This window comes from Cellulosimicrobium sp. CpK407 (assembly GCF_051844275.1).
Taxonomy (GTDB): Bacteria; Actinomycetota; Actinomycetes; order Actinomycetales; family Cellulomonadaceae; genus Cellulosimicrobium; species Cellulosimicrobium cellulans_G.
In genome coordinates this window covers 1-55,033 of sequence record NZ_JBGNYC010000023.1, presented here as the reverse complement: position 1 = coordinate 55,033, position 55,033 = coordinate 1, and the positions used below count along the sequence as shown (strand labels likewise).

Here is a 55,033-nt window from a genome sequence, read left to right as displayed (position 1 = left end):
CGCCGACGTGCCGGTCAGTTCCTCCCGGTACAGCGCGTCGTCTGGCGTCCGCGACGAGTACAGCAGCTGCATCGGCGCGGCGGAGCGGGCGTCCGCGTGGGCGCGGATCATCGCGACCAGGGGCACGACGCCGGATCCGCCCGCGATCAGCTGTACCGGACGGTCCTGGTCGGCGCGCCAGACGAACCAGCGGCCGAGCGGCCCGCGCAGCTCCGCCTCGTCGCCGATCTCCAGGTCGTCGACGAGGAACGGCGACACTTCCCCGTCGGGAAGCCGCTCCACGGCCAGCTCGACACCGAGTCCGGGACCGGAGCTGGCGAGGGAGTACGAACGGACGGCCTGGTAGCCGTCGGGCGCGGTCAGGCGGATGTCGACGTGCTGGCCGGGATCGTTGCCAGGCCATCCCGGCACCTCGAAGAGGAGGCTCCGCGCGGTCGCGCTCAGCATCCGGGCGCGGACGAGGCGTCCCTTTCGCCAGGCGAAGCCGCCGGTCACGAGTAGCGCTCCTCCCGCCACGGGTCGCCGTGGTTGTGGTAGCCGTACTGCTCCCAGAAGCCCGGGTCGTCGTCGTCCTGCATGACCAGGCCGCGCACCCACTTCGCGCTCTTCCAGAAGTACAGATGCGGGACGAGCAGCCGCGCCGGACCCCCGTGCTCGGGATCCAGGGGCTCCCCGTCGTACTCGTACGCGATCCACGCCTGCCCGTCCAGGACCTCCTCCAGCGGGAGGTTCGTCGTGTAGCCGCCGTAGGAGTGGGCCATCACGAAGTCGAAACTGGTCTCGACGTCCGCGAACAGGGTGTCCAGCGACACGCCCCGCCAGCTGGTGCCGAGCTTGGACCAGCTGGTGACGCAGTGGATGTCGGTGGTGATCTCCTCCGACGGGAGCGCGGTGAACTCCTCCCACGACCACCGCTGCGTGTTCCCGGTCTCGGGGTGGATGGAGAACGACCACGTGTCGGGGTCGATCGACGGTGTCGGCCCGGCCGAGAGTACCGGGAACGACTCGGTCAGGTGCTGGCCCGGCGGGAGCGCCGGGTCGTCGTTGCGGCGTCGTGCTCCGAATACGGCCATGATGTTCCCCTCACTGTCCCGTGTATCGGCCTTCGGAGGACGCACCCCGAGCCCGTTCCACGAACCTCACCCCTACCGCCTGGCCGTCTTCTGCGATCCAGAACACGTCGTACTCCGCCCGGTACGACGGCGGCCAGAACGACCAGAACCGGCCGTGCTCGTCCACGCCCCACTCGCCGGGACTTTCCCGGCCTTCCTGTTCGGTGAACGTCGTGCGTCCGTCCGGAGTGAAGACCTGGTCGGTTCCGTCTGTGTAGGCGAACCGGGCTCGGGTGAGCGCGTCCGCGACGGCGTCGGCCGGGATCGGGGCGCCGTCGCGGATCCCGGGTACGGCTGGATTCTGGTTCTCGGACACATCTGCTCCCGTTCATCAGACGGCCTGGCGCGGTCCGCGTACTCACCTCCACGGTTCGCCCCGCAAGGCCGCGGGTCGCTCCATTCCTACCGCAGAGAGGACTAGATAGTCCACTGTGTGGAGCGATGTGGCCCGTGCATCAGTGACGGCGGGGGCGCCATGAAGCAGCCGAGACCCGGGGTTCAGGCAACCGGATGACAGGCACTGAGCCGGGAGCATGCACCACCGACGCAAGCGCATTCGCGATCTAGCGTGCATGCTCCCGTGCTGCGGCACGGGACGTGATGGTCCACACAGGCGTCGACCTGATGCGGTTGGTCGCGGACGTAAGGTCACCTCCCGTCGGGTCGCTAACGGGCATGTGCACAGCGAAGGGAGGACGGGCCATGCATCAGCGGTGGATTCTGTTCGTGCTGCTGCTGGACGCCGACCCGCGCGATCCTGGCTGCGACGCCGCGCGGGCGGTGGTGCACGTGTACGTCGATGAGCTTCGAGCGGGCATCGACGCACCGACCCGGAACCCGGGAGCTGCCGATCACTTCGTCGCCTGCGACGCCTGCCGGCAGGTTCTCCAGGGTCTCGTGGCGACCGCCGCGACGCACGACCGTGCGTCCCACGACCCGTGACACGGCACTCGTCTTCGACGTCTCAGATGATTCCCAGACGTCCGGGACCAAGACCGACAACGGTGGTGTTGTGTCTGAGGACGTCGCACCCAGCGACGCCAACGAAGGAGAAGATCATGTCGCACAAGTACGGCAAGACTCCCGAGGCCATGAGCCGCCTCACCCCCGACCAGTACCACGTCACTCAGCAGGCTGGCACCGAGCCCGCGTTCAACAACGAGTACTGGGACAACCACGAGGCCGGCATCTACGTCGACGTCGTCTCCGGCCAGCCCCTGTTCTCCTCCGTCGACAAGTACGACTCCGGTACGGGGTGGCCGAGCTTCACCCGCCCGATCGTCCCAGACGCCATCGTCAGCAAGAGCGACGTCTCGTACGGGATGGTGCGCACCGAGGCCCGTTCGACGGGCGCGGACAGCCACCTCGGCCACATCTTCGGCGACGGGCCGACCGCCGACGGCGGTCAGCGCTACTGCATGAACTCCGCAGCGCTCCGGTTCATCCCCGTCGCCGAGCTGGACGCGCAGGGCTACGGGCAGTTCCGGCACCTGTTCGACACCACCGGCACGGCGAGGACCGAGGAGCATGCTTCATGACCAGCGGCATCAACGACACGGGCGAGATCAGCCGCACCCCGGGAACGGAGACGGCGATCCTCGCGGGCGGCTGCTTCTGGGGCCTGGAAGATCTCATCCGCCGCCAGCCCGGCGTGCTCAGCGCTCGCGTCGGCTACACCGGCGGCAAGAACGACCACGCCACCTACCGCAACCACCCCGGCCATGCGGAGGCGGTCGAGATCGTCTTCGACCCGACGGTGACGACGTATCGGGACATCCTGGCCTTCTTCTTCCAGGTTCACGACCCGACCACGGTGAACCGGCAGGGCAACGACATCGGCTCCAGCTACCGCTCGGCGATCTTCCCGATGTCCCCGAAGCAGGAGCAGGTCGCCCGCGACACGATCGCAGACGTCGATGCGTCGGGACTGTGGCCGGGCGACGCAGTGACGACGATCGAGGAGGCCGGTCCGTTCTGGGAGGCGGAGCCCGAGCACCAGAACTACCTGATCAAGTACCCGAACGGGTACACCTGCCACTTCGTTCGCCCCGACTGGGTGCTTCCCCAGCGCACGGTCACGTGACCGCGCCCCAGGGTGTCCGCCCACCTCCAGGCGGGCACCCTGACCTTCAACTTCACCTTGACTTCGAACTGCTGATTGAGCCAATCAAAGGAGAACGCCATGATCGGACTCGGAGTCCGCACCTCGGGCGGCGACTTGGAGCTCCTCGATCTTCCCGAGCCTCGCCAGCCCGGCCACGGAGAGCTCATCCTCGACATGGTCGCCGCGGGCATCGGCCCGTGGGACGCGCTGCTGCATACCGGTGGATGGGACGTCGACCTCACGCCGCCTGCGGCCCTCGGTGTCGAAGGTGTCGGGCGAGTCGTCCTCACCGGTCCGGGCGAGCCAAAGTTCCACACGGGCGATCTCGTGCTCGTCCACGAAGCTCCGCTGCCCGGCGGAAGTGGGACCTGGGCGGAGAGGGTGCTCATCCGCTCGGCAAACGCTGCCCGAGTACCAGCAGACCTGGAACCGACAGTGGCTGCGGCACTCCCGGTCGCCGGGTTGACAGCACTGCAGGCTCTCGACGAACTCCAGATCGTCACCGGAACTCGACTTCTCGTGGTCGGAGCATCGGGGCCCACGGCCTCGCTCGCTGTACAGCTCGCGCATCGCAGTGGGGCCGAGGTCGTCGCCGGAGCCGGGCAGTCGCACGCGGATCGGCTCCAGAAGCTCGGCGCTGTCGAGGTCATCGACACCCACATCGACGGATGGGCACAGCAGACCCAGCGGAGATTCGATGCCGTTCTCATTGCTGCGACCGGGACCGCCGAGGACGCGATCGGGCTCATCGTCGACGGCGGGCGCCTGACCGCGATCACCCTGGACGCGCCGGAGCCAGTCCGGGGAATCACGACGAACGACCTCTACGTGCAGCCAGACGGGCAGGCGCTCGAACAACTGGCCGAGCTCGTCGCCGCGGGCGACCTCGAGATCGAGGTCCAGGTAGTCGCTCTCCACGACGGCACGTCTATCGCCGACGCTGTCGCGGCAGGCCGTTCCGGTGGAGTGAAGCACGTTCTCCGGCTCTGACCACTACCGCCGTCGGACGGATCCCGGTCTTGACAGAAGACCTGAAGGGCCGGATCTCGTCGGCGCCACCGCACGATTGCGTGGCAGCACCATTGCCGTGCCAGACGCCTCTTCGGCGTCGCGAGCACCAGCGGGTTCTTCATCGCCGCATCGCTGTTCAGTCGCGGTGCGATCCCTGTTCGCCGGGAGGCCGGAGCGCCACGACGAGCGGCACAGCAGGTATCGTCGAACTCATCGGGTCGTAGCGTCGTTCGCTGTCGGGCCAGCAGGTCCCACCGGAGTCCCATGGACATGTTCGGGAGAGCGTCGCCGCAGGTCAGAGTGGGTTTGAAGGCTCCTTCGAACCCAGTATCGCCCACCCGAGATCGAGGCCCGGAACCGCATGGTTCCGGGCCCTTGTCGTGTCGAGGACGTGCGTCAGGGCGCCCGGTGGACAGGTCGACGCGGTAGTCCGGCGCTCCGCACGACGACGCACCGTCGTCGTCCGACGATGGCCCGGCGCCGCCGCTGAAAGGCGCCTCACGATGAACGACCTCACCTGGGGAGCTCCCGTACCGCGCCGATGAGCGGCGCCAAGTCCACGCCGCGCGAGCTGCGCCGCGCCCGCCGGTCGTCCCGGCACGGTTGCTGGGGACACCTGGTCGTCGCGCCGTTGTGGGTTGCGTACGACGCCAACCTCGGCACCCTCCTGCGCACGTGCGACGCTGTGGGGGCGTGCCTCGCCGTGCCGCGCACGCCGCACTACCGGCGGGCGCTCGCCGTGGGCGACACGCTCAAGGGACGGCGTCCGTGCCTCCACTGGGTCGCGCCGTCGAAGGAGGGGTGGCTCGACGCCGAGCAGGCCGCCGGGAAGCGGCTCGTCGCCGTCGAGCTCGCCGAGGGCGCGACGCCGCTGCCGCGGCTCGGTCCAGCGCGGGAGCCGACGGTGCTGCTGCTCGGGCACGAGCGGCACGGCGTGCCGGACGACGTCCTCGCGCGTGTCGACGAGTGCGTCGAGATCCCCATGGCGGGCTGGGGCGGGAGCCTCAACGTCGCGGTCGCGGGCAGCCTGGTGCTGTACCGCCTGGCGGGCCTGGCGTGAAGCGCGGGCGTGCGGTGCGAGCGGTGGGGAAGGCTCCTAGGGTTCCGAGCATGTCGAGCAGGGGGTCGTACGTCCTGGCGTCCGTGTCACGCACGGTACGCACCGTCGAGCTGGTCGCCGAGTCGGGGGCGATGCGCCTGGCCGAGCTGGCGTCGTGTCTCGGCGTGAGCCGCCCGGGGGCGTTCCGCATCGCGCAGACCCTCGTCGCGCACCGCTGGCTCGTCCAGGGCACGGACCGCCGCTACCGGATCGGGCCCGCCGTGCGGGCTCTCCCCGCAGACCCGGGGTCGGGTCCGGGGGAGGGTTCGGCGCGGCGTCCGGGACGCTCGACCGATGTCTGAGGAGCCGAGGTCGTCTCGCCATCTGAGCGGTGGCGTCGGCGGGAGCGGGTGAATGTTCGCGACAAATCGCTCGCGCATGCCGGAGATAGCGTCGATACCGGACGAAGCAGCCAGTTCTGGACAGATGTCCAGCCTGCGAGCCGCCGGGGTGCCGGGCAGGCTGCCCGCATGCTCTGGGTGACGGTCGGCTGGGTACTGGTCGTCCTCGGCGCAGCGACCGCGATCGTCCCCGCGGGACGTGCCCGTCGCCGTGGCGCGACGGGCGCCGAGGGCCTCGCCATCGGGTGCGGCGGAGGTCTCGCGCTGTGGGGAGCGGTCGTGGTGGTGGTCGTCACGGTGCTCCAACGACCCTGACGGCGGCCGGTCCCCCTCCTTGTGCAGGGGGCAGGGAGGTGGACCGGTCACCCTCGCAGGGCGGCGACGAGCCGCCGCGCGTCGGCCTCGATGCGGTCGAGCACGCGGCGGTAGACGTCCTCCGACCGCCCGTAGGGGTCCTCGACGTCCGGGGCGTCGCGCTCCAGGTCGAGGCTCGCGCGCGCCCGGGGCGCGGCGGCGGCGACGTCGGCGAGCCGGGCGGCGTCGTCCGCCCCGGGCGTGCCAGCTCCCAGCCGTTCCGCGATCGACGCGAGCTCCGTGAAGAGGAAGGTCCGCCGGAGCGCCGACGGCGCGAGCTCGAGCACCGCGGCCCGGTGCCGGCGCGTCATCGTGAGCACGAGGTCCCCGGAGCGGACCAGGTCCTCGGTGAGCGAGCGGGCGACGAAGCCCGACGGGTCGAGGCCGCGGTCCGACAGGAGACGGGCCATGACGGGCGCGACGGGTGCGCCGACCACGGCGCCCGTCCCGGCGCTGGCCACGACCACGGAGTCGTCCAGCGCGGCACCGAGCACGAGCTGTGCCGCAGGCGACCGGCAGATGTTGCCGGTGCAGACGACGAGGACGGAGAGCACGCTTCAGACCTCCTGGCGACCGTGGGTCTGGGTAATGTAGCGCGAGCGGCGGCCCGCACCGGAGCCGTCGCGTCGGGGGCGAGTCGCGGGGGGCGGCATGGTGCACGACGGGTGGGGCCCACGGTGGGCAGGCGCCGCGACGCTGGTCGCGCCCTCCGCACGACCGGAGCCAGGACGAGGTCGTCCTGCGGCACGGCGACCGTCCCGCCGAGCGCCGTCTCCGGGGCGGCGCAGGCGCGTCGCCGTGGCCGGCGGGATCGCCCTCGTGGTAGCGCTGGCGTGGTCCGTGTGGCTGGTCACGGACGTCCTGCGCGCGCGTGCCGCGCTCGAGGACGTGGCCGCCACCCTGCCCGCCCTGCAGGAGCAGGTGCGGACGGGGCGGGACGCCGGCGCGGCGATCGACGACGTCCGTCGGTCCGCACGCGTCGCGGCGTCCGCGACGCACGGCCCGCACTGGACGGTCGCCCGCGCGCTGCCGTTCGTCGGCGACGACGCGCGAGCCCTCGGGGAGGCCACCGGCGCCGTCGACCGGGTCGCTCAGGACGCCCTCCCGCGCCTCGCGGACGCCGTCGCCGTCGCGTCCCCGTCGGCCCTCGCGCCGACCGCCGGCGCCGTCGACCTGGGGCCTCTCCGCGCGGCGCGCGACGACGTCGTCGCCGCGGACCGCGCGGTCGTGGCGTCGTACGAGACCGTCGCGGGCATCGACACCTCCACCCTCGTGAGCCCGCTGGCCGCCGCGGTGGACGACCTGCGCGAGCAGCTCGGCGGCGTCGCCTCCCAGACGGCGACCGCCGCACGCGCGGTCCAGCTCGTCCCGCCGATGCTCGGCGCCGACGGCGTGCGGGACTACCTCGTGCTCGTCCAGAACAACGCCGAGCCGCGCGCGACGGGCGGGATCGCCGGCTCGGTGCTCCACCTCCGGGCGGAGTCGGGCGCCGTCGAGCTCGTGGAGGTCCGTCCGGGCAGCGCGCTCGGCGCGTTCCCGGAGAGCGTGGTCGACCTGAGCGGCTCCGAGGCCGCGCTGTTCGGCGACGACCTCGGCAGGTACATGCTCAACGTCACGTCCACCCCCGACTTCCCGCGCGCCGCACGCGTGGCGCGCGAGGCCTGGCTGCGGCAGACGGGTGCGGAGGTCGACGGCGTGGTCGCCGTCGACCCCGTGGCCCTCGCGGGGGTGCTCGGCGGCGTCGGGCCGGTCGAGGTCGCGACGCCGGGCGGCGGGACGCTCCGGCTCACGACGCAGGACGCGGCCGCCTACCTGCTCCACGGCGTCTACGTCGACCACGCGGACCCGGCGGTGCAGGACGCCGTGCTGGCCCTGGTGGCCCGCGAGGTGCTCGGCTCGCTGACCACGGGGGAGGGGGACGCTGCGGCGCTCGTCGACGCGCTCGCCGGGTCGGCCCGGGACGGTCGTCTGCTCGTGTGGTCCGCCCGGACCGCGGAGCAGGACCTCCTGGCGGGCACGGTCCTCTCCGGCGAGCTCGAGGGCCGCCGCGCCGACCTCGCGGGCGGTCCGACGTCTCCCGTCGTCGGGGTCTACCTCAACGCGACGACCGCGTCCAAGACCGGCTACTACCTCGACTCCACCGTGGCGGTCGACGACGTGACGTGCCGTCCCGACGGCTCGCAGGCCTTCACGGTGCACGTGACGCTCGCCTCCACGCTCACCCGCGCCGAGGCGGCAGAGCTGCCCGAGTACGTCCTCGGAGCCGGAGGGGACGGCACGATACGGACCAACCTGCTCGTCTACGCGCCGCAGGGCGGAGGGATCCGCGGGGCGTCGACGGGCGAGGGCGAGCCCGGGCTCTTCGCCCAGGTGCACGACGGGCTCGTCGTCGGAGCGCGGTCGGTCGCGCTCGCGCCGGGGGAGTCCGCGACGTACGAGTACGAGGTCGTCAGCGGCAAGAACCAGCGAGGCAGTGTTTCGGTGAGGAAAACTCCAGGTGCCAGGAACGAGACGACGGCCCTCCCGGCTGTCGGGTGCGGCACGGGTGTGTTCTCCTGAGGGAGCACGGCGGGGGCACGTGCGACGACCGACGTCCGTGACGTCGGCGGACCGGAGGCCCCCGCGCCCGACGACGAAGGCAGGGGGCCTTTGACATGAAGCTTCGACGCGCAGCGACCACGCTGCTCCTCGCCGCGGCGCTCGCCGCGGCACCGGCCGTCGCGTCCGCCTACGAGGCGGACGAGTACGAGGTCGGCGTCTCCACCGCGACGCCCGAGGTCGGCGAGACGTTCACCGTCACGGTGGGCGGGCCGGCCGGGAACCCGACGATCACGCTGACGATCTCGTCGCCCGACGTCCCGGACGGCGCCATCTCGATCGCCGGGACGAAGGCGCTGACCAAGGACACCGTCGACGGCTTCGCGTCGTTCGCGGTGACGCTCTCCGAGCCGGGAACCTTCTCCCTGGTGGCGACCGACGCGGACGGGACCGTGCTGTCGAGCCAGCAGATCGTCTCCGTCCCCGCCTCCGACGGGGCCGGTGGCACGGGCTCGGGCGGCGACTCGGCCGACGGCGCGGGCGACGGGACCTCGGGCGGCCTCGCCGAGACCGGGTCCGACGACGTGCTGCTGCTCGGCGGCGCCGTCCTGCTCGTCGCGGGTGGCGCGACGGCCGTCCTGGTCGCGCGCAGCCGACGCCGCTCGGCGGGGACCAAGGCCTGAGCCGGGCACCCGTCCTCGACGACGGGTGCAGCACAGGCACACCGGTCGCCCGGCGACCGGCCGCCGCCGTGACGACGACGTCCGGACCCGCGGCGGAGAGCTCGGCAGACCGTCGGTGACGGCGGCGTCCGGCACGCCCTGAGGGGCGGTCGTGCGCCGGCGGACCGTCGGGGCTGCGTCCACGGACGTCGCAGGGGGCACCATGACGTTGGAGAAGGATCACGAGGTCGACACCGTCGATCTCGAACGGACGGGACGGCCGGTCACGACGCCGTCCTTCGACACCGGACAGCTCGTCCGGATCGCCCTCGGCGCCTATCGGCGCCCGGGCTGGAAGCCGCGGCTCGCGCGGCGCGTCGCCGCCGTCGACGCGCTCGCGGTGGGCGCCGCCATCGCGACGGCGTACCTCGTCCGGTTCGACGGGATCGGCGGGACCGTCCTGGACGCCCGGTACGTCGCCATCTCGGTCGGCCTGCTCGCGGTCTGGTGGTGCGCGCTGCGGGCGGCGTTCTCGCGCGACAGCCGGAGCCTGGGCTCCGGCGCGCCCGAGTACGCGCGCGTCGTCAACACGACGATCGCGGTGTTCGGGGTGGTCGCGATCGCGGCGTACCTCGTCCGGTACGACCTGGCCCGGGGGTACGTCGCCGTCGCGCTGCCCGTCGGGCTCGCGCTCCTCCTGCTGGGGCGGTGGGCGGTGCGGCGCCGACTGGTCCGCCTGCGCCGGCGCGGCCGCTGCCGGTCGCGGACGCTCGTCGTCGGCGGTCGGGACGGAGCCGCCCACCTCGTGGAGAGGCTGCGCGAGGCGGCGGACAGCGGCTACCAGGTCGTCGGCGCGTGCGTCCCGGGAGGCGCGGTCGAGCCGCACGAGACGGTGGCGGGCGTGCCGGTGGTCGGCGAGGTCGGTGACACCGCGCGCCTCGTCGAGCCGCTGCGGGCCGACACCGTGATGGTCACGGGGTCCGACCTCGTGACGCCCCGGACCGTCAAGCGGCTCGCGTGGGACCTCGAGCCGTGGGGAGCGGACCTCGTCCTCGCGCCCGCGCTGACCGACGTGGCGGGTCCACGCATCCGGACCCGGCCGGTGGCGGGGCTGCCGCTCCTGCACGTCGAGGCGCCCGGGTACTCCGGCCCCCAGCACGTGCTCAAGCGCGCGTTCGACGTGGTCGGCGCGCTCGGCCTCCTCGTGCTCTTCTGCGTCCCGCTCCTCGTGACGGCGCTCGCGGTGCGGCTCACGAGCCGCGGTCCCGTCCTGTTCGCGCAGGAGCGCGTCGGGCTGCGCGGCGAGCCGTTCACCGTCCTCAAGTTCCGCTCGATGGTCGTCGACGCGGAGTCACGGCTCGAGGACGTCCTCGGCGCGGGGAACGTGGGCGTGTTCTACAAGCCCAAGCAGGATCCCCGGGTCACCCGGGTGGGTGCGTTCATCCGCCGCTACTCGATCGACGAGCTCCCGCAGCTCTTCAACGTGCTCGGGGGCTCGATGAGCCTCGTCGGACCCCGTCCGCAGGTCTCGCTCGAGGTCGACCAGTACGACGACGAGATCGGCCGGCGGCTGCTGGTCAAGCCCGGGCTCACCGGGCTGTGGCAGGTCTCGGGCCGCAACAACCTCACGCTCGAGGAGAGCGTGCGGCTGGACCTGTACTACGTCGAGAACTGGACCGTGACCGGGGACCTCCTCATCCTGCTGCGGACGCTGCGAGCGGTGGTGGGGCGTGACGGTGCGTACTAGGCCGAGGGTGGCGATCACCCAGCCCTACGTCCCGGCGTACCGGGAGCGCCTGTTCGCTCTGGTCGTGGAGGGGCTCGACGAGCGCGGGGTCGACGCGCACGTCTTCTACGGGGGCGACCTCGAGCAGATGCGGCGCCGTCGCGGACGGGGCGACATGGTCGAGGCGGCCTGGGCCACCGAGGTGCCCGTGCGCGTGGTGCGCGTGGGCTCCGGAGGGCGGCACCTGGTCCGTCGCGTGGTCCCGACGGAGTGGCGTGACGCGGTGCTCGTCACGGAGATGCAGGCGGGCAACCTCGACGCACTGGTGGCCGCCCTGCGCGGGAGGCCGTACGTGACCTGGGGCCACGGCGCCTCCTACACCGCCGACGAGGTGACGCTCGCAGGGCGCTGGGAGGCCTGGCTGAACCGTCGCGCGCGGCACGTCCTGACGTACACCGAGGCAGGACGTCGTCACGTCCTGGAGACGGCACGGGTCCCGGCGGACCGCGTCACGTCGTTCGGCAACAGCACCGACACGCGCACGCTGCGGCGCGAGCGGGCCGCCCTCGACGATCGGGACCTGGCCGCCTACCGCGACGCCGTCGGGCTGCCGGGGGATGCCCGGGCCGCGCTCCTGCTGGGGGCGCTCAACGAGCACAAGCTGCCGGACCTCGTCGTCGGGACCGTGCGTGAGGTCCTGCGTCGGGACCCCGACGTCTGGCTCCTCGTGGCGGGCGACGGGCCCGCTCGGCGGGTCTTCGAGGACCTGGCCGCCGAGACGGGCCGCGTCGTGGTGCTGGGGCAGGTCGACGCGCGGGGGACCGCGCGTGCCGCCGCGGTCTCGCGGCTGCTGCTGAACCCGGGTCGGGTGGGGCTCGTCGCGGTCGACGCCCTCGCGCTCGGGCTGCCCGTCCTGACCAGCGACGTCGGTCGCCACGCCCCGGAGATCGAGTACCTCACCGAGGGGTCCGACCTCTTCACCGTGCCCGGGACGCCGTCGGACCTCGCCGCCGCGTGGCAACGCCTCGCCGCGACGGACCGTCCGGCGGGGGCCGCGGGCGAGGTGCCGTCGACGGAGGCGGCCGCCGAACGGATCGTGCGGTCGGTGCACGAGGTCGTGAAGGAGGCGGCATGAGGGTCGTCCACTACTACGCGCGGTTCCTGGCCCACCCGTCCGGCGTGACCGACTCCGTCGAGAACTGGGTGCGCCAGGCGCGCCGCGCGGGATACGAGGCGGTGGTGCTGTGCGCGAGCGTGCCGGCACCGCGAGAGGTGCCGGAGGACCTGCGGGGGAGCGTGCGCACCGTCACGCACCTCGGGCGGGGACGCACGAGCTGGGTACCGACGGGCCTGGCGAGCGAGGTGCGGCCGGGGGACGTCGTCTACCTGCACGAGGGCTGGGTCGTGAGCAACGTCGTCGCGGCGCGGAGCGCCCGGGCGCGCGGCGCGGTCGTGGTGCTCATGCCTCACGGCGTGTACGAGCCGGGCATCACGTCGCGCCTGCGCGACGTGGCCGGCGCCCGGCGGGCCGCCGAGGCGTCCGTCGTGCGCCGCGTCGACTGGCTGCACGTGTTCTACCCGTCCGAGCGCCGGCTCGCGGACGACGTCGCGCGCGGCCGGACCGCGCCCGCGCTCGTGCTGCCCAACGGCGCACCGGCGCCCGAGGAGGTCCCTCGCTGGGTCGGAGCGGGTGACTACTTCCTCTGGATGGGGCGCTACGACCCCGACCACAAGGGGATCGACAACCTGCTGCGCCGCTGGGCCGAGCTCCCGGCGCCGCGTCCGCGCCTCATGCTTGCGGGACCCGACTTCCGGGGTGGTCGCGAGCGGACCGCCCGACTGGTCCACGAGCTCGGCCTCGACGGGACCGTCGATCTGCGCGGCAACGCGCGCGGGGAGGAGAAGTGGCTGCTCATCACGGGCTGCCGCGCCTACTTGCACCCCTCTCGCTGGGAGTCGTGCAGCATCACGCTGCTCGAGATGCTCGCCGCTGGGGTCCCGACCGTCGTCTCGTCGACGATCCACGCGGCGGGACCGCTGCGGTCTGCGGGCGCGGCCGTCGTCGCCGACTTCGCCCGCCCCACCGGTCTGCTGGGGCCGCTCGACGAGGTCGACGGGAACCGCGACCTCGGCCGCCGCGCCCGGGAGTGGACGGAGGGCTCCGCCACGTGGGAGCGGGTGGGCGCGGAGTACCGCGGCTGGCTGAGCAGCCTCGAGGAAGGAGCGGTCCGATGATCGTGGTGGTGGACCCGGGAGCGGCGTCGACGAACGTCGGTGACCGGATCATCTCGGAGGCCGTCGACGCGGAGCTCGTCGCGCCGCTGCGCGAGCGGGGCACCGAGGTCGAGCTCGTGCCGATGCACGGAAGGCTCGACGCGACCCATCGCGCGGCCCTGCGCGGCGCCCGGTCGGTGGTCGTGTGCGGGACGAACCTGCTCTCCGACCACATGCGCTTCCGTCGCGCGTGGCACTGGCCCGCCGCCGACGTCGATCTGTGCCGGGGGCGGCTGACGTTCCTCGGCGTCGGCTGGTGGCAATACCAGCGTGCGGGGATCGACCCGGCCTCGGGGGCGTGGCTGCGGTCCCTGGCTGGCGACGTGCCCTGGGCCGTGCGCGACGAGTACTCGCTCGCGAAGCTGCGGCGAGCGCGCGTGCCCGCGGTGCACACGAGCTGCCCGACGCTGTGGGGCGTGGAGAAGCAGACGCTCCCGTCCGACGAACGGCGCGTCGTGGTGACGTTCACCGACTACAGCCAGGACCCGCTGGCCGACCGGAGGCTCGTGCGGGCGCTCGCCGAACGCTTCGACGAGGTGCTCTTCTGGCCCCAGGGCCCCGGCGACCGCGAGTACGTCGACGGTCTCCGGGCCGGCACGGGCACGATGCTCGGCCCGCGCCTCGAGGACTTCGACGCGGTGCTCGACGCACCGGGGACGGCGTACGTGGGGCTCCGGCTCCACGGCGGCATCCGAGCGATGCAGCGGGGCGTGCCCACCCTCGTGCTGTCGATCGACAACCGCGCGCGGGAGATCGCGCGGTCGGTCGGCCTGCGAGCGCCCTCGCGCCACGCGGCACGGCGCTACCAGGAGGACCTGCGCGCGGGCGAGGTGGTCCGCATCGACGTCCCGCGGGACGCCGTCGACTCCTGGCGCCGCCGGTGGGGGATCGAGCGATGACGCGCGGACGACCGGAGGCGACGGCCGTGCTCGACGGGCCGGGGCGGACCGTCGCGGACTGCGACCCTGTGGCCGACTTCGTGCTCGTCACCGACGAGCGGGCTTGGCACGAGGCAGCCCGAGCCGGCCTGGACCCCGTGGCCACGCACCTGCGGTTCAGCGTCACGGACCGCCGATCCGACGCAGCGGCTCGCCTCGGGCGGTTCGTCATGCCCTGGCGCTGGCGCCGGACCATCCTCAACGCGGGCATCGGGGTCGTGTACTGGAGGCGGGGCGCCCCGCTGGCGCCCCGGGTGGGCGCGCTGCTCGCAGGAAGCCGGGTCGTGAGGCTCGACGCATGACGCCTCCCGACGTGCTACGGCGGTCCCTCGCGGTCCCGGCGGCCCTGACCCGGCCGCTCGTCCTCTCGCAGGCGGCGGCCAGCGCGGCGGGTGCGGCGGTCGTCCTCCTGGGTGCCTGGCACATGGAGCCGGACGAGTTCGCCAGCTTCAGCCTGGCTCTCCTCGTGCTGAACGTCGGAACCGGGCTGGTGCGGAGCGGGCTCTTCCAGCCCGCGCTCATCGAGCGGCGGACGGACCCCCACGCCGTCGTCCCCCTTCGCTACGTCGCCACCGCCGCGGGGACGGTCGTCGTGCTCGTCGCGGCGGTGGACCTCGCCGTGACCGTGCTCGGCGTGGGCGGCGCGACGCTGCTGGGGGTCCTCAGCGTCGCGCCGGTCGTCCAGGACTGGCTGCGGTTTCGTTGCATCGGCCAGGGACGCAACGGGGCGGTTGCGGTCTCGGACGGGATCCGTCTCCTGCTCGTGCCCGCCGTCCTCGTCGTCGCCGGTACGGCGCAGCCGCTCGTCGCCTTCTACGCGGTGTGGTGCGCAGGCTACGCCGTGGCGGCGGTCCCGCTCGCGCTGGCGGCACACCGCGTGCCCCGCTTCTCGCGGTACTCGGTGTATGGGACGCGGGCTCGCTCCCAGGCGTGGGAGTTCCTCGTCGCCCAGCTCGCCACGACGGTGCCGCTCCTCGTGCTCGGCGCGCTCTCCGTGAGCGCGAGCGTCGGCGCGTTCCGGCTGAGCCAGACGCTCTACGGTCCGGTGAACGTTCTCTTCGCGGCCGTCGCGCTGAACCTCCTCTCGGACGCGGTCAGCGAGACCGGCCGGCCCGACGACGCCACCCTCGTCCGGCGCGGACGGCGCCTCGGCCTGCTGTCCGCGGGCGGGGCGACCGCGCTCGGCGCGGTGCTCGTGCTCGTCGCCGCGGCGGGGGCGGTCCAGCCGTCCGGCATCGAGCGCGGGGAGCTCGTCGTCGCGCTCGCGGCGGTCGGCTGCTTCGCAGCCTGCGGCGGGCTCGTGGGACCGCACCTCGTCGTCATGCGGATCTTCAAGGCGCAGTCCGTCGTGACGCGCGCGCGGGTCGGCATGGTCGCGGTGACCTGGTGCGGGTTCGTGATCGGATATCTGGTCGGAGGGCCATTCATGAGCCTCGTCCTGGGATTCGTCCTCGGAGGGATCGGATATGTCGCCTTCTTCCTTCCCGCGGCGGCGCGGACCTATCACGCGGTGGCCCTGTGACGTGTGAATGCGGTGCGGCCCCGTGGTCATTGCGCGGTCCATTCTCCTTTCCGGGAAGGAGCGGGCACGGAGCGCGTCGAGAGGGCAGGGCGCGCGTCGTCTCCCGGCGCCGGCACCTCGCGGTTCGAGATCGGGGTGAGCGGTGCGTCGCGCACTCCCGGCGTCCCGTCGCGGCTCGGCGGGGCGGCGTCGTCGGCGGCCCCGCGGGTGGTCCGGGTGGCGGTGGAGAGATGGACAGGGGATGACGAATGCATGACCAGTTCTCGGTGACCGAAGAACCGGTGGGGGTCGTCCCGCCAGGAGCGGGACGGGTCGCCGGCCGCCCTCCGGGCCGGCGCGCCCGCAGGGCGGCGAGAGCTCCCCGCGACGTCGAGGTCGTCCACGAGGGTCGCGACGGGTCGCGCGACCCCGTGCTGGCTCTCGCGCGGGTGCTCCTGTACGGCGGCCTCGTCCTCGTGTCGCTCATGGTGCTGCGGGTGGGCGGCGGCATCACGGTGGGAGACGTCGTCCTCCTGGCCAGTCTCGCGCTGTGCCTCGCGGCCATAGGCCGACAGCCCACGCCGCACCCGTACGGCGCCTGGGCGTTGCCCGCCGTGGTGCTGCTGGTGGTCGGGGGCTGCCTCGCGACGGCGGGCTCTCCCGCGCCGACCGAGAGCCTCGTCAGCCTCGTCCGCGTGCTGTACGTCGCGCTCGTTCTCCCGTGGCAGCTCGCGGTCCTCCTCGACGACGAGCGGCGGCTGCGGCGGGGCCTCGTCGCGTTCGGCGTCGGGGCGGCTGCGTGCTCCCTGGGGACGCTCGTGCAGTTCGCGCTCGGCCCGGGCGCGATCCCCGGAGGGGTCGTCACGACCGCAGGCCGCTACACAGGGTTCACCGGCCACGTCAGCGACACTGGCGCCATCGCGTCGCTCGCGGTCGTCATCGGCCTGTCCGGGCTGACGCGCGGCCTGGGAGGGCTCCAGCGTCTCCTGCTCGTGGGCACCGCTCTCTCGGGAGTCGTGGGTCTCGTGCTCAGCGGCAGCGTGAGCGGCATGCTGGCGGCCGTCCTCGGCAGCACCGCCCTCCTGCTCCTGCGCGGCATCCCTGTCGGGCGGGTCGCCGTCGCGGCCGTCGTCGCCGGTGCGGCGCTCTGGTTCGCGGGCGGCGTGCTCGGCGAGACGCAAGGCGCGCTGCGGCCGGCGGAACGGGTCGAGCAGGTCCTCGGGCTGTCGGGCGGCGACGCGTCGCTCAACACCTCGGCGTCCCGGTGGGACACGATCGTCCTCGGGTGGCGGGGCTTCCTGCAGGACCCGGTCAGCGGGGCCGGTCTCGACGCCCGGTCCTCCCTCGTCGTCGACACGCTGGGGGTGCACAGCCTGCCCGTCGCGGCGCTCTACCAGGGGGGCGTCCTGTTCGCGGCGGGCCTGCTCGGCTGTCTCGTGGTGGCGGCGCTGCGCGCCGCGCGGGCCGTGCCCCGGACGGCGCTCCAGGCCCGCGTGTACGCGGTCGGCGTCACGGCGCTCGCGTTCAGCGCGACCGCGCCGAGCATGTACAACCGCTACCTCTGGGTGCCGGTCGCTCTCGTTGCCGCCGCGGTCGCGCTGGGGCCGGGCGTCGGTGCAGGCCGAGGCGTCCGGGGTGCCGGGGCTCAGCGGGCGTAGGCGCGCTCCAGCGCGTCCGCGACCGCGTCCATCGAGTAATCCCTCCGGACGAGGTCGCGCGCGCGGCGGCCCGCGTCCTGGGCGAGACGGGGGTCGTCGAGGAACCGTGCCACCGCGGCGGCGAGGTCGTCGACGCCCTCGCCCACGACCTCGCCCGCCGCGGCGCGCGTGACCTGTTCCGCGAGCCCGCACGTGCGCGTCACGACGACGGGGACCCCGCACGACATCGCCTCGAGGACGCTCATGGGGAACGGCTCGTCGACGGACGGCAGGACGTAGAGCGACGCGCGCGCGAGCCGGGCCGTCGTGCGCTCGGGAGGCAGCGCCCCTTCCCAGGCGACCCGCCCGCGGACGGCCGCCGGGAGTGCCGCGATCCGGTCGCGCACGGCGGCGCCCTCGCCTTCGTCCGGACCGACGATCCGGAACCGGGCCTCGGGGAACCGCGGCGCGAGACGGGCCGCGGCGTCGACGAAGGCGACGGGCCGCTTACGGGGGTGCAGGCGGGCGAGGAACAGCACCTCGGGATGGTGGTCGGGGGGCTGCGGGTCGCTCGTCCCGCCCGCCGGCACGCCGTTGACGAGCCGCTGGATGCTGACTCCCGGGCCGAACAGCGTGCGGAGGCCGCCCTCCTCGACGGGGGTGAGGGCGAAGCTCGTCGACGCGCGAGCCATGACGCGGCGCGTGAGGACCGCGTCGAGGGGCGCCGCGAGCGGGTGCGGGGACGGCATCACCATGCCGTGCGTCTGCGTGACGTAGGGCTTGCCCGACCGGGCCCAGGCGACCGCCGCCGGCAGGGTGACGAGGTCGCGCGCCAGATGGACGTGCGCGACGTCGGCACGAGCCCCGCGGGCCCGGATCCACCGCACCATCGAGGGTGCGGCGAGCCCCGCGAACCCCGCGCCCGGCGCGGCCCGGACGGCGGGGAACGCCACGACCGGCACGCCGTCCCACGTCGTCGGGAGCTCGTCGAAACCTGCCGCAGCGGCGACGAGGATCGCGTCGTGACCTCGTGCACGCAGCGCCCGGATCTGGTTGGTCGCGACGCGGACGGGACCCCCGTACGCGCCGTCGGGGGTGAGGAGCGTGGCCACGTGCAGGACGCGCAGGCGTCGGCCGGCCATCTCAGAACCGCGTCCGGTCCGAGAGCGACCGGCCGTCCCAGACACGGCCGTCGGGCACGTCGCCGCGCACGATCGACCCAGGTGTGACGAGCGCCGAGCGCCCGATCCGCGTACCGCCGAGGACGACGCACCGTGCGGTGACCCACGCCCCAGGGCCGACGTGCACGGGGGCCGTCACGAGCCCCATGTCGGTGCGGTGCCGGTGGCTCCCCGTGGTGAGGAACGTGTCCTGCGAGAGCACGGCGTCGTGCCCGATCCAGACGTGGTCCTGGTTATGGATCCACACCCCTTCACCGATCCAGCAGTTTGCCTCCACGTGAAGTTTCCATGGGAAGCGGACGCGCGTGCGCGGGCGGAAGACGACCCCGGCTCCGATGTCGGCGCCGAAGGCGCGCAGCACCGCGACGCGCAGGCGCGAGCTGAACTGCCAGGGGTTCGACACGAATAGGATCTCGGCGGCGCCCCACAGGTAGACGAGCGCACTCGGGCGCCCCCAGGACGTCCTTTCCCCGGGCGCCTCGGCGAGCGGGATCACGCGGATTTCCTGGCGCATTTTCTGCGATGTCATCTGCCCCCCAGCGAATCGGCCCGAACGTCGTTATCGTACGTGCGTGAGCATCTCGGGAATGCGCGTCCTGGTGATCGGCGCCAACTACGCACCTGAACCTACCGGAAATGCGCCCTACACGTCGGCGCTGAGCCGCGCCCTGGCTGCTCGCGGGGCGCGGGTGAGCGTACTCACGACCTTTCCGCACTACCCGGAGTGGCGTGTCCGTGCGGGCTACCGCGGGTGGTCCCGCCGGGAACGGGTCGACGGCGTCGAGGTGCTCCGTCTGCGCCACTACGTACCCCGGTCGCCCAGCTCCGTGCGCCGCCTCCTCGCCGAGCTGAGCTTCGGGGTGCGGTCTGCGACGACGCGCTGGCCCGACGCCGACGTCGTCCTGCTCGTCTCACCGTCGCTCTTCGCGGCGGCCGTCGCGATGCTGCGGCTCCGCACCGGGCGTGCGCGCCGGGCGGCGCGCGCCGACGCGCCGGGCGTCGTGCTCTGGACCCAGGACCTCTACTCGCTCGGTGTCTCGGAGACCGGGGCGGCCTCGGGCCGCGTGGCCCGCCTCGTGGGTGCCGTCGAGCGCTGCGTCGCGCGCGGTGCGGACGCGGTGGTGGCGATCCACGAGCGCTTCGCGCGTCATCTGGGCGAGTCCCTCCGGGTCGATGCCGCCGCGCTGCGCGTCGTGCGCAACTGGACGCACCTCGCGCACGACGCGGTGCTCCCGGACCGCGCGACCGTACGCGCCGCCCACGGGTGGGGAGACGACGAGACGGTCGTGCTCCACGCCGGCAACCAGGGGGTGAAGCAGGGTCTCGAGAACGTCGTCGAGGCGGCGCGTCTGGCAGACGCGCAGGGTGCGCGGGTGCGGTTCGTGCTCCTGGGCGACGGGAGTCGTCGAGCCGCGCTCGAGTCGGCCGGGCGCGGGGTGCTCCGCCTGCAGTTCGTCGACCCCCTGCCCGACGCGGAGTTCCGCGCCGCGCTCGCGGCCTCCGACGTGCTGCTGGTCAACGAGCTCGCGGGACTCGCCGAGATGTCCGTTCCGAGCAAGCTCACGTCCTATTTCGACGCGGCCCGGCCCGTGCTCGCGGCGTCGTCCGAGGGCTCGACGACGGCGGCCGAGCTGCGCGCGTCCGGTGGCGGCGTCCGCGTCGACCCGCAGGACCCGCAGGCGCTCGTCGACGCGGTGCGGGCGCTCGCGGCCGACCCGGGTCGTCGCGACCGTCTCGGATCGGCGGGCCGCCGCTACCGCGACGAGACGCTCACGGAGGACGCCGCGGTCGACGCGTTTGCGACGGTCCTCCAGCAGCACGCACGCCGCCCGCGGGGGACCCGGGCCAGGACCACCACCGCAGGCACCACCACGACACCAGGAGCGACCGCGACCGCGGGTGTCGTGCCGCCCGACGGCGCGGCGCGCGTCCCGGGCGTCGCACGTACCTAACCACCGACGGCAGCGCCGCTGCACGACTCAGGGGGAAGCATGAAGAAGGCACTGATCTCGGGGATCACGGGGCAGGACGGCTCGTACCTCGCGGAGCTCCTGCTCCGCAAGGGGTACGAGGTGCACGGGTTGATCCGCCGCGCCTCGACGTTCAACACGGCGCGGATCGACCACCTCTACCAGGACCCGCACGAGGAGGACGCGCGGCTCTTCCTGCACTACGCGGACCTGTCCGACGGCGCGCGCCTCGTGTCGCTCATCGCGCAGATCTGCCCGGACGAGGTCTACAACCTCGCGGCGCAGTCCCACGTGCGGGTCTCGTTCGACGAGCCCGAGCACACGGCGGACACCACGGGGACGGGGGCGATCCGCCTGCTCGAGGCGGTGCGCCTGGCGGGCGTGGAGACGCGCTACTACCAGGCGTCGTCGTCCGAGCTCTACGGCGCCACCCCGCCGCCGCAGAACGAGACGACGCCGTTCCACCCGCGCTCGCCCTACGCGGCGGCCAAGCTCTACGCGTACTGGATCACGAAGAACTACCGCGAGGCCTACGACATGTTCGCGGTCAACGGGATCCTCTTCAACCACGAGAGCCCGCGCCGCGGCGAGACGTTCGTGACCCGCAAGATCACGCGCGCCGTGGCGGCCATCCAGGCCGGTCGTCAGGAGCACCTGTACCTGGGCAACCTCGACGCGGTCCGTGACTGGGGGTACGCGGCCGAGTACGTCGAGGGCATGTGGCGGATGCTGCAGGCCGAGCGGCCGGACGACTACGTCCTCGCCACGGGGATCGGGCTGTCGGTGCGCGACTTCCTTCAGGAGGCGTTCGCCCACGCGGGGCTCGACTGGGAGCGGCACGTGCGGTTCGACGAGCGCTACCTGCGCCCGACGGAGGTCGACGCCCTCGTCGGCGACCCCAGCAGGGCGCACGCCGACCTCGGGTGGAAGCCGACCGTCGACGGGCGCGAGCTCGCGCGCATCATGGTCGACGCGGACGTCGAGGCCCTGGGGCACGCCGGGTCGCCGTGGATCGACCGGGTCGCGCTCGCGACGTGGGACGCGGCATGACGTCGCCCGACGAGCGCGACCTCGTCCGCCACGAACCGGCGCCGCTCGACCGGGACGCCGTCTTCTACGTCGCCGGCCACCGCGGCCTGGTCGGCTCGGCGATCTGGCGCCGGCTGGAACGGGCGGGGTTCTCCCGGCTCGTGGGGCGGACCTCCGCTGAGCTCGACCTCACCGACCGCGACGCGGTGCACGACTTCTTCCGTGCGCACCGCCCGCGCTACGTCGTCCTCGCGGCGGCGAAGGTCGGTGGGATCATGGCGAACGCGGCGTACCCCGTCGACTTCCTCAGCGAGAACGTCCGCATCCAGGTGAACGTCCTCGACGCCGCGCGGACGTCCGAGGTCGAGCGGCTGCTGTTCCTGGGCTCGTCGTGCATCTACCCGCGGCTCGCGCCGCAGCCCATCGTCGAGGACGCGCTGCTGACGGGGCCCCTCGAACCGACCAACGACGCCTACGCGATCGCGAAGATCACCGGCATCCTGCAGGTCCAGGCGGTCCGCCGCCAGGACGGGCTGCCGTGGATCTCGGCCATGCCGACGAACCTCTACGGACCCGGCGACAACTTCTCGCCGACCGGGTCGCACGTGCTGCCCGCGCTGATCCGGCGCTACGACGAGGCCGTGCGGACCGGCGCCCGGGAGGTGACGAACTGGGGGACGGGGTCGCCACGGCGAGAGCTCCTGCACAGCGACGACATGGCCGACGCGTGCCTGCATCTCCTGGAGCACTACGACGGCCCCGTCCAGGTCAACGTCGGCACCGGGCAGGACGTCACCGTCCGGGAGCTCGCCGAGACGGTCGCCGACGTCGTCGGGTACGACGGCGCGACGCGTTGGGACACGTCGCGGCCGGACGGCACGCCGCAGAAGCTGCTCGACGTGTCCCGGCTGCGTGCGAGCGGCTGGGAGGCGAGGACGGGGCTGCGCGAGGGGATCGAGCGGACCGTGGCGTGGTACCGCGAGCAGGCCGGGCGGGTCCGCGCGTGACCCCGGTGCGGGCTGAGGCCCCCAGGCTCGCGACGTGCGGTGCCCTGTGCGAGATTGAGGCGGTCGTGGGTGGACGCTCAGGGGGAGCGGCCCGGTGAGGGGGACGACGATGGAGCTCAGGGACTACCTCGTCCTGCTGCGCAAGAGGTGGGTCACGATCGTGGTCGCCGGGGCGCTCGGGCTGGCGCTCGCGGGCGCGTACTCGCTCCTGACGACGCCGACGTACTCCGCCCGGTCCCAGGTGTACGTGTCCGTGCAGGGCTCCGACTCCACGACGGACCTGCTGCAGGGGTCGAACTTCACCGTGCGCCAGGTCAAGTCGTACATCGAGCTCGTGACGAGCCCGCGCGTCCTGGACCCCGTGATCGAGGAGCTCGGCCTCGCAGACGACGCCGGGTCGCTCGCGCAGCGGGTCCGCGCCGACTCGCCGCTCGACACGGCGCTCATCAACGTCACGGCGACCGACGAGTCGCCGCAGCTCGCCGCCGAGATCGCGAACGCGACGGCCCGGTCGCTCGCGGCGGTCGTGGGGGAGCTCGAGACCCCGGTCGGGGGCGGAGACTCGCCCGTGCAGATCAGCACGGTCCGCGCGGCGTCGGTGCCGACCTCCGCCGCGTCGCCGAACGTCCGGCTGAACCTGGCGCTCGGGCTCGTCGTCGGCCTCGTGCTCGGCGTCTCGGTGGCGGTCGTGCGCGAGCTCCTGGACACGCGCGTCCGGTCCACGTCGGACGTCGAGGACGTGACGGACGCCCCGGTGCTGGGCGTCGTCGGGTACGACGAGGAGGCGCCGGAGCACCCGCTCATCGTCCAGGAGTCACCCAAGGCCGTCCGGGCGGAGGCCTTCCGCAGGCTGCGCACCAACCTGCAGTTCCTCGAGCTCGGCCCGGCCGCGCGCACGTACCTCATGACGTCGGCGCTCCCCGGCGAGGGCAAGACCACCACCAGCATCAACCTGGCCATCACGCTCGCGGACGCGGGCCAGCGCGTCGTCCTCGTCGACGCGGACCTCCGGCGACCGTCGGTCGCCCGGTACCTGGGGGTCGAGGGGTCGGTCGGGCTGACGACGGTCCTCATCGGGAAGGTGGGCGTCGAGGACGCTGTGCAGCCGTGGGGCAACGCCAACCTCGACGTCATCGCCTCCGGGCAGATCCCGCCGAACCCGAGCGAGCTGCTCGGGGCGGCCCCGATGACGCAGCTCCTGGACCGGCTGCGGGCCGACTACGACGTGATCGTGATCGACACGCCCCCGCTCCTCCCGGTCACCGACGCGGCGATCCTTGCGAAGGGGGTCGGCGGCGCGATCGTCGTGGTCGGTGCCGGCACCGTGCACCGGAACCAGCTGGAGACCGCGCTCTCCGCCCTGGGCACCGTGGGCGTCCCCCCGCTGGGGATCGTCGTCAACCGCGTGCCGGTGCGAGGGCCCGGTGCGGGCGCGTACGAGTACGCCTACCAGGAGTACACCGCGGACGAGCCCGGCGCGTCCGGGGACACGACACGCCGCGGGACCCGGGGTCGCGCGGGCGGGGCGCGGCGGCACGCGCGTCGGCCGATGCCGCAGGGCGCCACCGCGCCGGCCGTCCCGGGTGCGTGGGCGCGGGTCGGCGCCGAGGAGCCGGGACGGGTCGCCCCGTCCGACGGTGCGGCGAGCGGTGCGGCAGACGGTGCGGCACCGGACGCGGCACGAGGGGACCGGGACGCCGCGGACGAGCCGGCAATCTCGGTCGGCCGTCGCGTCCGTGCGGGGACCTTCGACGAGGTGGTGCTGCCGAGCGAGCGGCAGTGAGGAGGGCGGCGCTGCCCCGGTTCGCCGGTCGCACGCGGCGCCGCGGACGGGACGCCGGGTGGCCGGCGGCGACGAGCAGGGGGACGGCATGAGAATCTCGGTGATCGGCTGCGGCTACCTGGGCGCGGTGCACGCGGCGTGCATGGCGACGCTGGGGCACGACGTGGTCGGGGTGGACGTCGACGCCCGGAAGGTGGGGTCGTTGCGCGACGGGCGGGCACCGTTCTACGAGCCGGGGCTCGACGGGCTGCTCGCAGAGGCGAGGGCCTCCGGACGGCTCACCTTCACGACCGACCCCGCCGCGGCGGCCGACGCCGAGGTCCACTTCGTGTGCGTCGGGACGCCCCAGCGCGCCGACTCGTACGCCGCCGACCTGTCGTCCGTCGACGCGGCCTTCCGGTCGCTCGTGCCGCACCTCGCCGCGGACGCGGTCGTGGTGGGCAAGTCGACGGTCCCCGTGGGGACGGCCGCACGGCTCGCGGACGAGCTCGCCGCGGTCCGTCCCACCGCGACGCTCGTCTGGAACCCCGAGTTCCTGCGCGAGGGGTTCGCCGTCCAGGACACGCTGCGACCCGACCGGCTCGTCTACGGCGTCCCGGACGACGCGGCGGGGGCTCGTGCGGTCGAAGCGCTCGACGCCGTCTACGCCGCGGCCCTCGGCGACGGCACGCCGCGGCTCGTGGTCGACCGGGCGACGGCCGAGCTCGTCAAGGTCGCGGCGAACTCGTTCCTCGCCACGAAGATCTCCTTCATCAACGCGATGGCGGAGCTGTGCGAGGTCGCTGGGGGAGACGTGACGCTCCTCGCCGACGCGATCGGCCTCGACGAGCGGATCGGGCGGCGCTTCCTCAACGCCGGGCTCGGGTTCGGCGGCGGCTGCCTGCCGAAGGACATCCGCGCGTTCATGGCACGGGCCGAGGAGCTGCACGCCGACCCCGCCGTCAGCTTCCTGCGCGAGGTCGACTCGATCAACCTGCGCCGGCGCGAGCGCATGGTCGACCTCACGGTCGGCGTGCTCGACGGGCGTCCGCTGGCCGGCGCGCGCGTCGCCGTCCTCGGTGCGGCGTTCAAGCCGGACAGCGACGACGTCCGCGACTCGCCGGCGCTCGACGTCGCCGAGCGGCTGCACCACCGGAGCGCGCGCGTGGTGGTGACCGACCCGCGCGCGCTGGCCAACGCGCGCGCCAAGGCCCCCTCGCTGGGCTTCGCCGAGACCGTCGAGGAGGCGGTGGACGGTGTGGACGCCGTGCTGGTCCTCACCGAGTGGCAGGAGTACAAGGACCTGGACCCGGGCAAGCTGTACGGCCTCGTGGCGGCCCCCCGCGTGGTCGACGGCCGCAACGCGCTCGACGCGACCGTGTGGCGCGAGGCGGGGTGGACGTACCGCGCGCTCGGCCGGCGGTGAACGGCGGCCCGGCCTCGCGCGCCGGCTCCGGGCCCCGTGCCGGAGCGCGCCGGCTCGCGGCGCTGGTGACGACGCTCGCGAGCCTGTCCCTCGGGGCCTGCGCGCCGGGCCACGACGGTGGGCGTGGGGCTCCGAGCGCCGACGACCCCACGGCGGCCCGGCCCTGGGAGCCGACGGAGTACGCCGCCCGGCTGCTGGCGGAGACGCAGGAGGAACGCGACGAGGCGGGGGTCCCCCGGCTGGAGGAGAGCGGCTGCGCGACCGAGCAGGCGCTGTCCCGTGCCACGGCGCTCGTCGGCGCCCCGCTCGAGCACGCCCCCCTCGACGAGGTCGTGACGGACTGCGCTCCTGCGAGCGGCACCGCGGCGGAGAACCTCAGCCGGGCCAGCGCCGCGCCCGCCGCGGTCGTCGACGCGTGGATGGGGTCCCCCGGGCACCGGGCGAACCTCCTGGACCCGACGCTGACGTCCGTCGGGATCGCGTGCGTCGCGGACGCCACCGAGGGCGCCGGCGGTCTCGTCTGCGCCCAGGTGTTCCTCGGCTGACCCGCGACCCGAGCCAGGTCCGCACGCCCTTGACCCCTCGACCGCCGCGTCCTATCGTCGGTTTTCAACAGGTGATGAATTCGACCGCGTGCCGAGGCGCGGTCAGGGCCGGGGAGGCATCGTGCGCGCGATGGTCGTCAAGGAGTTCCGCGAGCTGCGTCGGGACCGGCGCACGGTCGCGATGCTCGTCGGGATGCCGCTGCTGCTGCTCGTCGTCTTCGGGTTCGCGGCGAACTTCACGGTCGAGACGCTGACCGTCACGGCCGTCGGCCCCGGTGCCGAGCAGGCGGTCGCCGCGATCGAGGCGAACCCGGCCGCCGCCGACGCGCTCGACGTCGTGAGCGTCGACCCCGCGGGGACGGACGCCGACGCCCGCGCCGCGCTGCGCGACGACCGCAGCGACGTCGCGGTCGTCGCGCCGGCACCCGGGGACGAGCGCCCGACCGTCTACGTCGACGGATCCAACCTGTTCGCGGCGCAGTCGGCGAAGGTGCTCGTCGCGTCCCTCGGCGACGCCGTGGACTCGGAGATCCTCTTCAACCCCGACCTCGACACCTCGTGGGTGATGGTGCCCGCGCTGATCGGCCTCATCCTCACGTTCATCGGGACGATCATCACGTCGATCGGTCTCGTCAAGGAGCGCGAGGCGGGGACGTTCGAGCAGCTCGCGGTGATGCCGCTCGGTCCCGCCGCGGTGATCCTCGGCAAGATCACGCCCTACTTCCTGCTCGCCTGCCTCGACATGGTCGCGGTGACGTTGCTCGGCATGTGGATCTTCGACGTGCCGTTCGCGGGACCGGTGGCCCCGTTCGTGGTGGGAGCCGCGCTGTTCCTCTTCGTCGTGCTCGGCATCGGCGCGCTCATCTCCACCGTGTCGCAGACCACCGGGCAGGCGGTGCAGGTCGCGCTCATGACGATGCTCCCGCAGGTGCTGCTCTCGGGCATGATCTTCCCGCTCGACGCCATGGCGGCCGGGGTGCGCTGGATCGGGTACCTCCTGCCCCTCACGTGGTTCACCGAGGTCTCGCAGGGGGTGATGGTCCGCGGGGCGTCGTGGTCCGCGCTGTGGCTGCCGCTCGTCGTGCTCGCGGTGATGGCCGTCGTCGTGTTCGGGCTCGCCGTCCTGCGGCTCTCGCGCGAGCTCTCGCCCGCTCGGGAGCACCGCCGACGCCGCCCGGCGGCACCGGCGCCCGCGACGCCCGCAGCGAGCGGAGCGGCCCGGTGACCTGGGGCACGCGCGGTCTCGACGTCACCTTCCGCCCGGGGCACGGGCACGTGGTCCGCGCCCTCGCAGGCGTGGACCTCGACCTCCCGCGCGGCCAGGTCACCTCGGTCGTGGGAGGCGACGGGGCGGGCAAGACCACGCTGGTACGCGCGCTGCTCGGGCAGGTGCCGGTCGACGGCGGCACCGTGGACGCCCCGGCCCGCGACCGGGTCGGCTACCAGCCGTCGTCGAGCGGGGTGTGGCCCGGGCTGACCGTGGCGGAGAACGTCGAGCTCGTCGGCGACGCGTACCGCGTGCCGGCCGCCCGCCGGGAACGACGCGCGGACGAGCTGCTCGAGCGCGCGGGGCTCGCCGAGGCGCGGGACCGGCTCGGGTCGCAGCTCTCCGGTGGGATGCGGCAGAAGCTCGGCGTGTGCCTCGCGATGCTGCACGAGCCGGAGGTCCTGCTCCTCGACGAGCCCAGCACCGGCGTCGACCCGGTGAGCCGCGTCGAGCTGTGGCGGCTCGTGGCCGAGTCGGCGGCGTCCGGCGCAGCCGTCCTCGTCACGACGACCTACCTCGACGAGGCCGAGCGGGCGGCCGACGTCGTCGTCCTCGACGCGGGCACGGTCCTCGCCGCGGGCACGCCCGACGACGTGCGCGCCGCCGCCCCCGGCCGGATCACCGTCGCGTCCGTCGCGCCCGCGGGCGCGGCCGACCGGTCGTGGCGACGCGGCCGGACCGTCCGCACCTGGTGGCCCGACGGCTCGTCCTCGCCGACCGGCGGTCCCGTGGAAGCCGACCTGGAGGATGCCGTCGTGGCCCTCACGCTCGGTCGCGGCGCGCACGGCACGGCCGGCGCGGAAGAGGCGCACGGCACGGACGACGCCGCCCGCGACGCGGTGGGCCCGGCGCCGCACGGCCCGGGCTGGCTCGCCGCCGGGGCGGACGCTCCCCTCGTGCGGGTCGACGGCGCCGAGCGGCGGTTCGGGGACGTCGCGGCCGTCGACGACGTCTCGCTCGTCGTGCGTCCCGGCGAGGTGGTGGGCCTGCTCGGCGCGAACGGCGCGGGCAAGACGACGCTCCTGCGCATGGTCCTCGGCCTCGACCGGCTCGACGGCGGGCGGGTCGAGGTCCTCGGCGCACCGCCGGACCGCGCGGGCCGCCGGGCGGTCGGCTACGTCCCGCAGGGCCTCGGGCTCTCCGGCGAGCTGAGCGTCGAGGAGAACGTCGAGTTCGTGGCGGCGGTGTACGGGGTGCGGGACGTGCCGACGCTGCCGCCGGCGCTCGCGGCCGTCCGCCGTCGGCCCGTGGCGGAGATCGGGCTGGGGCGCCGGCGCCAGCTCGCGTTCCACTGCGCCCTGCTGCACGCGCCACGCCTGCTGGTCCTCGACGAGCCGACGTCCGGCGTCGACCCGCTCGCGCGGGCGCGCGCGTGGGACGCGATCCACGCGCAGGCGGACGCGGGCGTCGGGGTCCTGGTGACGACGCACTACCTCCAGGAGGCCGAGCAGTGCGACCGCCTGCACGTCCTCTCACGCGGACGCTCCGTGGCGTCGGGGACCGTCGCCGACGTCGTCGGTGGGCGCGAGGCGGTCGTCGTGCGGTCCCGGGAGTGGCAGGCGGCGTTCGCGGCGCTCGACGCCGCGGGCCTGCCCGTCATGCTCGACGGCCGGGCCGCCCGCGTCGCGGGGACGACGCTCGCGACGGTCCGGGACGCGCTCGCCGCGGCGGGCGTGGTCGCGACCTGCGACGTCGTCCCGGCGACGCTCGAGGAGACCATGGTGCTCGTGGACCGCGCGGCCACGACCCGGGCGGGAGCGGCGTGACGGGCCGGCGGGGGCGGCGCCCGGGCAGGTCCGACACGCGGTCCGACGTCCTGTCCGCCGCGCGGGACGCGTTCGCGGAGCACGGCTACGACCGTGCGACCGTCCGCGACATCGCGGCCCGGGCGGGCGTGGACGCCGCCATGGTGCACCACTGGTTCGGGACGAAGGAGAAGCTCTTCCAGGCAGCCGTCGACGTGCCCTTCGACCCGCAGGAGCTCCTGCTCGACGGTGCGCCCGACGACACGGCGCGACTGGGGGAGCACGTCGTGCGCACGCTGCTGCGCGCCTGGGACTCCCCGCGCGGCCGGGTCGCCCTCGCGCTCCTGCGCTCGGCCACGAGCTCCGAGCGGGCGGCGCGCATGCTGCGCGAGTTCGTGCTGGCCCGGGTCGTGCGGCCGACCGTCGCGCGGAGCGAGGCGGACCCGCACCGGGCCGCGTGGCGCGGCGCGCTCATGGCGAGCCAGCTCGCAGGGCTCGTCGTGGCGCGGTACGTGCTCCGGGTCGAGCCGCTCGCGGGGTCTCCCGCGGAGACCGTGGTGCGGGCGGTCGGGCCCACGATCCAGGGCTACCTCACCGGTCCGCTCCCGGGCGTCGTCGCCGAGACCGCTCGTGGCACCGGGAACGTTGAGATTTCAACTGAGAGGCATGTTGCGCCGTAGGTGGTCTGTCTGTAGGTTGAGGCCCGCCGGCCGAGGCTCGGCGCGGGGCCAAGCGCGCAGGGGGAGCTTGGCGTCGAGCCACGGCGGCCCGTCTCAGACGCCCACGAGGACGCGGGTCGTCCCCTCCCGGTTCGTCCGGTCGCGCAGCGCACGACCCAGCCGGCGGAGCGCGTCGTCGTCGGCGAGGAGCCCGGACCAGTCGTCCGGGTCGTCGCTCGGGGCGTCACCCCGGGTCTTGCGGATCGCGGCGACCTGGAGCTGGTAGGCGAGGATCACCTCGCGCGGGCTCCCGGGCACGGCGATCCGTACGTGGTCCACGTCGTCGCGGCGCGAGTGGAGCGCGAGCGTGGTGAGCCCGTCGAAGATCTCGATGGTCCGGTGGTACTCGTCCACCGCGGCGCTCGAGCCGCGCAGGCCGCCGTCGCCCACGACGGCGCGGAGGAACGTGTGGAGGTAGCCGAGGTCGCGTCGGCGCTCGCGCGCGAACGCGGCGGACGACGCGAGCTGGCCCACGATGCCGGCGGTGAGCAGGATCGTGGCGGCGAGCACGAGGTACCGCGTCCGCAGGCCGAGGACCAGGTACGGCTCGGTGCTGCCCGGCTCGTGCTGCACCATCGCCACGAAGCTGACGACGGCCCACACGACGGCGACGACCGCGCCCGCCCCCGCCACGTCCATGCCCCAGCGCAGCCGCAGCGGCCGGTCCGAGCGCGTGCGCAGGCAGGAGACGGCGAAGGTCGCGGTCGCCGTCAGGAACGTCCCGTAGTAGAGCGCCCAGTAGCCCCACATGAGGGGGCGGTCGTGGACCTGCGCGTCGAGGTCGTGGGTGGCCCACGGTCCGCTCGCCGCCGCGAGGGCGACCAGGGCGGTCCCCACGGCGACGGCCGCGAGCGCCACGTGCCGGGTGCGCGGAGCCCGGCCGGTGGTCGCGCTGTAGGCCCACACGCCGACGAAGAGACAGCCGGTGACGAGCGCCACGTGCTTGGCGACCTCGTGCGTCCCTCCGGGGGCGTGCTCCTTGAGGAGGTCGGCCACGACCGGTGCCCGCAGCGCGTTCGCGACCGCGACGAAGCCCAGGCCGAGGGGGAGGGCCGCGTCGGCGCGCGTGCGCGCGCGCAGGCCGGTCCACACGGCCGCGGTGGCGAAGAGCGCCACGGCGAGGACGTCGAGGGCGTGGTTCACCGGTACAGCTCCAGGGACGTGAGCCGGGTCCCCGAGCTGCCGTGGGACGCGATCGAGATCATGAGCTCGCTCGCGAGGCGCTCGACGCGCAGCTCGTCGGGGTCCTCGTACCCGTCGCGGCACGCGCCGACGCGGGGGGCGCCCGCCGTGGCGGCCGCGTCGAGGACGTGCACGAGCTCGTGCGCGACGACGTGGTCGCGGTGCGGGCCGGGCAGGGTCTGGCGCGCGTCGACGAGCACGAGGTCGCGCTCGGGGAAGGCGAGCCAGAGCCCGCTCACGCCGGGGCCGAGGTCGCCCTCGACGACCTCGAGGGGCCGGCCGCGTACCGCCGCGACCAGACGGCAGGCCTCCTCGAGGCTGCGTGCGCGGTCGAGTCCCGCGGCGCGCAGGAGGTCATCCACGGCCGTCGTCCGACGCGGGCGGTGTCACGGGAGGCAGCTGCTCCAGGCGTCGCACGCGGTCGACGATCTCGATGATCGCCCGGACGTTCTCGGGCGACAGGCCCTGGGCGCGCAGCGCGAACTGCTCGACGCCCTCGTCGGCGAGCGCGGCCCGGAGGCGGTCGTCGGGGTTCTCCTCGGGGTCGACGAGGCTGCCCGTGCTCACGTGGAAGAACGCGGCGATGCCCTCGACGACGCGCAGGCTGGGCGAGGTGCGGTGCCCGCCGCGCAGCGCGCTGAGGTACGCCTCGTTGATCGAGTACCCGCGCTCCGTCATCCACTGAGCGGCCTCGCGGTTGGTCACGGGCCGTCCGCCGCGCCCGCGGGCGAAGAGCTCGTTGAGCCGCCGGCGGAAGACCCGCGCCGTCCGCTCGCCGGGTGCCACGTCGTCGTCCATGGCGACGATTGTGACAGGCCGCGGCACGTGGCGGCACGGGCGCGGTGCGCGCGGCCGACGTCGCGGCTCCCGTCGCGGGGCGCCGCGGGCGCGGGTAGCGTTCCGGACGGGCGCGGGACGGTCCGACGCCCGGGCGCGGGACGCGCGCACCACCACCCTCGAGGGAGCCGACATGAGCGAGCAGACACCGAAGGACGAGGGGGGCCTCGGCGACCTTCTCGGCAAGGCGAAGGAGTTCCTCACCGACGACCGGATCGACGACGTGGCGGAGAAGATCAAGTCCGTCGCCCCGGACTCGGTCGACCAGCACGTCGACACCCTGGCCGAGAAGGCCAAGGAGGCGAACGACTGACCTGCGGGTCGGTACGATCGAGGGGCGCCGTCCACGACGGCGCCCTTCGTGCTGTCGGGCAGGGCCCGCCGGCCGCAGGACCTCGACCGGGCGCGCGCCGCGCGCCTCCCGCCAGCAGATCGGAGCACGGACGTGTCTGACGTCGTCTCGTCACCCCTCACCATCACCCTCGACGCCGAGGAGACCACGGTGACGACGGGCACGACGGGGACGGACCTGTTCGCCGCTCGTCGCGACGTCGTCGTGATCCGCGTCAACGGCGTCCTCAAGGACCTCGACACGCCGGTCGCCGACGGCGACGTGGTCGAGGGCGTGACCGTCGACTCGCCGGACGGGCTCGCGGTGCTGCGCCACTCGGCGGCGCACGTGCTCGCCCAGGCGGTCCAGCAGGTCAACCCGGACGCGAAGCTGGGCATCGGCCCGCCGATCACGGACGGCTTCTACTACGACTTCGACGTCGAGACGCCGTTCACGCCGGAGGACCTCAAGGCCCTCGACAAGGCGATGTCGCGGATCGTCAAGGAGGGCCAGACCTTCCGCCGCCGGGTCGTGACCGAGGACGAGGCGCGGGCAGAGCTCGCGCACGAGCCGTACAAGCTGGAGCTCATCGGGCTCAAGGGCTCCGGCACCGCGGACGACACCGAGGGCGCGAGCGTCGAGGTCGGTGGCGGCGAGCTGACGATCTACGACAACGTGCGCGGCGCCGGGCGAGAGAGCGAGACGGTGGTCTGGAAGGACCTGTGCCGCGGCCCGCACCTGCCGAGCACGCGCCTGATCGGCAACGGCTACCAGCTCATGCGCTCGGCCGCGGCCTACTGGCGCGGCAGCGAGAAGAACCCGCAGCTCCAGCGCATCTACGGCACGGCGTGGCCGACGAAGGACGAGCTCAAGGCGTACCTCGAGCGGCTCGCGGAGGCGGAGCGGCGCGACCACCGCCGGCTCGGCAACGAGCTCGACCTGTTCTCCTTCCCGGAGGAGATCGGCTCGGGCCTGCCGGTGTTCCACCCCAACGGCGCGACGATCCGCATGGAGATGGAGGAGTACTCGCGCAAGCGGCACGTCGAGGCCGGCTACTCGTTCGTCAGCACGCCGCACATCACCAAGGCGAACCTGTTCCAGACGTCGCGCCACCTCGACTGGTACGCGGACGGGATGTACCCGCCGATGCACCTCGACGAGGAGCTGGACGACGAGGGCAACGTCAAGCGCGCCGGCCAGGACTACTACCTCAAGCCCATGAACTGCCCGATGCACAACCTCGTGTACCGCTCGCGCGGGCGGTCGTACCGCGAGCTGCCGCTGCGCCTGTTCGAGTTCGGCACGGTGTACCGCTACGAGAAGTCGGGCGTCGTGCACGGCCTCACGCGGGCCCGCGGCTTCACGCAGGACGACGCGCACATCTACACGACGCGCGAGCAGATGCGCGACGAGCTGAGCTCGCTCCTGTCGTTCGTGCTCGACCTGCTGCGCGACTACGGGCTCGACGACTTCTACCTGGAGCTGTCGACGCGCGACCCGGAGAAGTCGGTGGGCGACGACGCGACGTGGGAGGAGGCGACCGAGGTCCTGCGCCAGGTCGCCACGGAGTCGGGCCTCGAGCTCGTCGCGGACCCGGGCGGTGCGGCGTTCTACGGCCCGAAGATCTCGGTCCAGGCGAAGGACGCGATCGGCCGCACGTGGCAGCTCTCGACGATCCAGCTCGACTTCTTCGAGCCGGAGCTGTTCGAGCTCGAGTACACGGCGTCCGACGGCACGCGCCAGCGCCCGGTCATGATCCACCGCGCGCTGTTCGGCTCGATCGAGCGGTTCTTCGGCATCCTCGTCGAGCACTACGCGGGCGCGTTCCCGGCGTGGCTCGCGCCCGTCCAGGTCGTCGCCGTCCCGGTCGCGGAGCCGTTCAACGACTACGTGGCCGACGTCGTCGCGCAGCTCCGGGCCCAGGGGATCCGCGCGGAGGTCGACTACTCCGACGACCGCTTCGGCAAGAAGATCCGTAACGCGAGCACGCGCAAGGTGCCGTTCGTCCTCATCGCGGGCGGCGAGGACGCCGAGGCGGGCGCCGTGTCGTTCCGCTACCGCGACGGCCGGCAGGACAACGGCGTGCCCGTCGCCGAGGCAGTTGAGCGCATCGTCGCCGCCGTCCGCGACCGCGTCCAGGTCTGACGGCGCGTGAGCGACGAGCGCACGGGGGCGCCCGGCGCGGCCGAGAAGGCCGCGCCGGGCGCCGTCCCCGACCCCGGCACAGGCGCGACGGTCGAGACGCCGGACGCCCACCCGCGGTTCGACGACGGCCTGGACCGGCTCTGGACGCCGCACCGCATGGTGTACATCGGCGGGCAGGACAAGCCGGCGGACGACTCCCGCGGGCAGTGCCCGTTCTGCCGCATCCCGGACCGCTCCGACGCGGACGGGCTGATCGTCGCGCGCGGCGAGACCGCGTACGTCGTGCTCAACCTCTACCCGTACAACCCTGGCCACCTCATGGTCGTGCCCTACCGCCACGTGTCGGACTACACGGACCTCACCGAGGCGGAGACGGTCGAGGTCGCGCACCTCACGCAGACCGCGATGCGCGTCGTGCGCGAGGTGTCGGGACCGGACGGGTTCAACCTGGGCATGAACCAGGGCGCCGTCGCCGGGGCCGGCATCGCCGCGCACCTGCACCAGCACGTGGTGCCGCGCTGGGCGGGCGACGCCAACTTCCTGCCGATCGTCGCGCAGACCAAGGCCGTGCCCGAGCTCCTCGGCGACACGCGGGCGCGTCTCGCCGCCGCCTGGCCGGACCTCGCGGGGCCGGGTGGAGCGGGTCGCCCCGCGGACGGAGAGGGTGCCTGATGTTCGGACGCCTGCGCGCGCTCACGACCCGTCTGTTCACGCCGCTCGCCGCGCTCCTGCTCCGCCTGGGCGTGAGCCCGGACGCGGTGACGGTCGCCGGGACCCTCGGCGTCGTCGTCGGCGCCCTCTGGCTCTTCCCGACCGGACACCTCTTCGCCGGGGTGATGGTCGTCATGGTCTGCGCCTTCGCCGACGTGCTCGACGGCGTCATGGCGCGCCGCGCGGGCCGGTCCGGCCCGTGGGGCGCGTTCCTCGACTCGACGCTCGACCGGCTCGCGGACGCGGCCGTGTTCGTCGGCCTCACCCTGTGGTTCGTCCGGGCGGACGACCCGCGCCTGACCCCCGACCTCGCCGCCTGGGGGACCGGCGTCGCGCTCGCGTGCCTCGCGCTCGGCGCGGTCGTGCCCTACGCCCGCGCCCGGGCCGAGAGCGTCGGCATGACGGCGCAGGTCGGGATCGCGGAGCGTGCCGACCGGCTCGTCGCCGCACTCGTCGCCGCCGGCATCGTGGGCCTGGGCGTCCCGCCCGTCGTGCTCGTCGTCGTCCTCGGGCTGCTCGCGCTCGCGAGCGCGGTCACCGTCGTGCAGCGGGTCGCCACCGTGCGCCGCCAGGCCCTCGCGCTGGTGGCCGCACGCCCCGAGGAGAAGGAGGACGGTCGCTGATGGCCCTCGACGCCGGCAAGGCGTTCACGTTCGCCTGGCGCAACGCGCGCAAGGTCCCCGAACCGGTCCTGCGCGGGCTGTTCACCGCGATCGCCGACGTGACGTGGCTCCTGCGCGGCGGGGGAGTGCGCCAGCTCGAGCGCAACCTCGCGCGCGTGCGCCCCGAGCTCGCGCCGCGGGCCCTGCGCCGGCTCTCGCGCGCCGGGATGCGCTCGTACATGCGCTACTACCGCGAGGCGTTCACGCTGCCCGCCTGGGGCCCCGAGCTCGTCCGGGCCCGGGTGCGGGTGGTCGGGCTCGACAACCTCGCGCCGCACCTCGACGGCGACCGGAGCCCGGTGCTCGCGCTGTCCCACCAGGGCAACTGGGACCTGGCGGGTGCGTACGCGACGCCGAACATCGCGCCCGTGCTCACGGTCGCGGAGCGGCTCGAGCCGGAGGAGCTGTTCGAGGAGTTCCTCGCGTTCCGGAACTCGATCGGCCTCGAGATCCTCGCCCTCGGCGACGGCGACGTCTTCCGCGACCTCGTCCGCGGGGCGAGCAGGCCGGGACGGATCATCCCGCTGCTCGCGGACCGCGACCTCACCCACCGTGGCGTCGAGGTCGACCTGTTCGGCCACCGCGCGCGCGTCGCCGCCGGCCCCGCGGCGCTCGCCGTGACGACCGGCACGCCGCTCGTCCCCGCGGGCATCTACTACGAGCGCCTCCACGGTGCGCGCCGACGCGCCGCGCGGTCGCCCTGGGGCCTCGTCATCCGCTTCTTCCCGCGGGTCGAGGTCGCGCAGGACGTCCCCCGCGCCGAGCGGGTGGCCGCCGCGACCCAGGGCTGGGTCGACGCGCTGAGCGTCGCGATCCGCGAGCACCCCGAGGACTGGCACATGCTCCAGAAGGTGTTCGTCGACGACCTCGACCCCGAGCGGTACGCCCGGACCCGGGTCGCGGCGGGCGAGCAGGACGCGGAGCGCGCCGCATGAGCCTGCGCGTGGGGATCGTGTGCCCCTACTCCTTCGACGCGCCCGGCGGGGTCCAGTTCCACGTCCGCGACCTCGCCGAGGCTCTCATGGCCCAGGGTCACGAGGTCTCCGTCCTCGCTCCCGCCGACGACGACACCCCGGTCCCCGAGTACGTGACGCCCGCCGGAGGCGCGGTCCCGGTCCGGTACAACGGCTCGGTCGCGCGCGTGACGTTCGGGCCGCGCACCGCCGGCCGGGTCCGCCGCTGGCTCGAGGCGGGCCGCTTCGACGTGCTCCACATCCACGAGCCGGTGAACCCCTCGCTGAGCATGGTCGCGCTGTGGATCGCGCAGGGCCCGATCGTCGGGACGTTCCACACCTCCATCGTGCGCTCGCGCGCCCTCCAGGTCGCCTACCCGCTCGTCCGGCAGAGCCTGGAGAAGATCGACGCCCGCATCGCGGTCTCGGAGGACGCGCGCCGCACGCTCGTCGACCACCTCGGCGGGGACGCCGTCGTCATCCCCAACGGGGTGTACGTCGACACGTTCGCGTCCGCGACCGCGAACCCCGCGTGGCAGGGGACGCCCGACGCGCCCACCATCGGGTTCCTCGGACGCCTCGACGAGCCGCGCAAGGGCCTGCCCGTGCTCGCGGCGGCGATCCCGGCGATCCTCGAGAAGGTCCCGGGCGCACGCTTCCTCGTCGCCGGTCGCGGGGACGACGGCCGTGAGGCCGCGATCGAGGCGCTGGGGGCGCACGCCGCGTCCGTCGAGTTCCTCGGCGGCGTGAGCGACGAGGACAAGGCGAGCATGCTCGCGTCCGTCGACCTGTACATCGCGCCGCAGACCGGCGGGGAGAGCTTCGGCATCGTGCTCGTCGAGGCGATGAGCGCCGGCGCGTGCGTCGTCGCGAGCGACCTCGGCGCGTTCCGCCGCGTGCTCGACGACGGCGCCGCGGGCGCGCTGTTCGCGGTGGGCGACCGGGACGCGCTCGCCGCCGCGGTGCTCGACGTGCTCGCCGACCCGCCGCGGCGCGACGCCTACCGCGCCCGGGCGAGCGAGTTCGTCCGGCGCTTCGACTGGTCCGCCGTGACCGCGCAGGTGCTCGCCGTCTACGAGACGGTGCTCGCGGCGTCCGAGGCGGTCATCCCGGTCCACGAGGACCCGCGTTCGCGCCGGGGCGGTCGCCTCCTGGGCCGGGCGCGCGACGACGAGGGGGCTCGCCCGTGACCTGGTCCGAGATCACCGTCCTCGTCCTCGTGGTCGCCGCGCTCGTGGCGTGGGTCCTGTGGGTCGCCGCGTCTCGGCTCGACCGGCTCCACCGCAAGGTGATGGCCTCGCGTCTGGCGCTCGACGCGCAGCTCGTGCGGCGTGCCTCGGCCGCCGTCGACCTGGCGGCCTCCGGCGAGCTCGACCCGGCCAGCTCGATGCTCGTCGCCGAGGCCGCGCACGCCGTCCTGGACGACGACGACGACACGCGCCGGCTCGCGGACCAGGTGCCCGGCCTGGCGGGCGGCGAGGGACCCCGGCCCCGACGCCTCCTCGGCGGCATGGCCGAGTCCCGCGCCCTCGCCGAGAGCGACCTCACGGCCACGCTGCGCTCGGCCCTCGAGGACGCCGACGACGTCGCCGAGCTCCGGTCGGGTCCCGTCGGCGACGAGCTCCTCGGCACGCTCTCCGCGGCCTGGTACCGCGCGCAGCTCGCGCGGCGATTCCACAACGAGGCCGTCGCGCAGGCCGAGCGGGTGCGGCGCAAGTGGTGGGTGCGCCTGTTCCACCTCGCCGGGCACGCCCCCATGCCGGCGACCGTCGAGCTCGACGACGCCGCACCCGACGCCCTCGTGCGCCCGGCCGCGTCCGCCACGACGCCGGACTGACCCCGTGCCGGCGGGTGTCAGCGCGCTCCGCGCGAGCCCCGGCGGCCCGGTCGGGTGGACGCCCCGGCGATAGGATGGGAGCGCGTGGGAGCATGTGCCGTCGAGCCTGTTCGACGGCGTCCGCGCGCGTGCGCGCGACGTTCCCCTGACCTGAAGGTGTGAGGTACCGGTGACCAACGTGGCCGACCAGAACGTCCCTGCCGAGAGCGCCCCGGGCGCCGCGACCGCGGAGGGCGCCGGCGCCGTCGGCACCGCCAAGGTCAAGCGCGGGATGGCCGAGATGCTCAAGGGCGGCGTCATCATGGACGTCGTCACGCCCGAGCAGGCGAAGATCGCCGAGGACGCCGGCGCGGTCGCGGTCATGGCCCTCGAGCGCGTCCCCGCGGACATCCGTGCGCAGGGCGGGGTCTCGCGCATGTCCGACCCCGACATGATCGACGGCATCATCGAGGCCGTCTCGATCCCGGTCATGGCGAAGGCCCGCATCGGCCACTTCGTCGAGGCGCAGGTTCTCCAGTCGCTCGGCGTGGACTACGTCGACGAGTCCGAGGTGCTCACGCCCGCCGACTACACCCACCACATCGACAAGTGGCAGTTCACGGTCCCCTTCGTGTGCGGGGCGACGAACCTCGGCGAGGCGCTGCGCCGCATCGCCGAGGGCGCGGCGATGATCCGCTCGAAGGGCGAGGCGGGCACCGGCGACGTCTCCAACGCGACGACGCACATGCGCACCATCCGCGCCGAGATCCGCCGCCTCGCCTCGCTCCCCGAGGACGAGCTGTTCGTCGCGGCGAAGGAGCTCCAGGCGCCGTACGACCTCGTCCAGGAGGTCGCCGCCACGGGCAAGCTGCCCGTCGTCATGTTCACCGCGGGCGGCATCGCGACGCCGGCGGACGCCGCGATGATGATGCAGCTCGGCGCCGAGGGTGTCTTCGTCGGCTCCGGCATCTTCAAGTCCGGCAACCCGGAGCAGCGTGCCGCCGCGATCGTCAAGGCGACGACGTTCTACGACGACCCGGACGTCGTCGCGAAGGTCTCGCGCGGTCTGGGCGAGGCGATGGTCGGCCTCAACGTCGACGAGCCGGCGCGGTCGATCCAGTTCGCCGAGCGCGGCTGGTGACGGAGCGCGCCACGGGCCTGCCGTCCGTCGCCGTGCCGGCGACGGACGGCTGACGCGCGCACATGGCCGAGGCCGCCGGAGCGCCGTCGTCCCTGGGACCCGACTGGGTTCTCGGGGACGACGGGCTCTACTTCCGTCGGGGCGCCCGCGTCCTGCTCCTCGACGACGCCGACCGGATCCTCCTGGCCCGCGGGCACGACGTCGACCAGCCCGAGCGCTCGTGGTGGTTCACCATCGGCGGGGGCGTCGACCCCGGTGAGAGCGACCGCGACGCGGCGCTGCGCGAGGTCCACGAGGAGACCGGGATCCGGCTCGACCCGGACGCGCTCGTGGGTCCGGTCTACACGCGCAGCGCGATCTTCGACTTCTACCGCCGGCACTGCCGCCAGGACGAGGTGCTCTTCCTCGCGCGCACGGACGGCACCACCGCCCGCGGCGAGCTGAGCCGGGACGGGTGGACCGCCGTCGAGCACGACGTCGTCGACGAGATGCGCTGGTGGTCGCTCGACGACCTGCGCGGCGTCGAGATCGAGGTGTTCCCCGAGGGCCTGGCCGACCTCGTCGCGCCGCTGCTGGGCGGGTGGGACGGCGTCACGCACCACCTCGGGACGGCTCGCGAGGACTGAGGTCCGGGCTGACGCGGCAGTCCCGCCGCGGCGCGCGAGTGCCTGCCCGGTGCTACGGACGACGGGCGACGACCCGCCACACGATCCCGCCGACGAGGAGCCCCAGACCGAGGACCGCCCCGCCGATCGCCACGAACCACAGCAGGATCGTGCCGCCGACCGTCGCGAAGAACTCGCCGAACTGCCAGCCCTCGGTGACGACGAACGTCGCCCCGGGGGACGCGTCGCCCTGGGCGACGGCCACGGTGCACGTCTGGGCCGACGGCGAGGTCACCTCGGCGACGGTCGTCGCCTCGTGCGAGCCGAAGCCGGAGCTCCCGGAGACGGAGGGGTGCCGCACGTCGAGGTCGCCGTCGGGGCAGGTCACGGTGACGTCGTCGGCGTCGAACCCCTCGGCGCCGATCGGCACGACCGCCCACACGCTGAACGGTCGACCGCCCGAGAGCGCGACGTCCGCCTCGCCCGGGACGTCGCCGGAGGCGAGCGCGGCCGAGCCGGGGGCGCCCGTGCTGTCGACGACGCCCGTCGGCAGCGCCCGCAGGAAGGTCGTGGCGCCCAGGACGCCGGCGACGAGCGCGACCGCCAGCAGGACCGCGCCGACCACGATCAGGACCGTCGCGCCGCGCGTGCTCCGCGGCGGACGGGGCGGGAGACCGGGGTACGGGACCGAAGGACCGGGATACCCGGACGGCGGCTGGGCAGGATACGGCGGTGTCGGTCCGGGGCCGGGCGGAGTGGTCACGACGGCGAGGCTAGCAACCGGTGTGGCGGGGTGCGGGCGGCGACGGACGTATCATTCCCGTTCGTGACGACCACGATCGGAGTCCTGGCGCTGCAGGGCGATGTGCGCGAGCACCGCGCCGCGCTCGAGGCCGCCGGCGCGCGCACGGTCGGCGTGCGGCGCCCCGAGGAGCTCGCCGCGGTCGACGGGCTCGTGCTCCCCGGGGGCGAGTCGACCACCATCGAGAAGCTCCTGCGGATCTTCGAGCTCGACGAGCCGCTGCGCGCACGCATCGCCGAGGGCCTGCCGGTCTACGGCTCGTGCGCCGGCATGATCCTGCTCGCGGACCGCATCCTCGGCGGCACGGCCGACCAGCGGACCATCGGCGGGCTCGACGTGACGGTCCGGCGCAACGCCTTTGGCCGGCAGGTCGACTCGTTCGAGACCGACCTCGCGTTCGCCGGCATCGCCCCCCAGGACGGCGGTCGCGCCGGGGCCGAGGGGGCGGGCACCGTGCACGCGGTGTTCATCCGCGCGCCGTGGGTCGAGGAGGTCGGCCCGGGCGTCGACGTGCTCGCGCGCATCCCCGATCACGAGGCGCCCGGCATCCCCGCGGCCGCCGCCGGTAGGATCGTCGCAGTCCAGCAGGGATCGCTGCTCGCCACCTCGTTCCACCCGGAGATCTCCGGGGACGCGCGCGTGCACGAGCTGTTCGTCAGAATTTCGAAGGGGTAGGAACGCATGTCAGGGCACTCCAAGTGGGCCACGACCAAGCACAAGAAGGCGGCCATCGACGCCAAGCGCGGCAAGCTCTTCGCGAAGCTCATCAAGAACATCGAGGTCGCGGCGCGCACCGGCGGCGGTGACCCCGCGGGCAACCCGACGCTGTTCGACGCCATCCAGAAGGCGAAGAAGTCGTCGGTCCCCAACGACAACATCGACCGCGCCGTCAAGCGCGGGTCCGGCACGGGCGCCGACGCCGTCGACTACCAGACGATCATGTACGAGGGCTACGGCCCCAACGGCATCGCCGTCCTGGTCGAGTGCCTCACCGACAACAAGAACCGGGCGGCCTCCGAGGTCCGCCTCGCGTTCAGCCGCAACGGCGGCAACCTCGCCGACCCGGGCTCCGTGTCCTACCTCTTCTCGCGCAAGGGCCTCGTCGTCGTGCCGAAGGCGGACGGCGTGACCGAGGACGACGTCATGCTCGCCGCGCTCGAGGCGGGCGCCGAGGAGGTCACCGACTCCGGCGAGGTCATCGAGGTCCTGTGCGAGGCGAGCGACCTCGTCGCCGTGCGCACGGCGATCCAGGAGGCGGGGCTCGAGTACGACTCCGCCGACTCGATCTGGCACCCGTCCATGGAGGTCGAGGTCGACGCCGACGGCGCGCGCAAGATCCTGCGCCTCATCGACGCGCTCGAGGACAGCGACGACGTGCAGAACGTCTACGCGAACTTCGACGCGTCGGACGAGGTCATGGCGGAGCTCGAGAACGACGACTGACCGCTGGGTTCGCCCGAGGTGAGGTCTGGTCGCCCTGGGTGCGGGGTGGGTGGGACGCGCGCGGTCTACCATCCGCCGCTCGTCCCTCGCGGCTCCCGCCAGGCCCGCCACGACCGCGCGCGTCCCACCCACCCCGCCGGTGTCGGCTCACCTCGGTGCGTGCCCGCGAGGCGCCGAGGTTCCGTCGTCGGCTCGTGGGAGGCTAGCGGGGTGCGCGTTCTCGGTGTGGATCCTGGGCTGACCCGGTGCGGCGTCGGGGTGGTGGACTCCGCGCGGGGGCGGCGGGCCGAGCTCGTGGCCGTCGGCGTGATCCGGACGGACCCGGACCTCAGCGTGGACCTGCGGCTGCTGCGGATCGCGGAGCGGCTCGACGCGTGGTTCGACGAGCACGTTCCGGACGTCGTCGCGGTCGAGCGCGTGTTCGCCCAGCACAACGTCGGGACCGTGATGGGCACGGCCCAGGCCGCGGGTCTCGCGATGGTCGGCGCGGCAAAGCGGGGCGTCCCCGTCGCGCTGCACACGCCGTCCGAGGTCAAGGCTGCGGTCACGGGGAGCGGGCGCGCGGGCAAGGAGCAGGTCCAGCGCATGGTCGCGAGCATCCTGGGGCTCGCGGAGCCGCCGAGGCCCGCGGACGCCGCCGACGCGCTCGCGCTCGCGATCTGCCACCTGTGGCGACCCTCGGGCGCGCTCCAGGGCGGCGAGCGGCACGAGCTGACGCCGGCGCAGCGTGCCTGGGCCGCGGCCGAGCACGCGGCGAAGGCCCGGCGGGCACCGCGCTGACGGCGCCCGTGTCGGTCGGCCGGGGCGTGGGCGCACCTTGCTAGAGTGACCGCGGTCGTACGGGTGTTCGACACACCTTCTCGGCGCCGTCCGCGGTCGTCGCGCCGGCGGACCATCGGACCAGGTCGGCGGAGCCGACCGGGAGAGGAGCCTGGGTGATCGCGTCGCTGAGCGGAGTCGTGGCGAGCGTCCAGCTCGACCGCGCCGTGCTCGAGGTCGGGGGAGTGGGCTACCTCGTGCACGCCACGCCGGCGACCCTCGCGGGCCTGCGCGTGGGCGAGGACGCTCGGCTCGCGACGAGCCTCGTGGTCCGCGAGGACTCCTTCACCCTCTACGGGTTCGCCGACGACGACGAGCGGACCGTCTTCGAGACCGTCCAGACCGTCAGCGGCGTCGGGCCGCGGCTCGCGCTCGCGATGCTCGCGGTGCACACGCCCGACGCCCTGCGACGCGCCGTGGGAGGTGGCGACATCGCCGCCCTGGTGCGTGTCCCCGGCATCGGCACCAAGGGCGCGCAGCGGATCGCGCTCGAGCTGGGCGACAAGCTCGGGCCGCCCACCGGGGCCGACGCCCCCGGGGCGGGCGCGCCGGCCACCGGGACCGGCCCGCGCCCGGTCGACGACCGTCGGGACCAGGTGGTCGAGGCGCTCGTCGGGCTCGGCTGGAACCTCAAGGCCGCGGACGACGCCGTCTCCACCGTCCTCGCCGAGGCCGGTGTCGACGTCGTCGAGGCGCCCGACGTGGCCGGCGCGCTGCGTGCCGCGCTGCGCGTCCTCGGCGGACCGAGGGGCTGACCGTGGCGAACTTCGACCAGGTGGGCGTGGACGGCTTCGGCGGGGACGGCACGTTCTCGTCCGAGCGGATCGTCGCGGCGGGAGCGGACGACCTCGAGCGCGCCGCCGAGGCGGCGCTGCGCCCCCGCAGGCTCGAGGAGTTCGTCGGGCAGGCCGTCGTGCGCGACCAGCTCTCGCTCGTGCTCCAGGCCGCGCTCGCCCGCGGGAGCTCGCCGGACCACGTGCTGCTGTCCGGGCCACCCGGGCTCGGGAAGACGACGCTCGCCATGATCATCGCGGCGGAGCTCGGGACGTCGCTGCGCGTCACGTCCGGGCCGGCGATCCAGCACGCCGGGGACCTCGCGGCCGTCCTGTCCTCGCTCGAGGAGGGCGAGGTGCTCTTCATCGACGAGATCCACCGCCTCGCGCGGCCCGCGGAGGAGCTCCTCTACATGGCGATGGAGGACTTCCGGGTCGACGTCGTCGTGGGCAAGGGCGCGGGCGCGAGCGCGATCCCGCTCTCGCTGCCGCCCTTCACCGCCGTCGGTGCCACGACGCGCGCGGGCCTGCTGCCGGCGCCGCTGCGCGACCGGTTCGGGTTCACCGGGCACCTCGACTTCTACTCGAGCGAGGAGCTCGAGCGCGTGCTCTCCCGGTCCGCCGGGCTGCTCGGCGTCGTGCTCGACCCGGACGCCGCGCGCGAGATCGCCGGTCGCTCGCGGGGCACGCCCCGCATCGCCAACCGCCTGCTGCGGCGCGTGCGCGACTGGGCGCAGGTCCGCGGCGACGGGAGCATGGACCTCGCGGCCGCGCGCGCAGCGCTCGAGGTCTACGAGGTGGACCCCATCGGCCTGGACCGCCTCGACCGGGCGGTCCTGACGGCCCTGTGCACGCGCTTCAACGGCGGCCCGGTCGGGCTGACGACGCTCGCCGTGACGGTCGGCGAGGAGGCGGAGACGGTCGAGACGGTCGCCGAGCCGTACCTGGTGCGCGAAGGTCTGATCGGACGGACTCCCCGGGGCCGGGTCGCGACGCCCGCCGCCTGGGCGCACCTGGGGCTCACGCCGCCGCGCGAGGGCGGCACCCTGTTCGACGCCTGACGGCGGTCCCGTCGGGAGCCCGGAGGCGAGCCCGTCCGCGCGTCCGGCGCGCGTCCCGTGACGACGGTCACAGGTGCGCCGAACGTGGTCCTAGAATGGGTGGGGCCCGAGCGGGCGGAACTCCCCGGCGGGACGGCTCGTTGGTGAACCGTGCGCGCACGCCTAGACTGCGCGCAGATCCCGCACAGAACAGGACACGAGACTCCGTCATGGATATCAGCTTCATCCTCATCCTCGCCCTCGCGGCGGGCGCGATGTTCCTCATGACCAGCCGCACCCGCAAGCAGCAGCGCGAGGCCCAGAACTTCCGGGCGAACCTCGCCCCCGGGCAGGAGGTGATGACGGGTTCCGGCATGTTCGGCACGATCGTCGACGTCGACGAGGACGCCGACGTCATCACGATCGAGTCGACGCCGGGCAACCAGTCCCGGTGGCTCCGGGCCGCCATCGCGAAGCTCGTCGACCCGCCGGTCGAGCCCGAGGAGGAGGAGTCGGCGTCCGACGAGGCGACCGACGGCGACGCGCTCTACGGCAGCGCGCCGTCCGGGTCCAAGGAGGACGTCGACGACCTCGTCGTCCCCGACGACCTGTCCGGCCTGACCGGCGGGCCCACGGACAAGGACCGTGACCGTCGCGACGAAGGCACCGAGAGCAAGTGACCGTGCGCCGGTCGCCCCGAGCGACCGGCGCCTGACCTGGTCGGCCTCCCGGCCGACCGCACGAGAAGAGACAGACAGTTGGCCAACTCCAGCACGCGCCGTTCCCGGCCCGTCCGGACGATCGTCCTGTTCCTGCTCCTGAGCGTCGTCCTATTCGGCGTGCTCTTCGCAGGGACCAAGACGGACGGCCGCTCGGCGGACAACCCGGGAGGCGCCTCCTTCGCCCCTGCGCTCGCGCTCGACCTCGAGGGCGGGACGCAGATCGTCCTGCAGCCCGTGACGGAGGACGCGTCCGCAGTCACCCCCGAGACGATCAACCAGGCGATCAACGTCATCCGCCAGCGCATCGACGCGCAGGGCGTCTCCGAGACGGAGATCACGAGCCAGGGGCGCGACAAGATCGTCGTCGGCATCCCGGGCCAGCCGACCCAGGAGACGATCGACCTCGTCAGCGCCTCGGCGCAGATGCGGTTCCGGCCGGTCCTCGCGGTCGGCATGCCGACCGCGACGCCCGCCGAGGACGCGACGGGCGACGAGGCAGCGACGGAGGAGAGCGCGGACCCCGCGACCGAGTCCGCGGACCCCGCGACCGACGAGGCGACGGACCCCGCGGCGGACGAGGCCACGGACCCGGCTGCTGACGAGGCCACCGATCCCGCGGCGGACGAGGCGACGGACGCCCCCGCCGACGACGCGACGACCGGGACCGACACGGAGGCGACCCGCCCGGAGAACCCCAGCGACCTGGCGCAGATCACGCCGGAGCTGCAGGCGGAGTTCGACGCGCTCGACTGCACCCTGCCGGAGAACCAGGTCGGCGGCGACAGCGGCCCGACCGACTCCGCGTTCGTCTCGTGCGCCGACGACGGCTCGGCCAAGTACATCCTCGGCCCAGTCGAGATCGAGGGCACCGACATCTCGAACGCGAACTCCGGCCTGCGCGTCGGGCAGAACGGCGTCGTCACGAACGAGTGGGTCGTCAACCTCGAGTTCGACTCCGAGGGCACCAAGGAGTTCCGCGAGGTCACCACGCGCCTCACGTCGCTGCCGGCCCCGCAGAACCAGTTCGCGATGGTCCTCGACGGGCTCGTCATCTCCGCCCCGGTCTCCCAGGCCGTCATCCCCGACGGCAAGGCGGAGATCTCCGGCAGCTTCACGCGCGACTCGGCCGCGACGCTCGCCAACCAGCTCAACTTCGGCGCCCTCCCGCTGACGTTCGAGGTGCAGAGCCAGGAGCAGATCTCGGCGACGCTCGGCAGCGAGCAGCTCCAGAAGGGCCTCATCGCCGGAGTCATCGGTCTGCTGCTGGTGTTCATCTACTCGCTCTTCCAGTACCGGATGCTCGGGTTCCTCACCATCGCGTCGCTCATCGTGGCGGGCGTGGTCACCTACCTGACCATCGCGCTCATGTCATGGGGGATCGGCTACCGGCTCTCCCTGGCGGGCGTCGCGGGCCTCATCGTCGCGATCGGCTTCACCGCGGACTCGTTCATCGTGTACTTCGAACGTATCCGCGACGAGCTGCGCGACGGGCGCACGCTCCAGCAGGCGGTCTCCAAGGGCTGGGGGCGTGCCCGCCGCACGATCCTCGCCGCGAAGGCCGTCAACCTCATCTCCGCGATCGTGCTCTACTTCCTCGCGGTGGGTGGCGTCCAGGGCTTCGCCGTCACGCTCGGTCTCACGACGATCATCGACGTCGCCGTCGTCTTCTGGTTCACGCACCCGGTGATGGAGCTCGTCGCGCGCGTCCCGTTCTTCCGGGACGGGCACAAGTGGTCGGGCCTCTCGCCGGACCGGCTCCAGACCCGCGGACCGCGCTACGTGGGCGCGGGGAAGGTGGTCGGGCCGGGTCAGCCCGCCGACCGTCGCACCCCCACGGCCGCGCAGGAGCCCACCGGTGCGAAGGGCGAGGACGAGCTCGTCCTCGCCGGCTCCGCCCCGCGGACGCCGGCGCGCACCGAGGACGGACGACGACTGACGATCGCCGAGCGGCGCGCGGCCGAGCGTCGCGCGGCCGCCCAGGAACCGGCACCCGGTGGAACGGACGGGCCGGCGGACGCCGCGCCGTCCGCCATCGACGGTGAGAACGAGGAGAACCGCTGATGGCCGCCCGTAGCTTCGCGCAGTGGGGCAACGACCTCTACACGGGGCGCAAGTCCTACCCGATCGTCCAGCAGCGCAAGCGCTGGTTCATCGTCGTGGGCGTCCTTAGCCTGCTGTCCGTCATCGTGATCGCCGTCCAGGGGCTCAACCTGGGTCTCGACTTCCGCGGCGGCTCGGAGTTCACGGTCACGAGCATCACGGACAAGTCACAGGAGCCGGCCGTCGACGCCGTGCACTCGGTCGCGCCCGACGCCGAGCCGCGCGTGTCGAGCGTCGGCGAGAGCGCGCTGCGCGTCCAGACCGCCGAGCTCGCCGACGAGGACCAGGTCAACGCGGTGCGCCAGGCGCTGGCGGACGCGTACGGCGTCGACGTGAACGAGGTCGCGAGCGCGTTCGTCGGCCCGACCTGGGGCGCCGACGTGTCGTCGCGCGCGCTGTGGGGCGTCGTCGTGTTCATCGGCCTGGTCGCGGTCTTCATGGCGATCTACTTCCGCGCCTGGCGCATGTCGCTCGCCGCGATCATCGCGCTGCTCGCCGACCTGCTCATCTCGGCGGGCGTCTACGCCGCGGTGGGGTGGGAGGTCACGCCGTCGACCATCATCGGGTTCCTCACGATCCTGGGCTACTCGCTGTACGACAAGGTCGTGGTGTTCGACAAGGTCCGCGAGAACACGGCGGGCATCCTCGACCAGACCCGCAGCACCTACGCCGAGCGTGCCAACCTCGGTGTGAACCAGACGCTCGTCCGGTCGATCAACACCGGTGTGGTCGCGCTGCTCCCGGTCGCGGGCATCCTCTTCATCGGTGCCTTCGCCCTCGGTGCGGGAACGCTGCGGGACATCTCGCTCTCGCTCTTCGTCGGTATCGCCGTCGGCACCGCGTCGTCGATCTTCCTCGCGACGCCGCTCGAGGTCTGGCTCCGCACCCGGGAGCCGGCGATCGCCGCGCACACGCGCAAGGTCGAGGCCCTGCGTGCCGAGCGGCTCGCGGACGCGGGCGAGGAGTCGGACGACGACGCCGTGCTCGCCGCGGCGGGCGTGGCGGGTCACCGTCAGCTCCAGCCGGGCGAGCACCTGGGCAACAAGGCGCAGCCGCGTCGCCGTCGTCCCCGATGACGGACCTGCACCACACGCCGACCGGCGAGGTGGACGGCCTGCGGGCCGTCGGCCTCGCCGGTCTCGGCGCACAGCGGGCCTCCCGCGTGCTCGAGCTCGTCCGCGCCGTGCCCGACTACCCCGGGCCCGGCATCACGTTCCGCGACATCACCGGGCTCCTCGCCGACGGCGCCGCCTTCGGGCACGTCGTCGAGGCGCTCGGGGACGTGGCCCGCGCGGCGGGCGGCATCGACCTCGTCGCGGGCATGGAGGCGCGGGGCTTCCTGATCGGAGCCCCGCTCGCGACGCACCTGGGCGTCGGCTTCGTGCCGCTGCGCAAGGCCGGCAAGCTGCCGCCGCCGACGGACGCCGTGACCTACGACCTCGAGTACGGCACCGCGACGATCGAGCTCCGGTCGGGAACACTGCCGCCCGGTGCGCGTGTTCTGGTGGTGGACGACGTGCTCGCGACCGGGGGCACGGCGGCCGCAGGCGCCGAGCTCGTCGAGCGCGGGGGAGGCGTCGTCGTCGGCCTCGCGTTCCTCCTGGAGCTCGAGGGACTGGGTGGTCGGGAGCGGCTCGCGGGCCGCGACGTGACCACGCTGGTCCACGTCGAGTCGTAGGATTGCCACTCCGGTCGTCTCGGCTGGTCGCCGACACGGTGTCGGCGATCGCCGGCCTGCGGAAGGAGGCGCGCATGAGCGAGAACACCCGGACGTCGCGCGCCCCGGAGAAGGCGGGCGCGCAGTCCGCTCCCGGCGCGGGCGGTTCCGGCGGTCGCGGGGTGCGGTCGCGCCTCGTCCGCTTCGGTGCCCGACCGAACGCGGGCAGCCCCGCGCTCGAGCCCGTGCTCCAGGCCGTCCGCACCAACCACCCCCGGACCGACCTCACGGTCATCGAGCGCGCCTACGAGACCGCGGAGCGTGCGCACCGGGGTCAGCTGCGCAAGAGCGGCGACCCGTACATCACGCACCCGGTCGCCGTCGCGACGATCCTCGCCGAGCTCGGCTTCGACGGGTCGACGCTCGCCGCCGCGCTGCTGCACGACACGGTCGAGGACACCGACTACTCGCTCGCGCAGCTCACCGAGGAGTACGGCGAGGAGATCGCCATGCTCGTCGACGGCGTGACCAAGCTCGACAAGGTGACGTACGGGGACGCCGCGCAGGCCGAGACGGTGCGCAAGATGGTCGTCGCCATGGCGCGCGACATCCGCGTGCTCGTCATCAAGCTCGCCGACCGCCTGCACAACGCGCGCACCTGGAAGTACGTGTCGTCGTCGTCGGCGGGCCGCAAGGCGCGCGAGACGCTCGAGATCTACGCGCCGCTCGCGCACCGGCTCGGCATGAACACGATCAAGTGGGAGCTCGAGGACCTGTCCTTCCAGGCCCTGTACCCGAAGGTCTACGACGAGATCGTGCACCTCGTGGCGGAGCGGGCGCCGGCGCGCGAGGAGTACCTGGCCGTCGTACGGGAGCAGGTCACGGCGGACCTGCGCAGCGCGAAGATCAAGGCGACGGTCACCGGCCGGCCCAAGCACTACTACTCGATCTACCAGAAGATGATCGTGCGCGGGCACGACTTCGCGGAGATCTACGACCTCGTCGGTGCGCGCGTCCTCGTGGATAGCGTCCGGGACTGCTACGCGGCGCTCGGCGCGCTGCACGCGCGGTGGAACCCCGTGCCCGGGCGGTTCAAGGACTACATCGCGATGCCGAAGTTCAACATGTACCAGTCGCTGCACACGACGGTCATCGGCCCCGGCGGCAAGCCGGTCGAGATCCAGATCCGCACGCACGAGATGCACCGGCGCGCGGAGTACGGCGTCGCGGCGCACTGGAAGTACAAGGAGACCGCCAAGTCGGGCGGGAAGACCGCGAAGGACGACACCGCCGCGAACGACATGCGGTGGCTGCGCCAGCTCGTCGACTGGCAGCGCGAGACGGCGGACCCCGCGGAGTTCCTCGACTCGCTGCGGTTCGAGATCGGCGGCGCCGAGGTCTACGTCTTCACGCCCAAGGGCGACGTCATGGCGCTGCCCGCCGGCTCGACCCCGGTCGACTTCGCGTACGCGGTGCACACCGAGGTCGGGCACCGGACCATGGGCGCGCGCGTCAACGGGCGCCTCGTGCCGCTCGACTCGACGCTCGAGAACGGCGACTCGGTCGACGTCCTCACCTCGAAGTCGGAGAACGCGGGCCCGAGCCGGGACTGGCTCGCGTTCGTCAAGAGCCCCCGCGCGCGCAACAAGATCCGCCAGTGGTTCTCCAAGGAGCGCCGCGAGGAGGCCGTCGAGCACGGCAAGGACGCGATCGCCAAGGCGATGCGCAAGCAGAACCTGCCGATCCAGCGCCTGCTGTCGCACGAGTCGCTCGTCGCGCTCGCCAACGAGCTCCGCTTCGCCGACGTCACGGCGCTGTACGCCGCGATCGGCGAGGGGCAGGTGTCGGCGGCGAACGTCGTCTCCAAGCTGGTCCAGGCGATGGGCGGCGAGGAGGGCACGGTCGAGGACGTCGCGGAGACCGCGCGCCCCGGGCACACCGCGCGCCGCGTGCGGACCGGCGACCCGGGAGTCATGGTCAAGGGCGTCGACGACATCTGGGTCAAGCTCGCCAAGTGCTGCACCCCCGTCCCGGGCGACGAGATCATCGGGTTCATCACGCGCGGCCAGGGCGTGAGCGTGCACCGCGCGGACTGCGGGAACGTCGTCGGGCTGCGCAACCAGCCGGAGCGCATCGTGGACGTCTCGTGGACCACCGGCAGCAACGCGATGTTCCTGGTCCAGATCCAGGTCGAGGCGCTCGACCGGGCGCGCCTGCTCTCCGACGTCACGCGCGTCCTGTCCGACAACCACGTGAACATCCTCTCGGCCACCGTGTCGACCTCGAACGACCGCGTCGCGATGTCGCGCTTCGTCTTCGAGATGGCCGAGCCGGCGCACCTCGCGCAGGTGCTCAGCGCGGTCCGCAAGGTCGACGGCGTGTTCGACGTCTACCGCATCACCGGGACGAAGGCCGCCGAAGCGACGCAGCTCCCGGCCTGACCCGGAGCCGCCCGCCCATGCAGCGCGGCTTCCCGGAGCGGCGCCCCGGCCGCGTCGTCGTGCCGCGCCGCGCGCCCGGTGGCAGCATCGGCACATGGACCTGCCCGTGATGCCTCCCGTGCTGCCCATGCTCGCGAAGTCCGTGCCGGCGGTGCCCGAGCCCGACGCGGTCGAGGGCGGGTACGTGTACGAGCCGAAGTGGGACGGGTTCCGCGCGATCGTGTACCGCGACGGCGACGAGGTACGGCTCGACAGCCGCAACGCGCGACCGATGGAGCGCTACTTCCCGGAGGTCGTCGAGGCGGTGCGTGCGGCGCTCCCGGCGCGCTGCGTGGTCGACGGCGAGATCGTCGTCGCGCGCGGCGGTCGCCTCGAGTTCGAGGTCCTGCAGCAGCGCATCCACCCGGCGGCGTCCCGCGTGCGCCTCCTCGCCGAGCAGACGCCGGCCGCGCTCGTCGTCTTCGACGTGCTGGCGCTCGGCGACGACGACCTGACGGGTCAGCCGCTCGCGCGCCGCCACGAGGTGCTGGACTCCCTCGGCCTCGACGGCCCCGACGTGCACGCCACCCCGCGGACCCGCGACGTCGCGGTGGCGCGCGACTGGTTCGACACGTTCGAGGGGGCGGGCCTGGACGGCGTGGTCGCCAAGCCGCTCGACGGGACGTACCAGCCGAACAAGCGCGCGATGCTCAAGATCAAGCACGGGCGCGAGGCGGACGTCGTGCTCGCCGGGTACCGGCTGCACAAGACGTCGACGCCCGCGAAGCCGCTGCTCGGGTCGCTGCTGCTCGGGCTGCACGACGACGCCGGCCAGCTCCAGTTCGTGGGCGTCGCCGCGTCGTTCCCGGCGGCGCGCCGGGCGGCGCTCGTCGCCGAGCTCGCGCCGCTCGTCGTCGAGCCGGGCACGCCGGAAGCCGACGCGCACCCCTGGTCCGGCTGGGAGAACCCCGCGGGCGAGCGGATGCCCGGCGCGGTGTCGCGGTGGAGCTCCGGCAAGGACCTGTCGTTCACGCCGCTGCGCGTCGAGCGCGTCCTCGAGGTCGCGTACGACCACATGGAGGGCACACGGTTCCGGCACACGGCCCAGTTCCGGCGCTGGCGCGACGACCGCGACCCGTCGTCGTGCACGTACGACCAGCTCGAGGAGCCGGTCAGCTACGACCTCACCGACATCCTGCCAGGCGCTCCCGGCGTCGTCTGACGGGTGGGTCGTGCCGCGGCCGGGCGTCGGGACGCTCGGGGCTAGGCGCGGGGCCGGTCGCGATCCTTGCTCGGTTGGACGCGCTTGGGCTCGCCCGGCATCTTCGGGTACTCCGGGGGATAGGGGAGGTCGCCGAGCCCGTGCTCGGCCTCGTCCCTCCGGGACAGCTCGAGCGCTGCCTCGAGCGACGCCCCCGCGTCGTCCCGGTCGGCGCGCAGCGGCGTGAAGAGGTCGCCTACCTCGGCGAAGCGCGCGGGCATCGACAGCACGTCGAAGTCGTCCGGGTGGACGTCGCCGAGCTCCTCCCAGCGCAGCGGCGCCGAGACGGTCGCGCGCTGGTTGGAGCGGATCGAGTACGCCGAGGCGATGGTGCGGTCGCGCGCCATCTGGTTGTAGTCGACGAAGATCTTGGCGCCGCGCTCCTCCTTCCACCACTTGGTGGTGACCTGGTCGGCGAGGCGACGCTCGAGCTCGCGCCCGATCGCGATCGTCGCGCGCCGCGCGGCGACGAAGTCCCACTCGGGCGCGATCGGCACGAAGACGTGGATGCCGCGGCCGCCGGACGTCTTCGGGTAGCCGGGCAGGCCCAGCTCGTCGAGCAGCTCGCGCAGGTGCGGCGCGACGCGCACGGCGTCGTCGAAGTCGGTCCCGGGCTGGGGGTCGAGGTCGATGCGGAGCTGGTCCACGGCCTCGACGTCCTCGCCCCGCACGGGCCACGGGTGGAAGGTCAGGGTCCCCAGGTTCGCGGCCCAGGCGACGACGGCCAGCTCGGTCGGGCACACCTCGTCGGCGGTCCGCCCGCTCGGGAAGGCGATGCGGGCGGTGCGCACGTAGTCCGGCGCGCCCTTGGGGACGCGCTTCTGGTAGAACGCGTCGCCGGTGTTGTCGGTGCGCGTGCTCATCCGTGCACCCTCGAACACGCCCTTGGGCCAGCGTTCGAGCGTCGTCGGACGGTCGACCAGGGCGCCGAGGATCCCGTCCCCGACGCTGAGGAAGTACTGCACGACGTCGAGCTTGGTCACCCCGCGGGCAGGGAAGACGACGCGGTCCGGGCTCGTGACGCGCACGGTCCGGCCGCGGACGTCGAGCTCGACGGGAGGGGTCGTGGCTGCGGCCATGCCGACCAACCTAGACCGGGTCGTCCTCCCCGGCGAGCAGGAGCGCGAGGGTGCGCCGTGCCTGCGGCCGTCCGGCCCACCGGTGGCGCAGCTCGAGCGACCGGGTCGCGACCCGCGGCTCCAGCCCGCACACGTCGCGTAGCCGGCGGAGGGTCGTGAGCGCCTCGGCGGGCTCGCAGCGCGTGGCGACGTCCAGGGCGGTCCGCACGACCGACGTCACCAGGACGCCCGCGACCAGGGTGCGGTCGTCGCGCAGCACGTGGGACTGGCGCGGGGCCCGGCCCGTGAGCGGCGCGGGACGGTGCCGACCGGGCGGGTACACGACGTCGAGCACGCGCGGCGCGGTCGACCCGCACAGCACCCAGGCCGCGGCGCTCCCGGCGAGAACGGTCCCCGGCGGGACGAGGTCACGGACGGCGAGCGCGCGGAGGGTCGGCGTGTCCGGCACGAGCGCGGGTGCGGCGACGTCGCCCCAGAGGAGTCGGAGCGCACCGGACCGTACGAGGTCCTGGAAGGCCGCGTGCCCGCCGACGTCGGCGGGCACGAACAAGAGCCCCACATCGGTGCTGCGGGGGGCGAGGAGGCG

At 73.7% G+C, this 55,033-nt stretch carries 57 protein-coding genes (1 of these 57 cut by a window edge); 45 read left to right on the top strand and 12 right to left on the bottom strand.

Going from position 1 to position 55,033, the window contains the following annotated elements; all coding sequences use genetic code 11:
- The 3 genes in view from ABWU78_RS11820 to ABWU78_RS11810 are tightly spaced (at most 10 nt apart) and all read right to left on the bottom strand, a layout consistent with a single transcriptional unit that may run on beyond the window.
- Positions 1-495: the 5' portion of a ferredoxin reductase gene (locus ABWU78_RS11820; RefSeq protein WP_439158480.1), read on the bottom strand. It extends 228 nt beyond the left edge of the window; only the first 495 of its 723 coding nucleotides appear in the window; its start codon is at positions 493-495; the stop codon falls past the left edge of the window.
- On the bottom strand, positions 492-1,073 hold the full coding sequence (locus ABWU78_RS11815) for a sulfite oxidase-like oxidoreductase (protein WP_439158479.1): 582 nt from the start codon (positions 1,071-1,073) through the stop codon (positions 492-494). Before ABWU78_RS11815 ends, ABWU78_RS11820 begins: the two co-directional genes overlap by 4 nt.
- A gap of 10 nt (positions 1,074-1,083) precedes the next feature.
- On the bottom strand, positions 1,084-1,428 hold the full coding sequence (locus ABWU78_RS11810; protein ID WP_439158478.1) for a hypothetical protein: 345 nt from the start codon (positions 1,426-1,428) through the stop codon (positions 1,084-1,086).
- A gap of 386 nt (positions 1,429-1,814) precedes the next feature.
- Here ABWU78_RS11810 and ABWU78_RS11805 point away from each other — a divergent pair, with 386 nt between their 5' ends.
- From ABWU78_RS11805 to ABWU78_RS11775, 7 genes are all read left to right on the top strand, one after another.
- Positions 1,815-2,054: a hypothetical protein gene (locus ABWU78_RS11805; RefSeq protein ID WP_439158477.1), complete on the top strand. Its 240-nt coding sequence runs from the start codon at positions 1,815-1,817 to the stop codon at positions 2,052-2,054.
- Positions 2,055-2,170: 116 nt separating this feature from the next.
- Entirely contained in the window at positions 2,171-2,650 is a 480-nt protein-coding gene (msrB, locus tag ABWU78_RS11800) for a peptide-methionine (R)-S-oxide reductase MsrB (protein ID WP_439158476.1), read from the top strand.
- Entirely contained in the window at positions 2,647-3,195 is a 549-nt protein-coding gene (gene msrA, locus ABWU78_RS11795) for a peptide-methionine (S)-S-oxide reductase MsrA (RefSeq protein WP_439158475.1), read from the top strand. The genes msrB and msrA overlap by 4 nt, the downstream gene beginning before the upstream one ends.
- 99 nt (positions 3,196-3,294) lie before the next feature.
- On the top strand, positions 3,295-4,206 hold the full coding sequence (locus ABWU78_RS11790; protein WP_439158474.1) for an NADP-dependent oxidoreductase: 912 nt from the start codon (positions 3,295-3,297) through the stop codon (positions 4,204-4,206).
- Positions 4,207-4,768: 562 nt separating this feature from the next.
- On the top strand, positions 4,769-5,287 hold the full coding sequence (locus ABWU78_RS11785) for a TrmH family RNA methyltransferase (RefSeq protein ID WP_439158473.1): 519 nt from the start codon (positions 4,769-4,771) through the stop codon (positions 5,285-5,287).
- A 50-nt stretch (positions 5,288-5,337) separates the two neighbouring features.
- On the top strand, positions 5,338-5,628 hold the full coding sequence (locus ABWU78_RS11780) for a helix-turn-helix domain-containing protein (RefSeq protein WP_439158472.1): 291 nt from the start codon (positions 5,338-5,340) through the stop codon (positions 5,626-5,628).
- A gap of 168 nt (positions 5,629-5,796) precedes the next feature.
- Positions 5,797-5,982 carry a hypothetical protein gene (locus ABWU78_RS11775; RefSeq protein WP_375823522.1) on the top strand — a complete coding sequence of 62 codons (186 nt, stop codon included), beginning with the start codon at positions 5,797-5,799 and terminating at the stop codon, positions 5,980-5,982.
- Positions 5,983-6,029: 47 nt separating this feature from the next.
- Here ABWU78_RS11775 and ABWU78_RS11770 read toward each other — a convergent pair whose 3' ends face one another.
- Entirely contained in the window at positions 6,030-6,575 is a 546-nt protein-coding gene (locus tag ABWU78_RS11770) for a low molecular weight phosphatase family protein (RefSeq protein WP_439158471.1), read from the bottom strand.
- A 265-nt stretch (positions 6,576-6,840) separates the two neighbouring features.
- On the opposite strand from ABWU78_RS11770, the gene ABWU78_RS11765 reads away from it, so the two are divergent.
- From ABWU78_RS11765 to ABWU78_RS11725, 9 genes are all read left to right on the top strand, one after another.
- The gene (locus ABWU78_RS11765; protein ID WP_439158470.1) at positions 6,841-8,580 is read left to right on the top strand and encodes a DUF4012 domain-containing protein; all 1,740 of its coding nucleotides are present in this window, start codon (positions 6,841-6,843) and stop codon (positions 8,578-8,580) included.
- Positions 8,581-8,675: 95 nt separating this feature from the next.
- A complete protein-coding gene (locus tag ABWU78_RS11760; RefSeq protein WP_375823525.1) occupies positions 8,676-9,242 on the top strand; it encodes a peptidase in 567 nt (188 codons plus the stop codon).
- A 202-nt stretch (positions 9,243-9,444) separates the two neighbouring features.
- The gene (locus tag ABWU78_RS11755; RefSeq protein ID WP_439158469.1) at positions 9,445-10,968 is read left to right on the top strand and encodes a sugar transferase; all 1,524 of its coding nucleotides are present in this window, start codon (positions 9,445-9,447) and stop codon (positions 10,966-10,968) included.
- A 7-nt stretch (positions 10,969-10,975) separates the two neighbouring features.
- Positions 10,976-12,082, top strand: a complete 1,107-nt coding sequence (locus tag ABWU78_RS11750) for a glycosyltransferase (protein ID WP_439158468.1) — start codon at positions 10,976-10,978, stop codon at positions 12,080-12,082.
- Positions 12,079-13,182 carry a glycosyltransferase family 4 protein gene (locus ABWU78_RS11745; RefSeq protein WP_439158467.1) on the top strand — a complete coding sequence of 368 codons (1,104 nt, stop codon included), beginning with the start codon at positions 12,079-12,081 and terminating at the stop codon, positions 13,180-13,182. Before ABWU78_RS11750 ends, ABWU78_RS11745 begins: the two co-directional genes overlap by 4 nt.
- Entirely contained in the window at positions 13,179-14,120 is a 942-nt protein-coding gene (locus tag ABWU78_RS11740; protein ID WP_439158466.1) for a polysaccharide pyruvyl transferase family protein, read from the top strand. Before ABWU78_RS11745 ends, ABWU78_RS11740 begins: the two co-directional genes overlap by 4 nt.
- Positions 14,117-14,461, top strand: coding sequence for a hypothetical protein (locus ABWU78_RS11735; protein ID WP_253049235.1), 345 nt, complete (start codon positions 14,117-14,119; stop codon positions 14,459-14,461). The genes ABWU78_RS11740 and ABWU78_RS11735 overlap by 4 nt, the downstream gene beginning before the upstream one ends.
- Positions 14,458-15,681 (top strand): hypothetical protein, encoded by a 1,224-nt coding sequence (locus tag ABWU78_RS11730; RefSeq protein ID WP_439158465.1) that lies wholly within the window; start codon positions 14,458-14,460, stop codon positions 15,679-15,681. The genes ABWU78_RS11735 and ABWU78_RS11730 overlap by 4 nt, the downstream gene beginning before the upstream one ends.
- 248 nt (positions 15,682-15,929) lie before the next feature.
- A complete protein-coding gene (locus ABWU78_RS11725; protein ID WP_439158464.1) occupies positions 15,930-17,318 on the top strand; it encodes a hypothetical protein in 1,389 nt (462 codons plus the stop codon).
- Here the strand turns inward: ABWU78_RS11725 and ABWU78_RS11720 are convergent.
- Together ABWU78_RS11720 and ABWU78_RS11715 are read right to left on the bottom strand one after the other, a co-directional pair.
- Positions 17,306-18,439, bottom strand: coding sequence for a glycosyltransferase (locus ABWU78_RS11720; RefSeq protein WP_439158463.1), 1,134 nt, complete (start codon positions 18,437-18,439; stop codon positions 17,306-17,308). The genes ABWU78_RS11725 and ABWU78_RS11720 overlap by 13 nt on opposite strands.
- Position 18,440: 1 nt before the next feature.
- Complete coding sequence (locus tag ABWU78_RS11715; protein WP_439158462.1) at positions 18,441-18,992, bottom strand: acetyltransferase; 552 nt, start codon at positions 18,990-18,992, stop codon at positions 18,441-18,443.
- Positions 18,993-19,050: 58 nt separating this feature from the next.
- Between ABWU78_RS11715 and ABWU78_RS11710 the strand changes: the two genes are divergently transcribed.
- From ABWU78_RS11710 to ABWU78_RS11670, 9 genes are all read left to right on the top strand, one after another.
- A complete protein-coding gene (locus tag ABWU78_RS11710) occupies positions 19,051-20,430 on the top strand; it encodes a glycosyltransferase (protein ID WP_439158461.1) in 1,380 nt (459 codons plus the stop codon).
- A 39-nt stretch (positions 20,431-20,469) separates the two neighbouring features.
- Positions 20,470-21,498 carry a GDP-mannose 4,6-dehydratase gene (gene gmd, locus ABWU78_RS11705; protein WP_439158460.1) on the top strand — a complete coding sequence of 343 codons (1,029 nt, stop codon included), beginning with the start codon at positions 20,470-20,472 and terminating at the stop codon, positions 21,496-21,498.
- Complete coding sequence (locus ABWU78_RS11700) at positions 21,495-22,484, top strand: GDP-L-fucose synthase family protein (RefSeq protein ID WP_439158459.1); 990 nt, start codon at positions 21,495-21,497, stop codon at positions 22,482-22,484. The genes gmd and ABWU78_RS11700 overlap by 4 nt, the downstream gene beginning before the upstream one ends.
- Positions 22,485-22,578: 94 nt before the next feature.
- Positions 22,579-24,267, top strand: a complete 1,689-nt coding sequence (locus ABWU78_RS11695; protein WP_439158458.1) for a polysaccharide biosynthesis tyrosine autokinase — start codon at positions 22,579-22,581, stop codon at positions 24,265-24,267.
- Positions 24,268-24,355: 88 nt separating this feature from the next.
- A complete protein-coding gene (locus ABWU78_RS11690; RefSeq protein ID WP_439158457.1) occupies positions 24,356-25,672 on the top strand; it encodes a UDP-glucose dehydrogenase family protein in 1,317 nt (438 codons plus the stop codon).
- On the top strand, positions 25,642-26,217 hold the full coding sequence (locus tag ABWU78_RS11685) for a CAP domain-containing protein (RefSeq protein WP_439158456.1): 576 nt from the start codon (positions 25,642-25,644) through the stop codon (positions 26,215-26,217). The genes ABWU78_RS11690 and ABWU78_RS11685 overlap by 31 nt, the downstream gene beginning before the upstream one ends.
- A gap of 130 nt (positions 26,218-26,347) precedes the next feature.
- The gene (locus ABWU78_RS11680; protein WP_439158497.1) at positions 26,348-27,442 is read left to right on the top strand and encodes an ABC transporter permease; all 1,095 of its coding nucleotides are present in this window, start codon (positions 26,348-26,350) and stop codon (positions 27,440-27,442) included.
- On the top strand, positions 27,439-29,250 hold the full coding sequence (locus ABWU78_RS11675; RefSeq protein WP_439158455.1) for an ATP-binding cassette domain-containing protein: 1,812 nt from the start codon (positions 27,439-27,441) through the stop codon (positions 29,248-29,250). Before ABWU78_RS11680 ends, ABWU78_RS11675 begins: the two co-directional genes overlap by 4 nt.
- Positions 29,247-29,909: a TetR/AcrR family transcriptional regulator gene (locus ABWU78_RS11670; RefSeq protein ID WP_439158454.1), complete on the top strand. Its 663-nt coding sequence runs from the start codon at positions 29,247-29,249 to the stop codon at positions 29,907-29,909. The genes ABWU78_RS11675 and ABWU78_RS11670 overlap by 4 nt, the downstream gene beginning before the upstream one ends.
- Before the next feature lie 93 nt (positions 29,910-30,002).
- Here the strand turns inward: ABWU78_RS11670 and ABWU78_RS11665 are convergent, their stop codons facing one another.
- The 3 genes from ABWU78_RS11665 to ABWU78_RS11655 are packed head-to-tail and all read right to left on the bottom strand — an operon-like array spanning position 30,003 to position 31,928.
- Positions 30,003-31,091 (bottom strand): hypothetical protein, encoded by a 1,089-nt coding sequence (locus ABWU78_RS11665; protein ID WP_439158453.1) that lies wholly within the window; start codon positions 31,089-31,091, stop codon positions 30,003-30,005.
- Positions 31,088-31,492: a hypothetical protein gene (locus ABWU78_RS11660; protein WP_353709345.1), complete on the bottom strand. Its 405-nt coding sequence runs from the start codon at positions 31,490-31,492 to the stop codon at positions 31,088-31,090. The genes ABWU78_RS11665 and ABWU78_RS11660 overlap by 4 nt, the downstream gene beginning before the upstream one ends.
- Positions 31,485-31,928, bottom strand: a complete 444-nt coding sequence (locus tag ABWU78_RS11655) for a hypothetical protein (RefSeq protein ID WP_253049267.1) — start codon at positions 31,926-31,928, stop codon at positions 31,485-31,487. The genes ABWU78_RS11660 and ABWU78_RS11655 overlap by 8 nt, the downstream gene beginning before the upstream one ends.
- A 172-nt stretch (positions 31,929-32,100) precedes the next feature.
- Between ABWU78_RS11655 and ABWU78_RS11650 the strand changes: the two genes are divergently transcribed.
- The 9 genes from ABWU78_RS11650 (at position 32,101) to ABWU78_RS11610 (ending at position 40,352) form a co-directional block, all read left to right on the top strand.
- The gene (locus ABWU78_RS11650) at positions 32,101-32,280 is read left to right on the top strand and encodes a hypothetical protein (RefSeq protein ID WP_141388065.1); all 180 of its coding nucleotides are present in this window, start codon (positions 32,101-32,103) and stop codon (positions 32,278-32,280) included.
- A 132-nt stretch (positions 32,281-32,412) separates the two neighbouring features.
- Positions 32,413-34,443: a threonine--tRNA ligase gene (thrS, locus tag ABWU78_RS11645; RefSeq protein ID WP_439158452.1), complete on the top strand. Its 2,031-nt coding sequence runs from the start codon at positions 32,413-32,415 to the stop codon at positions 34,441-34,443.
- Between the two features lie 6 nt (positions 34,444-34,449).
- Positions 34,450-35,115 (top strand): HIT family protein, encoded by a 666-nt coding sequence (locus ABWU78_RS11640; RefSeq protein WP_439158451.1) that lies wholly within the window; start codon positions 34,450-34,452, stop codon positions 35,113-35,115.
- A complete protein-coding gene (pgsA, locus tag ABWU78_RS11635; RefSeq protein ID WP_253049269.1) occupies positions 35,115-35,777 on the top strand; it encodes a phosphatidylinositol phosphate synthase in 663 nt (220 codons plus the stop codon). Before ABWU78_RS11640 ends, pgsA begins: the two co-directional genes overlap by 1 nt.
- On the top strand, positions 35,777-36,751 hold the full coding sequence (locus tag ABWU78_RS11630; protein WP_253049271.1) for a phosphatidylinositol mannoside acyltransferase: 975 nt from the start codon (positions 35,777-35,779) through the stop codon (positions 36,749-36,751). Before pgsA ends, ABWU78_RS11630 begins: the two co-directional genes overlap by 1 nt.
- A 2-nt stretch (positions 36,752-36,753) precedes the next feature.
- Positions 36,754-37,959 (top strand): glycosyltransferase family 4 protein, encoded by a 1,206-nt coding sequence (locus ABWU78_RS11625; protein WP_439158496.1) that lies wholly within the window; start codon positions 36,754-36,756, stop codon positions 37,957-37,959.
- The gene (locus ABWU78_RS11620) at positions 37,956-38,606 is read left to right on the top strand and encodes a hypothetical protein (protein ID WP_253049272.1); all 651 of its coding nucleotides are present in this window, start codon (positions 37,956-37,958) and stop codon (positions 38,604-38,606) included. The genes ABWU78_RS11625 and ABWU78_RS11620 overlap by 4 nt, the downstream gene beginning before the upstream one ends.
- Positions 38,607-38,784: 178 nt before the next feature.
- A complete protein-coding gene (pdxS, locus tag ABWU78_RS11615; protein WP_308202263.1) occupies positions 38,785-39,726 on the top strand; it encodes a pyridoxal 5'-phosphate synthase lyase subunit PdxS in 942 nt (313 codons plus the stop codon).
- 62 nt (positions 39,727-39,788) lie between these two features.
- Positions 39,789-40,352 carry an NUDIX hydrolase gene (locus tag ABWU78_RS11610; RefSeq protein WP_439158450.1) on the top strand — a complete coding sequence of 188 codons (564 nt, stop codon included), beginning with the start codon at positions 39,789-39,791 and terminating at the stop codon, positions 40,350-40,352.
- A 52-nt stretch (positions 40,353-40,404) separates the two neighbouring features.
- On the opposite strand, the gene ABWU78_RS11605 is transcribed toward ABWU78_RS11610, so the two are convergent.
- Entirely contained in the window at positions 40,405-40,956 is a 552-nt protein-coding gene (locus ABWU78_RS11605; protein WP_439158449.1) for a hypothetical protein, read from the bottom strand.
- A gap of 201 nt (positions 40,957-41,157) precedes the next feature.
- Between ABWU78_RS11605 and pdxT the strand changes: the two genes are divergently transcribed.
- The 11 genes from pdxT (at position 41,158) to ABWU78_RS11550 (ending at position 53,329) form a co-directional block, all read left to right on the top strand.
- Positions 41,158-41,808: a pyridoxal 5'-phosphate synthase glutaminase subunit PdxT gene (gene pdxT, locus ABWU78_RS11600; protein ID WP_439158448.1), complete on the top strand. Its 651-nt coding sequence runs from the start codon at positions 41,158-41,160 to the stop codon at positions 41,806-41,808.
- 6 nt (positions 41,809-41,814) lie between these two features.
- Positions 41,815-42,576: a YebC/PmpR family DNA-binding transcriptional regulator gene (locus ABWU78_RS11595; RefSeq protein ID WP_141388083.1), complete on the top strand. Its 762-nt coding sequence runs from the start codon at positions 41,815-41,817 to the stop codon at positions 42,574-42,576.
- A 210-nt stretch (positions 42,577-42,786) separates the two neighbouring features.
- Positions 42,787-43,356 carry a crossover junction endodeoxyribonuclease RuvC gene (gene ruvC, locus ABWU78_RS11590; RefSeq protein ID WP_353709342.1) on the top strand — a complete coding sequence of 190 codons (570 nt, stop codon included), beginning with the start codon at positions 42,787-42,789 and terminating at the stop codon, positions 43,354-43,356.
- Positions 43,357-43,511: 155 nt separating this feature from the next.
- Entirely contained in the window at positions 43,512-44,150 is a 639-nt protein-coding gene (gene ruvA, locus ABWU78_RS11585) for a Holliday junction branch migration protein RuvA (RefSeq protein ID WP_353709341.1), read from the top strand.
- A gap of 26 nt (positions 44,151-44,176) precedes the next feature.
- The gene (ruvB, locus tag ABWU78_RS11580; RefSeq protein WP_374614225.1) at positions 44,177-45,229 is read left to right on the top strand and encodes a Holliday junction branch migration DNA helicase RuvB; all 1,053 of its coding nucleotides are present in this window, start codon (positions 44,177-44,179) and stop codon (positions 45,227-45,229) included.
- A gap of 209 nt (positions 45,230-45,438) precedes the next feature.
- Positions 45,439-45,888, top strand: coding sequence for a preprotein translocase subunit YajC (gene yajC, locus ABWU78_RS11575; RefSeq protein ID WP_253049286.1), 450 nt, complete (start codon positions 45,439-45,441; stop codon positions 45,886-45,888).
- Positions 45,889-45,966: 78 nt separating this feature from the next.
- Positions 45,967-47,991, top strand: coding sequence for a protein translocase subunit SecD (gene secD / locus ABWU78_RS11570; RefSeq protein ID WP_439158447.1), 2,025 nt, complete (start codon positions 45,967-45,969; stop codon positions 47,989-47,991).
- On the top strand, positions 47,991-49,106 hold the full coding sequence (gene secF / locus ABWU78_RS11565; protein WP_253049290.1) for a protein translocase subunit SecF: 1,116 nt from the start codon (positions 47,991-47,993) through the stop codon (positions 49,104-49,106). Before secD ends, secF begins: the two co-directional genes overlap by 1 nt.
- Positions 49,103-49,708: an adenine phosphoribosyltransferase gene (locus ABWU78_RS11560; RefSeq protein ID WP_253049292.1), complete on the top strand. Its 606-nt coding sequence runs from the start codon at positions 49,103-49,105 to the stop codon at positions 49,706-49,708. Before secF ends, ABWU78_RS11560 begins: the two co-directional genes overlap by 4 nt.
- 74 nt (positions 49,709-49,782) lie before the next feature.
- Complete coding sequence (locus ABWU78_RS11555; RefSeq protein ID WP_439158446.1) at positions 49,783-52,128, top strand: RelA/SpoT family protein; 2,346 nt, start codon at positions 49,783-49,785, stop codon at positions 52,126-52,128.
- Positions 52,129-52,222: 94 nt separating this feature from the next.
- Positions 52,223-53,329: an ATP-dependent DNA ligase gene (locus ABWU78_RS11550; protein WP_439158445.1), complete on the top strand. Its 1,107-nt coding sequence runs from the start codon at positions 52,223-52,225 to the stop codon at positions 53,327-53,329.
- A 41-nt stretch (positions 53,330-53,370) separates the two neighbouring features.
- Here ABWU78_RS11550 and ligD read toward each other — a convergent pair whose 3' ends face one another.
- Together ligD and ABWU78_RS11540 are read right to left on the bottom strand one after the other, a co-directional pair.
- Positions 53,371-54,447 carry a non-homologous end-joining DNA ligase gene (gene ligD / locus ABWU78_RS11545; RefSeq protein ID WP_439158444.1) on the bottom strand — a complete coding sequence of 359 codons (1,077 nt, stop codon included), beginning with the start codon at positions 54,445-54,447 and terminating at the stop codon, positions 53,371-53,373.
- A 10-nt stretch (positions 54,448-54,457) separates the two neighbouring features.
- On the bottom strand, positions 54,458-55,033 hold a 576-nt coding region (locus ABWU78_RS11540; RefSeq protein ID WP_439158443.1), incomplete at its 5' end, for a hypothetical protein.

What these genes read in the sequence shown, in the direction of transcription:
- ABWU78_RS11815 (WP_439158479.1), bottom strand. Translation starts at nt 1,073, where the DNA reads ATGGCCGTATTCGGAGCACGACGCCGCAACGACGACCCGGCGCTCCCG.
- ABWU78_RS11805 (WP_439158477.1), top strand. Translation starts at nt 1,815, where the DNA reads ATGCATCAGCGGTGGATTCTGTTCGTGCTGCTGCTGGACGCCGACCCG.
- msrB (WP_439158476.1), top strand. Translation starts at nt 2,171, where the DNA reads ATGTCGCACAAGTACGGCAAGACTCCCGAGGCCATGAGCCGCCTCACC.
- msrA (WP_439158475.1), top strand. Translation starts at nt 2,647, where the DNA reads ATGACCAGCGGCATCAACGACACGGGCGAGATCAGCCGCACCCCGGGA.
- ABWU78_RS11790 (WP_439158474.1), top strand. Translation starts at nt 3,295, where the DNA reads ATGATCGGACTCGGAGTCCGCACCTCGGGCGGCGACTTGGAGCTCCTC.
- ABWU78_RS11785 (WP_439158473.1), top strand. Translation starts at nt 4,769, where the DNA reads ATGAGCGGCGCCAAGTCCACGCCGCGCGAGCTGCGCCGCGCCCGCCGG.
- ABWU78_RS11780 (WP_439158472.1), top strand. Translation starts at nt 5,338, where the DNA reads ATGTCGAGCAGGGGGTCGTACGTCCTGGCGTCCGTGTCACGCACGGTA.
- ABWU78_RS11775 (WP_375823522.1), top strand. Translation starts at nt 5,797, where the DNA reads ATGCTCTGGGTGACGGTCGGCTGGGTACTGGTCGTCCTCGGCGCAGCG.
- ABWU78_RS11760 (WP_375823525.1), top strand. Translation starts at nt 8,676, where the DNA reads ATGAAGCTTCGACGCGCAGCGACCACGCTGCTCCTCGCCGCGGCGCTC.
- ABWU78_RS11755 (WP_439158469.1), top strand. Translation starts at nt 9,445, where the DNA reads ATGACGTTGGAGAAGGATCACGAGGTCGACACCGTCGATCTCGAACGG.
- ABWU78_RS11745 (WP_439158467.1), top strand. Translation starts at nt 12,079, where the DNA reads ATGAGGGTCGTCCACTACTACGCGCGGTTCCTGGCCCACCCGTCCGGC.
- ABWU78_RS11740 (WP_439158466.1), top strand. Translation starts at nt 13,179, where the DNA reads ATGATCGTGGTGGTGGACCCGGGAGCGGCGTCGACGAACGTCGGTGAC.
- ABWU78_RS11735 (WP_253049235.1), top strand. Translation starts at nt 14,117, where the DNA reads ATGACGCGCGGACGACCGGAGGCGACGGCCGTGCTCGACGGGCCGGGG.
- ABWU78_RS11730 (WP_439158465.1), top strand. Translation starts at nt 14,458, where the DNA reads ATGACGCCTCCCGACGTGCTACGGCGGTCCCTCGCGGTCCCGGCGGCC.
- ABWU78_RS11725 (WP_439158464.1), top strand. Translation starts at nt 15,930, where the DNA reads ATGCATGACCAGTTCTCGGTGACCGAAGAACCGGTGGGGGTCGTCCCG.
- ABWU78_RS11720 (WP_439158463.1), bottom strand. Translation starts at nt 18,439, where the DNA reads ATGGCCGGCCGACGCCTGCGCGTCCTGCACGTGGCCACGCTCCTCACC.
- ABWU78_RS11715 (WP_439158462.1), bottom strand. Translation starts at nt 18,992, where the DNA reads ATGCGCCAGGAAATCCGCGTGATCCCGCTCGCCGAGGCGCCCGGGGAA.
- gmd (WP_439158460.1), top strand. Translation starts at nt 20,470, where the DNA reads ATGAAGAAGGCACTGATCTCGGGGATCACGGGGCAGGACGGCTCGTAC.
- ABWU78_RS11700 (WP_439158459.1), top strand. Translation starts at nt 21,495, where the DNA reads ATGACGTCGCCCGACGAGCGCGACCTCGTCCGCCACGAACCGGCGCCG.
- ABWU78_RS11690 (WP_439158457.1), top strand. Translation starts at nt 24,356, where the DNA reads ATGAGAATCTCGGTGATCGGCTGCGGCTACCTGGGCGCGGTGCACGCG.
- ABWU78_RS11680 (WP_439158497.1), top strand. Translation starts at nt 26,348, where the DNA reads ATGGTCGTCAAGGAGTTCCGCGAGCTGCGTCGGGACCGGCGCACGGTC.
- ABWU78_RS11655 (WP_253049267.1), bottom strand. Translation starts at nt 31,928, where the DNA reads ATGGACGACGACGTGGCACCCGGCGAGCGGACGGCGCGGGTCTTCCGC.
- ABWU78_RS11650 (WP_141388065.1), top strand. Translation starts at nt 32,101, where the DNA reads ATGAGCGAGCAGACACCGAAGGACGAGGGGGGCCTCGGCGACCTTCTC.
- pgsA (WP_253049269.1), top strand. Translation starts at nt 35,115, where the DNA reads ATGTTCGGACGCCTGCGCGCGCTCACGACCCGTCTGTTCACGCCGCTC.
- ABWU78_RS11630 (WP_253049271.1), top strand. Translation starts at nt 35,777, where the DNA reads ATGGCCCTCGACGCCGGCAAGGCGTTCACGTTCGCCTGGCGCAACGCG.
- ABWU78_RS11610 (WP_439158450.1), top strand. Translation starts at nt 39,789, where the DNA reads ATGGCCGAGGCCGCCGGAGCGCCGTCGTCCCTGGGACCCGACTGGGTT.
- ABWU78_RS11595 (WP_141388083.1), top strand. Translation starts at nt 41,815, where the DNA reads ATGTCAGGGCACTCCAAGTGGGCCACGACCAAGCACAAGAAGGCGGCC.
- yajC (WP_253049286.1), top strand. Translation starts at nt 45,439, where the DNA reads ATGGATATCAGCTTCATCCTCATCCTCGCCCTCGCGGCGGGCGCGATG.
- secF (WP_253049290.1), top strand. Translation starts at nt 47,991, where the DNA reads ATGGCCGCCCGTAGCTTCGCGCAGTGGGGCAACGACCTCTACACGGGG.
- ABWU78_RS11560 (WP_253049292.1), top strand. Translation starts at nt 49,103, where the DNA reads ATGACGGACCTGCACCACACGCCGACCGGCGAGGTGGACGGCCTGCGG.
- ABWU78_RS11555 (WP_439158446.1), top strand. Translation starts at nt 49,783, where the DNA reads ATGAGCGAGAACACCCGGACGTCGCGCGCCCCGGAGAAGGCGGGCGCG.
- ABWU78_RS11550 (WP_439158445.1), top strand. Translation starts at nt 52,223, where the DNA reads ATGGACCTGCCCGTGATGCCTCCCGTGCTGCCCATGCTCGCGAAGTCC.
- ligD (WP_439158444.1), bottom strand. Translation starts at nt 54,447, where the DNA reads ATGGCCGCAGCCACGACCCCTCCCGTCGAGCTCGACGTCCGCGGCCGG.